General features: G+C 66.6%; 50 protein-coding genes, 1 pseudogene and 1 riboswitch (2 of these 52 cut by a window edge). Of the genes and pseudogenes, 18 read left to right on the plus strand and 33 right to left on the minus strand.

Going from position 1 to position 57,671, the window contains the following annotated elements; translation table 11 throughout:
- The 4 genes from ACLMAL_RS02800 to ACLMAL_RS02815 form a co-directional block, all read right to left on the minus strand.
- On the minus strand, positions 1-1,542 hold the 5' portion of the coding sequence (locus ACLMAL_RS02800) for a vWA domain-containing protein (protein WP_411997631.1). 384 nt of this gene lie to the left of the window's left edge; only the first 1,542 of its 1,926 coding nucleotides appear in the window; it begins with the start codon at positions 1,540-1,542; the stop codon falls past the left edge of the window.
- A gap of 185 nt (positions 1,543-1,727) precedes the next feature.
- Positions 1,728-3,362, minus strand: a complete 1,635-nt coding sequence (locus tag ACLMAL_RS02805; RefSeq protein WP_411997632.1) for an ABC transporter permease — start codon at positions 3,360-3,362, stop codon at positions 1,728-1,730.
- Positions 3,359-4,294 carry an ATP-binding cassette domain-containing protein gene (locus ACLMAL_RS02810; protein ID WP_411997633.1) on the minus strand — a complete coding sequence of 312 codons (936 nt, stop codon included), beginning with the start codon at positions 4,292-4,294 and terminating at the stop codon, positions 3,359-3,361. Before ACLMAL_RS02810 ends, ACLMAL_RS02805 begins: the two co-directional genes overlap by 4 nt.
- The gene (locus ACLMAL_RS02815; protein ID WP_411997634.1) at positions 4,294-4,923 is read right to left on the minus strand and encodes a TetR family transcriptional regulator; all 630 of its coding nucleotides are present in this window, start codon (positions 4,921-4,923) and stop codon (positions 4,294-4,296) included. The genes ACLMAL_RS02810 and ACLMAL_RS02815 overlap by 1 nt, the downstream gene beginning before the upstream one ends.
- Before the next feature lie 157 nt (positions 4,924-5,080).
- Between ACLMAL_RS02815 and ACLMAL_RS02820 the strand changes: the two genes are divergently transcribed.
- A complete protein-coding gene (locus tag ACLMAL_RS02820; RefSeq protein WP_411997635.1) occupies positions 5,081-7,033 on the plus strand; it encodes an acyl-CoA dehydrogenase in 1,953 nt (650 codons plus the stop codon).
- A gap of 26 nt (positions 7,034-7,059) precedes the next feature.
- Here ACLMAL_RS02820 and ACLMAL_RS02825 read toward each other — a convergent pair whose 3' ends face one another.
- The 4 genes from ACLMAL_RS02825 to ACLMAL_RS02840 form a co-directional block, all read right to left on the minus strand.
- Positions 7,060-7,707 carry a phosphatase PAP2 family protein gene (locus ACLMAL_RS02825; protein WP_411997636.1) on the minus strand — a complete coding sequence of 216 codons (648 nt, stop codon included), beginning with the start codon at positions 7,705-7,707 and terminating at the stop codon, positions 7,060-7,062.
- 31 nt (positions 7,708-7,738) lie between these two features.
- On the minus strand, positions 7,739-8,623 hold the full coding sequence (locus ACLMAL_RS02830) for a nuclease-related domain-containing protein (RefSeq protein ID WP_411997637.1): 885 nt from the start codon (positions 8,621-8,623) through the stop codon (positions 7,739-7,741).
- 115 nt (positions 8,624-8,738) lie between these two features.
- Positions 8,739-10,130, minus strand: a complete 1,392-nt coding sequence (locus tag ACLMAL_RS02835) for a DUF2252 domain-containing protein (protein ID WP_411997638.1) — start codon at positions 10,128-10,130, stop codon at positions 8,739-8,741.
- Positions 10,131-10,230: 100 nt separating this feature from the next.
- Positions 10,231-11,925, minus strand: a complete 1,695-nt coding sequence (locus ACLMAL_RS02840; protein WP_411997639.1) for a GMC oxidoreductase — start codon at positions 11,923-11,925, stop codon at positions 10,231-10,233.
- 159 nt (positions 11,926-12,084) lie between these two features.
- Here ACLMAL_RS02840 and ACLMAL_RS02845 point away from each other — a divergent pair, with 159 nt between their 5' ends.
- From ACLMAL_RS02845 to gcvP, 7 genes and pseudogenes are all read left to right on the plus strand, one after another.
- Positions 12,085-12,741 carry a CDP-alcohol phosphatidyltransferase family protein gene (locus ACLMAL_RS02845; protein WP_406229670.1) on the plus strand — a complete coding sequence of 219 codons (657 nt, stop codon included), beginning with the start codon at positions 12,085-12,087 and terminating at the stop codon, positions 12,739-12,741.
- 43 nt (positions 12,742-12,784) lie between these two features.
- The gene (gene gcvH / locus ACLMAL_RS02850; protein WP_411997640.1) at positions 12,785-13,183 is read left to right on the plus strand and encodes a glycine cleavage system protein GcvH; all 399 of its coding nucleotides are present in this window, start codon (positions 12,785-12,787) and stop codon (positions 13,181-13,183) included.
- Positions 13,184-13,352: 169 nt separating this feature from the next.
- Positions 13,353-13,838, plus strand: a complete 486-nt coding sequence (locus ACLMAL_RS02855) for an FHA domain-containing protein (protein ID WP_328400107.1) — start codon at positions 13,353-13,355, stop codon at positions 13,836-13,838.
- A gap of 72 nt (positions 13,839-13,910) precedes the next feature.
- On the plus strand, positions 13,911-14,723 hold the full coding sequence (locus ACLMAL_RS02860) for a MerR family transcriptional regulator (protein WP_411997641.1): 813 nt from the start codon (positions 13,911-13,913) through the stop codon (positions 14,721-14,723).
- 252 nt (positions 14,724-14,975) lie between these two features.
- The gene (locus ACLMAL_RS02865) at positions 14,976-15,449 is read left to right on the plus strand and encodes a bifunctional nuclease family protein (protein WP_328400111.1); all 474 of its coding nucleotides are present in this window, start codon (positions 14,976-14,978) and stop codon (positions 15,447-15,449) included.
- A 215-nt stretch (positions 15,450-15,664) separates the two neighbouring features.
- Positions 15,665-16,216: pseudogene (locus ACLMAL_RS02870) on the plus strand (MerR family transcriptional regulator); the annotation flags it as partial.
- 129 nt (positions 16,217-16,345) lie between these two features.
- Positions 16,346-16,446: riboswitch (glycine riboswitch) on the plus strand.
- Positions 16,447-16,605: 159 nt separating this feature from the next.
- On the plus strand, positions 16,606-19,416 hold the full coding sequence (gene gcvP / locus ACLMAL_RS02875) for an aminomethyl-transferring glycine dehydrogenase (RefSeq protein ID WP_411997642.1): 2,811 nt from the start codon (positions 16,606-16,608) through the stop codon (positions 19,414-19,416).
- A gap of 231 nt (positions 19,417-19,647) precedes the next feature.
- Here the strand turns inward: gcvP and ACLMAL_RS02880 are convergent, their stop codons facing one another.
- From ACLMAL_RS02880 to ACLMAL_RS02890, 3 genes are all read right to left on the minus strand, one after another.
- Positions 19,648-21,324, minus strand: a complete 1,677-nt coding sequence (locus ACLMAL_RS02880; protein ID WP_411997643.1) for a VWA domain-containing protein — start codon at positions 21,322-21,324, stop codon at positions 19,648-19,650.
- Positions 21,325-21,468: 144 nt separating this feature from the next.
- Positions 21,469-21,744, minus strand: a complete 276-nt coding sequence (locus ACLMAL_RS02885; protein ID WP_411997644.1) for a WhiB family transcriptional regulator — start codon at positions 21,742-21,744, stop codon at positions 21,469-21,471.
- Between the two features lie 18 nt (positions 21,745-21,762).
- Positions 21,763-22,317 carry an HNH endonuclease gene (locus ACLMAL_RS02890; protein ID WP_411997645.1) on the minus strand — a complete coding sequence of 185 codons (555 nt, stop codon included), beginning with the start codon at positions 22,315-22,317 and terminating at the stop codon, positions 21,763-21,765.
- 617 nt (positions 22,318-22,934) lie between these two features.
- Here ACLMAL_RS02890 and ACLMAL_RS02895 point away from each other — a divergent pair.
- Positions 22,935-23,153 (plus strand): hypothetical protein, encoded by a 219-nt coding sequence (locus ACLMAL_RS02895; RefSeq protein ID WP_411997646.1) that lies wholly within the window; start codon positions 22,935-22,937, stop codon positions 23,151-23,153.
- 48 nt (positions 23,154-23,201) lie between these two features.
- Here the strand turns inward: ACLMAL_RS02895 and ACLMAL_RS02900 are convergent, their stop codons facing one another.
- The 3 genes from ACLMAL_RS02900 to ACLMAL_RS02910 all read right to left on the minus strand — a co-directional run bounded on the left by ACLMAL_RS02900 (position 23,202) and on the right by ACLMAL_RS02910 (position 25,715).
- Positions 23,202-24,104: a cutinase family protein gene (locus ACLMAL_RS02900; RefSeq protein WP_411997880.1), complete on the minus strand. Its 903-nt coding sequence runs from the start codon at positions 24,102-24,104 to the stop codon at positions 23,202-23,204.
- Positions 24,105-24,367: 263 nt separating this feature from the next.
- Positions 24,368-24,460, minus strand: a complete 93-nt coding sequence (locus tag ACLMAL_RS02905; RefSeq protein WP_411997647.1) for a DM13 domain-containing protein — start codon at positions 24,458-24,460, stop codon at positions 24,368-24,370.
- A 115-nt stretch (positions 24,461-24,575) separates the two neighbouring features.
- On the minus strand, positions 24,576-25,715 hold the full coding sequence (locus ACLMAL_RS02910; RefSeq protein WP_411997648.1) for an acyl-CoA dehydrogenase family protein: 1,140 nt from the start codon (positions 25,713-25,715) through the stop codon (positions 24,576-24,578).
- A gap of 88 nt (positions 25,716-25,803) precedes the next feature.
- Here ACLMAL_RS02910 and ACLMAL_RS02915 point away from each other — a divergent pair, with 88 nt between their 5' ends.
- Positions 25,804-26,508 carry a winged helix-turn-helix transcriptional regulator gene (locus ACLMAL_RS02915; protein ID WP_411997881.1) on the plus strand — a complete coding sequence of 235 codons (705 nt, stop codon included), beginning with the start codon at positions 25,804-25,806 and terminating at the stop codon, positions 26,506-26,508.
- Between the two features lie 41 nt (positions 26,509-26,549).
- On the opposite strand, the gene ACLMAL_RS02920 is transcribed toward ACLMAL_RS02915, so the two are convergent.
- The 4 genes from ACLMAL_RS02920 to ACLMAL_RS02935 form a co-directional block, all read right to left on the minus strand.
- Positions 26,550-27,839: an acyl-CoA dehydrogenase family protein gene (locus ACLMAL_RS02920; protein ID WP_411997649.1), complete on the minus strand. Its 1,290-nt coding sequence runs from the start codon at positions 27,837-27,839 to the stop codon at positions 26,550-26,552.
- 2 nt (positions 27,840-27,841) lie between these two features.
- A complete protein-coding gene (locus tag ACLMAL_RS02925; protein ID WP_411997650.1) occupies positions 27,842-28,483 on the minus strand; it encodes a TetR/AcrR family transcriptional regulator in 642 nt (213 codons plus the stop codon).
- On the minus strand, positions 28,480-29,529 hold the full coding sequence (locus ACLMAL_RS02930; RefSeq protein ID WP_411997651.1) for an alcohol dehydrogenase catalytic domain-containing protein: 1,050 nt from the start codon (positions 29,527-29,529) through the stop codon (positions 28,480-28,482). The genes ACLMAL_RS02925 and ACLMAL_RS02930 overlap by 4 nt, the downstream gene beginning before the upstream one ends.
- A 73-nt stretch (positions 29,530-29,602) precedes the next feature.
- A complete protein-coding gene (locus tag ACLMAL_RS02935) occupies positions 29,603-30,352 on the minus strand; it encodes an SDR family NAD(P)-dependent oxidoreductase (RefSeq protein WP_411997882.1) in 750 nt (249 codons plus the stop codon).
- 280 nt (positions 30,353-30,632) lie between these two features.
- Between ACLMAL_RS02935 and ACLMAL_RS02940 the strand changes: the two genes are divergently transcribed.
- Both ACLMAL_RS02940 and ACLMAL_RS02945 read left to right on the plus strand, forming a co-directional pair.
- Positions 30,633-32,816: a malate synthase G gene (locus ACLMAL_RS02940; RefSeq protein ID WP_411997652.1), complete on the plus strand. Its 2,184-nt coding sequence runs from the start codon at positions 30,633-30,635 to the stop codon at positions 32,814-32,816.
- A gap of 437 nt (positions 32,817-33,253) precedes the next feature.
- The gene (locus ACLMAL_RS02945) at positions 33,254-33,829 is read left to right on the plus strand and encodes a hypothetical protein (RefSeq protein WP_411997653.1); all 576 of its coding nucleotides are present in this window, start codon (positions 33,254-33,256) and stop codon (positions 33,827-33,829) included.
- Positions 33,830-34,021: 192 nt separating this feature from the next.
- Here the strand turns inward: ACLMAL_RS02945 and ACLMAL_RS02950 are convergent, their stop codons facing one another.
- From ACLMAL_RS02950 to ACLMAL_RS03010, 13 genes are all read right to left on the minus strand, one after another.
- Positions 34,022-34,684: a DUF305 domain-containing protein gene (locus tag ACLMAL_RS02950; RefSeq protein ID WP_411997883.1), complete on the minus strand. Its 663-nt coding sequence runs from the start codon at positions 34,682-34,684 to the stop codon at positions 34,022-34,024.
- Between the two features lie 101 nt (positions 34,685-34,785).
- Complete coding sequence (locus ACLMAL_RS02955) at positions 34,786-36,360, minus strand: LVIVD repeat-containing protein (RefSeq protein ID WP_411997654.1); 1,575 nt, start codon at positions 36,358-36,360, stop codon at positions 34,786-34,788.
- A gap of 231 nt (positions 36,361-36,591) precedes the next feature.
- The gene (locus ACLMAL_RS02960) at positions 36,592-37,566 is read right to left on the minus strand and encodes a 3-methyladenine DNA glycosylase (protein WP_411997655.1); all 975 of its coding nucleotides are present in this window, start codon (positions 37,564-37,566) and stop codon (positions 36,592-36,594) included.
- A gap of 16 nt (positions 37,567-37,582) precedes the next feature.
- Positions 37,583-38,647: a hemolysin family protein gene (locus ACLMAL_RS02965; RefSeq protein ID WP_411997656.1), complete on the minus strand. Its 1,065-nt coding sequence runs from the start codon at positions 38,645-38,647 to the stop codon at positions 37,583-37,585.
- Complete coding sequence (locus tag ACLMAL_RS02970; RefSeq protein WP_411997657.1) at positions 38,640-40,037, minus strand: hemolysin family protein; 1,398 nt, start codon at positions 40,035-40,037, stop codon at positions 38,640-38,642. The genes ACLMAL_RS02965 and ACLMAL_RS02970 overlap by 8 nt, the downstream gene beginning before the upstream one ends.
- Before the next feature lie 718 nt (positions 40,038-40,755).
- Positions 40,756-42,192 (minus strand): GuaB1 family IMP dehydrogenase-related protein, encoded by a 1,437-nt coding sequence (locus ACLMAL_RS02975; protein WP_411997658.1) that lies wholly within the window; start codon positions 42,190-42,192, stop codon positions 40,756-40,758.
- A gap of 262 nt (positions 42,193-42,454) precedes the next feature.
- Entirely contained in the window at positions 42,455-43,300 is an 846-nt protein-coding gene (locus tag ACLMAL_RS02980) for a DMT family transporter (protein ID WP_411997659.1), read from the minus strand.
- A 3-nt stretch (positions 43,301-43,303) separates the two neighbouring features.
- Positions 43,304-44,932: a DEAD/DEAH box helicase gene (locus ACLMAL_RS02985; RefSeq protein WP_411997660.1), complete on the minus strand. Its 1,629-nt coding sequence runs from the start codon at positions 44,930-44,932 to the stop codon at positions 43,304-43,306.
- 124 nt (positions 44,933-45,056) lie between these two features.
- On the minus strand, positions 45,057-45,995 hold the full coding sequence (locus ACLMAL_RS02990) for a M56 family metallopeptidase (protein WP_411997661.1): 939 nt from the start codon (positions 45,993-45,995) through the stop codon (positions 45,057-45,059).
- A 62-nt stretch (positions 45,996-46,057) separates the two neighbouring features.
- Positions 46,058-46,450 carry a BlaI/MecI/CopY family transcriptional regulator gene (locus tag ACLMAL_RS02995; protein WP_328400153.1) on the minus strand — a complete coding sequence of 131 codons (393 nt, stop codon included), beginning with the start codon at positions 46,448-46,450 and terminating at the stop codon, positions 46,058-46,060.
- A gap of 36 nt (positions 46,451-46,486) precedes the next feature.
- A complete protein-coding gene (locus tag ACLMAL_RS03000; RefSeq protein ID WP_411997662.1) occupies positions 46,487-47,377 on the minus strand; it encodes an ABC transporter ATP-binding protein in 891 nt (296 codons plus the stop codon).
- On the minus strand, positions 47,374-48,513 hold the full coding sequence (locus ACLMAL_RS03005) for a FecCD family ABC transporter permease (RefSeq protein WP_411997663.1): 1,140 nt from the start codon (positions 48,511-48,513) through the stop codon (positions 47,374-47,376). The genes ACLMAL_RS03000 and ACLMAL_RS03005 overlap by 4 nt, the downstream gene beginning before the upstream one ends.
- Positions 48,513-49,517: a FecCD family ABC transporter permease gene (locus ACLMAL_RS03010; RefSeq protein ID WP_411997884.1), complete on the minus strand. Its 1,005-nt coding sequence runs from the start codon at positions 49,515-49,517 to the stop codon at positions 48,513-48,515. The genes ACLMAL_RS03005 and ACLMAL_RS03010 overlap by 1 nt, the downstream gene beginning before the upstream one ends.
- A 222-nt stretch (positions 49,518-49,739) precedes the next feature.
- Between ACLMAL_RS03010 and ACLMAL_RS03015 the strand changes: the two genes are divergently transcribed.
- On the plus strand, positions 49,740-50,453 hold the full coding sequence (locus ACLMAL_RS03015) for a hypothetical protein (RefSeq protein ID WP_411997664.1): 714 nt from the start codon (positions 49,740-49,742) through the stop codon (positions 50,451-50,453).
- Positions 50,454-50,487: 34 nt separating this feature from the next.
- On the opposite strand, the gene ACLMAL_RS03020 is transcribed toward ACLMAL_RS03015, so the two are convergent.
- On the minus strand, positions 50,488-50,895 hold the full coding sequence (locus tag ACLMAL_RS03020) for a TIGR03668 family PPOX class F420-dependent oxidoreductase (RefSeq protein WP_411997885.1): 408 nt from the start codon (positions 50,893-50,895) through the stop codon (positions 50,488-50,490).
- 228 nt (positions 50,896-51,123) lie between these two features.
- On the opposite strand from ACLMAL_RS03020, the gene ACLMAL_RS03025 reads away from it, so the two are divergent.
- The 3 genes from ACLMAL_RS03025 to helR all read left to right on the plus strand — a co-directional run bounded on the left by ACLMAL_RS03025 (position 51,124) and on the right by helR (position 54,857).
- The gene (locus tag ACLMAL_RS03025) at positions 51,124-51,645 is read left to right on the plus strand and encodes a hypothetical protein (protein ID WP_411997665.1); all 522 of its coding nucleotides are present in this window, start codon (positions 51,124-51,126) and stop codon (positions 51,643-51,645) included.
- Positions 51,646-52,128: 483 nt separating this feature from the next.
- On the plus strand, positions 52,129-52,617 hold the full coding sequence (locus ACLMAL_RS03030) for a glycosyltransferase (protein ID WP_411997666.1): 489 nt from the start codon (positions 52,129-52,131) through the stop codon (positions 52,615-52,617).
- A gap of 38 nt (positions 52,618-52,655) precedes the next feature.
- Complete coding sequence (helR, locus tag ACLMAL_RS03035) at positions 52,656-54,857, plus strand: RNA polymerase recycling motor ATPase HelR (protein WP_411997667.1); 2,202 nt, start codon at positions 52,656-52,658, stop codon at positions 54,855-54,857.
- 163 nt (positions 54,858-55,020) lie between these two features.
- On the opposite strand, the gene ACLMAL_RS03040 is transcribed toward helR, so the two are convergent.
- The gene (locus tag ACLMAL_RS03040) at positions 55,021-56,286 is read right to left on the minus strand and encodes a metallophosphoesterase (protein ID WP_411997668.1); all 1,266 of its coding nucleotides are present in this window, start codon (positions 56,284-56,286) and stop codon (positions 55,021-55,023) included.
- A gap of 733 nt (positions 56,287-57,019) precedes the next feature.
- Here ACLMAL_RS03040 and ACLMAL_RS03045 point away from each other — a divergent pair.
- Both ACLMAL_RS03045 and ACLMAL_RS03050 read left to right on the plus strand, forming a co-directional pair.
- On the plus strand, positions 57,020-57,418 hold the full coding sequence (locus ACLMAL_RS03045) for a PaaI family thioesterase (RefSeq protein WP_411997886.1): 399 nt from the start codon (positions 57,020-57,022) through the stop codon (positions 57,416-57,418).
- 80 nt (positions 57,419-57,498) lie between these two features.
- Positions 57,499-57,671, plus strand: the 5' portion of a protein-coding gene (locus ACLMAL_RS03050) for an urease subunit gamma (protein ID WP_328400170.1). Its footprint extends 130 nt past the window's final position; only the first 173 of its 303 coding nucleotides appear in the window; its start codon is at positions 57,499-57,501; its stop codon lies beyond the right edge, outside the window.

Here is a 57,671-nt window from a genome sequence, read left to right on the forward strand (position 1 = left end):
CCGGATCGGCACGGTCGCCAGCGCGGGCTTGTTGGACGGCAGCATATTGTCTGTACCGGTGTAGGCCGCGAAGTCCTCGTCGATCTCCTCACGGATGGGCGAGTACAGGGTGGTGCGGATATTCGAGATGCCGCTCAGGCCGCGGTTGCCGTTCTCGCCGTAGTGCACCCGATACGCCAGCCCCTGTCCCCAGTTCAACCGCACGCGGTAGAAGACGAACTCGCCCGGCCGCAGGGTGTCGGCGTAGCTGCCGCTGCCGGTCAGGGTGGAGGCGACATTGAACGAGCCGCCGCCGGTCGCCGTGGTGCGGGCACCGGTCGGCTCGGTGAAGGTCGTCTCGGGCCGGACGGCCACCGGACCGGGATCGGTTGCGGCGGGCTCGATTCCGACGAGCAATTCGATCGGCAGTCGTTCCGGTACCCCGTTGGAGACGTGATCCCAGGTCAGCGCGAAGTAGTACCGGCCGCCGCCCTTACACTTGTCGAAGCTGCTGCCGTCCTTGCGTTCCTTGGTCGCACCGTCGAACGCTTTGGCGACGGTGAGCGCTCCACCGTCACTCGACTTGGTTGTCATCTCGGATTCGAAGACGTTGCAGTCCTTGCCATCTGCGCCGTAGACGCGCATTTGGAGGGTATTGATGTCGTCGGTGGACGAGATGTTCGGCAGCCGCGGGAACGACAGCGTGCCGCTGAAGTAGGTGGTGGCGCCCGCGGGCACATCGACGGCCCAGTAGCGCTTTTCTTTCTGGCCGATGGTGTCCAGGTACTGACCCGCAGTGGCAACCGGTGCCGTGTCGTAGCCGGCGGTGCCGGTGATCGGCGCCCCCGCCGCCTTGTAGTTGCGCAGCGCGGCCGCGCTGACTCGTGGCAGCGTCCGCTCGAGCGTGGGGCCGTCGGCCGCGTCGGTGTAGGTGCCGCCGGTGGCCTGGGCCATGCAGGTGAGCTGGGCGCGGGCCTTGGCGTCCACGGCGAAGCCGATCGCGTGCATCACCAGGTCGAGGCCCTGCTGCTTCAATTCCCTTGCGACCTCACACGGGTCGGGCGGGGAACAGGTGTCGTCACCATCGGAGACCAGCACGATGGAGCGTGGTCCGGACTTGGGCAGTGTCGCGGCGGCTTGGCGCAGCGCGGTGCCCATCGGTGTCCAGCCGCTCGGCTTGATGCCGTCGACCGCGCTGGTCAGCGCCGCCTTGTCGAGGGTGTCCGGCTGGTGCAGCACCTGCACGTCCCGGCACCCGGCCGGCTTGTCGGACTCGGCATTCCCGGTGCTTGTGCCGTAAACAGTCAGCCCCACCTTGGATTCGGCGGGTGCCGAGCCGACGAAAGTCCGTACGGCGTTCTTGGCGGCATCCATCATGGTGCCCGCCGGGTCGGGACGCTGCATGGAACCTGATGCGTCCAGGATGAGCATGGTCGGCGCGTATTGAGGGGCCTGCTGTTGGCCCTCCTCCGCGTGGGAGGGTACGGCGGCAATGGAAAGGCTTGTCAGCCCGATAGCTAGCGCCGCGGTGAGCCCGGTCAGTCGCTTGGTAACTCTCGACATGGTCCTCGTCTGCTTGGTTCGCCTGCTGTATTGCGAGTTGGACATTACAGACAGCAACCAGTCGGTTCCCTTGTTCAAAAGCTCACCGGCATAACAAATCGTTCATCGCTGCTGGTTATCGCACCAGGTCGGCGCGTGCGCGACGACCCACCAGGAGCGGGAACCCCTGGCGGGTCGCCTCGCGATCAGCGTAGGTCGCGACGGCGGAAGGCGGCGATGCCGACTGTCAGCAACATGGCCGCGATCCCGAGCAGCCACAGCACCGGGGCCGCGTGGAAGGCCGCGCCAGGCAGCTTCGGCGGATGGACGAACGGCACCAGGTCGACGAGCCACTGCGGCAGTCCGTCGAGCGAGCCGAGGAAGAAGATCACCATCATGACGCTCAGAACGCCCCAAGCGACCGGCGTGAATCGTGGCACTATGCCGTAAATGGCCACCGCAATTCCGGTCACCACCCACACCGCGGGCAGCTGAACCGCCGCCGCGCCGAGTGTGTCGCCCAGCTTGGCGGCCAGGTCACCGTCCATCGCGCCGTATACGATGCCGATCGCCGCGCCGGCGATCATCAGGACTACCACCGGACCGAGCAGTGCGAGACCGATGTGACTCACCGCGTACCGCACCCTGCTCACCGACCCGGCCAGGGTCGCCTCGGCGCGCTGACTTGACTCCTCCTCGTGCAGGCGCAGCACCGCCGAGATGGAGTAGGCGGCCGCCGCGACGGCGAGCATGGCGATCGCGAAGGTGATGAAGGAATTCTGTAGGACATCGGTGCCGCCGACCCGGGCTAGCATGTCGCGGATCTGTTGGCTGTTATCGAGCATCTTGCCGACGGAGTCGAGGGCGCCGCCCATCAACATGCCGTAGAGGAGGAAGCCGACGGACCAGGCCAGCAGTGAGCCGCGCTGCAGCCGCCACGCCAGCCCGGTCGGTCCGGACAATGTCGGCGCCGCGACCGGCGGGCCGGGGCGCTCCGCGAGCAGCCCCGAGCCGGTGTCGCGCCGGCTCAGCAGTACATAGGCGGCCGCGGTGGTGAGCACGGCAACCGCCGCGAGCGGAATCAGCACCCACCATCGTTCATTCGCGTACGGCCGCATCTGGATGCACCAGCCGAGCGGTGAAAACCAGGACAGCACACCATTTCCCGCGTCGCCGACCGCGCGCAGCGCGAACGCGGACCCGAGCGCGCCGAACGCGACGCCGCGTGCGATTCGCGCGCCGGTGCTGACCTGGGCGGTGACCGCGGCGACACCGGCCCAGGCCAGACCCGATGCGGCCAGCGCCGACCCGAAGGCCAGCGAACCGGTGGCAGGCAGGTCGTTGGCGGTCAGCAGTAGCGTGCACAGGATTCCGGCGACCAGACAACCTGCCGCGGTCATCAGCATGGCTGCAGTGAGTCCGGCATAGCGGCCGATGCTGGTCGCGCCGACCAGCTCGGCGCGTCCGGTTTCCTCTTCGACCCTGGTGTGCCGAATGACGGTGAGGATCGTCGCGATCGCGATGATCGCGAAGTAGGGCCCGGCCTTCCACAGGGCGATCGAGCCGAGTTCGGTGCTGAACACCGGTCCGTACATGGCGACAAGCGCCGGGCTTTCGGTGATGGACTTGGCGTAGTTGTCGAGCTCGGCTTGGGTGTCGTAGACACTCTTGGTGCTCGCGACGTAGAAGGCGGGCAGCATGCCGAAGGCGAGTACCCACAGCGGCAAGACGATTCGGTCGCGGCGCAGAAAGAGGCGAAGCAACTTGGCGGTACCGGCGAAGTCGGCCGAGCCGCGCACGGCCGGGGCCGCGTGGTGCCTGCCGGCGGTGATGGTGGTCATGCTCGCACCTTCTCTCCGGAATGCGTGGCGGCGGTCCGCGAGTCGTTGCCGTCGACGTGGTAGTGCCGCATGAACAGTTCTTCCAGCGTCGGCGGCGCGCTGACGAGGCTGCGTACGCCGGTGTCGCCGAGCACTCGGATCAACTCGCCGAGGTGCTCACCCTCCACCTGGCAGCGCAATCTCGAACCGTCGAGTTCGACATCCTCGACGCCGGGGATGCGGGTGAGATCGCCTGGGTTGCCGAGCAATTCGGCGGTGATGGAAGTGCGCGAGAGGTGTCGCATATCCGCCAGCGAGCCGCTCTCCACGGTGCGGCCGGCCCGGATGATGGTCACCCGGTCGCACAGCACCTCGACCTCGGACAGGATGTGGCTCGACAACAGGACTGTGGTGCCGCGCTGGTTGGCTTCCGCGACGCATTCACGGAATACCTGCTCCATCAACGGATCCAGACCCGAGGTCGGCTCGTCGAGCAGCAGCAGGCGCACGTCGGAGGCGAGCGCCGAGATCAACGCGACCTTCTGCCGGTTGCCCTTCGAATAGGTCCGCGCCTTCTTGCGTGGATCCAGGTCGAAGCGTTCGATCAGCTCGGTGCGCCGCTGTTCGTTGATGCCGCCGCGCATTCTGGCGAGCAGGTCGATGGTTTCGCCGCCGGAGAGCGACGGCCATAGTGTGACATCACCTGGTACATAAGCGATTTCGCTATGGAGGGCGACCGCATCGGCCCACGGGTCGCGGCCGAGCAGCGCGACTTTCCCTGAGCTGGCACGCAGGATGCCGAGCAGGATCCGGATCGTGGTCGACTTGCCGGCCCCGTTGGGGCCGAGGAAGCCGTGGATTTCACCTTCGCTGACCGTGAGATCGAGTCCGTCGAGCGCGGTGAAGTGGCCGAAGTTCTTGTGCAGATCATGAACTTCGATGATGTCGGACATCAGGTCTCCTTGGTGAGTGTGTCCAAAATCGAGGGGTCGGTGAGCAGGCCCTGGGTGTAGAACTCCAGGGCAGGTGGTGTGAGCTCTTCGGTGAGCTCACGGGTGATCTTGCGGAAGTCGAGCTTCTCGCCTCGTTGTTGACGCATCTGCACGTAGAGCAGGGTCGCGCCGAGGTTGAGCATCATCAGATATCTGGCGCGCGCAGCCGGGTCTCGGCTCGGCTTGATGCTGCCGGCGTCGACTCCGGCCTGGATGTACACCTCAGCATCGGAAACCATGTGCTCGAAAAGGGATTCGGCCAGTGGGCCGCCCGATTGCAGGCTGCGCACCATGTAGGCGACCAGCGGTCCGTATTCCTCGATGTCGGCCAGCGCGGTGAGCATGCCTTTCGCGATGCTCGGTGCAGTGGCAGCCTTGGCCTTCTCAGTCCTGGTCAGCTCCAGCACCCGCTCGTCACAGGCGGCCCGCAGACCGTCCTTGGAGCCGAAGTGATGGTTCACCAATCCGGGGGAGACGCCGGCGGCGGCGGCGATGACACGGACTCCGACCTGGAATCCGTGCTCACCGAACACCTCGATCGCGGCATCGCGAATTCGGGCGGCGGTCGTGAGATCTGAGGTCTGTGTCACGGCGAATTCTATCTCGGCGGGTCTTTGCGGTAGGGCTCTTCGGTTAAACGCATGTTCAATACATTAAACGACCGTTCAACGAGGGGCAAGAGTTTGGTGCAGGATGTCGTGTCAACTGTCACGGTTTGCCCGGGCCGGGGCGGGCTAATGTCGAGTTATGACTACCGGCACCGCATCGACGGCAGATCACCTTCGCGCAGCACTCGACGGACCATGGGGCGCGGTCCGGGAAGAGGCCCGCGGCCGGCTCGCGGACGAGAAATTCGCCGGAGACCCCTACCTCGAGTACAAGGCAGCGCGGGCGCGGGTCCTCGACCAGATGCGGGCCATCGCGACCATGGGGATCGCCGAGCGTGGCTTCCGGCTGGAGAACGGCGGTACCGGAGAACCCGGCGCGGCCGTCGTCGCCTTGGAGATGCTGGCATACGCGGACCTGTCACTGTGGGTGAAATCGGGTGTGCAGTGGGGCTTATTCGGCGGTGCCGTGGAGAACCTCGGCACCGAACGCCACCGCGATGTGGTCAAGGCGCTGCTGTCGCTGGATCTGCTCGGTTGTTTCGCGATGACCGAATCCGGGCACGGTAGCGACGTCGCCAACCTCGAGACGACCGCAACCTACGATCCGGACACCCAGGAATTCGTCGTGCACTCGCCGACGCCGTCGGCGCGCAAGGACTACATCGGCGGTGCGGCCGAACACGCAAGGATGGCAGCGGTTTTCGCGCAGCTGATCACCCAGGGCGAGGGCCGTGGCGTGCACTGTCTGCTTGTCCCCATCCGGGACGAGCACGGCAATGATCTGCCCGGCGTCACCACCTACGACGACGGGCTCAAGGGCGGGCTGCCCGGTGTCGACAACGGGCGCATCGTGTTCGACCAGGTACGGGTGCCACGGGAGAACCTGCTCAACCGATTCGCCGATGTAGCTCCGGACGGCGCCTACGACACCGAGATCGAGAATCCGAGCCGCCGCTTCTTCACTACCCTCGGCACCTTGGTGCGCGGTCGAGTGAGCGTCGGCGGCGCCGCGGCCGCCGGTGCGCGGGTCGCGCTGAGCATCGCGACGAGGTACGCGCTCGAGCGGCGTCAGTTCTCCGACCCGGACACCGGCCAGGAGACGCTGCTGCTCGACTACCGCAGTCACCAGCGCCGGTTGCTGCCGTTGATCGCCCGGTCCTACGCGCTGGCCTTCGCGCAGAACGATCTGGTGCGCCGTATGCATCTCGTGCAGACCGGTCAGGACCTGGACCCCGGCTCGCAGCGGGCGCTGGAGACGCGGGCCGCGGGCCTGAAGGTCGCGCAGACCAGGCACGCGACGCGCGCCATCCAGGAGTGCCGCGAAGCCTGCGGCGGCGCAGGCTATCTCATCGAGAACCGGCTGGTCACGCTCAAAGCCGACACCGATGTGTTCACCACCTTCGAGGGCGACAATGTCGTGCTGACCCAGCTGGTGGCCAAGGAACTGCTCACCGCCTATTCGGATGAGATTCGTGAGCTCGATGCGCTCGGCTGGGTGCGCTTCGCCGCGACCATGGCCGGCGACGTGGTGCGCAAGCGTTCGGGTGTGCGCCAACTGATCCAGACACTGCGCGACCGCGGTGACGACACCGTCGACGATGCCGATGTGTCACGCCGCTCGGTGCAGTTGCAGCTGTTCGCCGACCGTGAGGACTATTTGGTCCGCACCGCAGGCCACCGGCTGCGCGCACGCGCGAAGGACACGACTCCGTTCGAAGCGTTCAACAACGCGCAGGACCACATCCTCGCCGCGGGCACCGCGCACATCGATCGGTTGATTCTCGAGGAATTCATCGAAGGTATTGCGGGCATCGAGGATCCGGCGGCACGCGACCTCGCCGAGACGGTCTGCGATCTGTTCGCGTACTCGATGCTCGAGGAGAATTCGGCCTGGTTCATCATGCACCGGTTCATGTCGGTCGAACGCGCCAAGGCTGTGCGCAGGGGAGTCAACGAGCTGGTCGACCGGCTGCGCCCGGACGCGCTCACGCTCGTCGAAGGCATGGGTGTGCCGGAAGGTATGTTGCGTGCGGCGCTGCTGTCGGACGCGAGCGTCTTCGATCGGGCGGGCCGCAGCGAGGCGCCGGTATAGGACGGCCGCGGCTTGGGGCTGGGTCGCTAGGCGTGCAGCCGCGCCGCCGGGTGTATGCGTTCGGTCCGCAGGAGAAACCGTTCGGCCGGCCAGCACAGCGCGGTGACCATGGCGATCGCGGCGGCCGCACCGCCGAGGATGTCGGTCGGTAGGTGATAGCCGAGACCGATCATGCCGACAGCCGCGCAGAGCATGGCGAGCACACTTGACCCGAGTGTTGTCGCCCGCGCCCTCGGCATATCGGTCAGCAGCACGAATGCAGTGGCCACCGCGACCAGATGCACCGTGTGTCCGCTCGGATACGCGAGGTAATCGTGCAGCGGCCGCTCCCACAGCGGTTTGAGCAACCAACTGTTGACCGCGACGGCGAGCTCGGGAACCACGACCATCGTTGCCGCACGCCACCACAGGCCGCGGTAGGCGAACCAGCAGGCGGCCACGAGCAGCAGTGGTATCACGATGTAGCCGTTGCTCGGGATCACGAGGGTTTGGTACACGCCGGGATGGTTGTCGAGCGCCGAGTGGATCGGCGCGGCAAGGTCGCGATCGAGGTCGGTCGGCCCGTCGTCGTGCGGAAAACTCAGCGGCAGACTCACCGTGACCACAGCACAGAGCAACACGAGGCCCAGCCGGAATGCGGTAGGCCAACCGAGTGCCTGTCGTGTGGTGCTCACGCCGACGACGATAGCCAGCGGTCGTGGTGGATCAGCCGGGCCCGTAGGTCAGGATCGCGGTGACGACGAACCAGAGAACCCACGCGAGGCCGATGACCATACCGATCGCCAGCGTGATCCGCATGAACGCCCTACCGAGGTCCATATCGCCCGACTCTCGCGGATACAGCTTCCACGGGCTGTACCACGGCGCCTCGATCACCAGGGCGGGCGAGTGCGCTTCCCGCTCGGCCATCGCCAGTTCCTCGGCGTAGGCCTCGGCCTGGGCCTGCTGGGGGCCGCCGTGCCAGAGCGTAATGTCGATCGGGCCGATGAACCCCTCGTTCAGCAATTCCTGCGGCGCGGGCAGATACGGCAGGATGCCCAGGCTGCGGAAGGCCACCGCGACATCATTGGCCGTCCACAGTTGCTTCTCGCTCTCGGCCAGGGTGTCGAAATAGTGGCGCAACCTGCCGGGGTCGGTACCGAGGATCACATCGAAGCTCGGGTCGCTCCACGCCTGCTGTACCTTCAGCGCGGCACCGCGCAACGGGACGATCAGCGCGACGCCGTGCACCGCGCGCTGGCCGAGGCCGCGCGCGGCCAGCCAGGTCTGCAGGGCGAAGGTGTGCTCGCGCGACTTCTCCAGTGGGGTGCGCCGATCCCGGCCCTCCATGGCGACCGGCTCACCCGAGATCGTCCATGCGCCGTTGAGCGGGATTTCCAGCACGCCGTCCTGGCGGGCGACCAGCGCCTCGGCCTCGATCACCACGCAACTGGTCGGTGTCCAGACCACGGCGTCGAACTGGTGCAGCCGATCCTTGTGGAACAGACTGCAGTTGATTGTCGCGACACCGTGCGGGCTTGCCGGGTCCTTCCAGGTGCGCAGCCAGTCGATCAACGCCCGTTCGGCGTTGGTGCCTGCCGGATTCTGCACTCGCACGAGCATTCACGACCGCCCTTCACGTCGACACTCGATAGTGGAAAGGATACGAGCACCCGGGCCCGGTTCGCTGCGCCTGCGGCCAGACACGGCGTGTTGGGCACGAGATCTACTGCGGCTGTTCGGCGACGACCTTTCCGGCGTGCACCGCGGCGACCAATGCGCTGTGGTCTTCCTCGGTACGGTCGGCGTAGCGGACCGCGAAGCGGGCGATCGCGTCGTCGAAGCGGTCGTCACCGTCCAGATAGCCCGCCACCAGCCGCGGATCGAGCGATCGCGAATGTGCGCGAGCGAGCAGGGCGCCTGCGAGCCTGCCGTAGTCGTCGAGATCGCTCGACGGCAGACCCGCGGGATCGATATCGCCTTTGAGGTTACGGAATTGGCGCACGACGAACGGTAGCGCACCCGTGGGCAACTCGAGTGTGGTCCAACCGAGCAGGATGTCACTCTCGGACTGAACAAGCCTGGCGCCCTGCACAATTCGTTCCCCCTCGTGTCGCGGTGGCGGCGCGTCCAGGAACGGGGCGAGCGCGGACGGGTTCGCCTGTTTCACCTGGAGCACCAGTGCCTCTCCGTCATTGCCGTGCAGCAGCGCGACATAGCTGTGCAACCCGACACTACCGGTGCCGACGATCCGAAAGGCAATGTCGGACACGGCAAATCGGGCGATCAGATTCCGGCGGGACTCGCGCAACGTGTCGGTGTACCGTTCCAGGCCTTCGGTGACAGCTGCGGCGACCGCAGCCTCGACGTGGGTGAGAATCGGTGGGTCGCTGACGAATCGGTGCTTGCTGATGCCGGTTTCGTGATCCTCCAAGTGCTCGGTCCACTTCGCCACCACCTTGGCGCTGGTGTTCTTGCGCGCCTTCTTCGCAGCCTTCTTGAAGTCGTCGAGCAGATCGTCGGCTCTGGCCTTGCTGATCACCGATTCGTCGGGCAACGCGGTCCACGATTCCATGAACGGCAGCCGCGCCAACTGGGTGACGGCGAGCCGATAAGAGGTCGCCGCGTCGCGTGCCGCCTGGTAGCAGTTGTCCTCGTCGGCACCGCCCTCGCGGCCCGCGAGCACCAGACTCGCCGCGAGTCGTTCCAGGTCCCACTCCCACGGCCCGACGATGGTTTCATCGAAATCGTTGATGTCCATGATGATTTCGCCGCGCGGCGTGCCGTACAGGCCGAAGTTCGCGGCATGCGCGTCGCCGCAGATCTGCGCGGCCAGCCCGCTGTCGGGGCTGCCTGCCAGATCGGCGGCCATCAGCCCGGCGGCGCCACGGTAGAAGGTGAACGGGGTCGCGAGCATGCGGCCGATGCGCAACGGCGTCAGATGCGACAGCCGACCCGCATTGCTCGCCTCGATGAATTCGAGCACGCTCGGACGCGTGGCCCAGGTGGCCGCGCGGTCACGAGCGGTGACCGGAACCCGCTGGCGTTGCATACGGCCACGGGCCAGCACCTCGTCGGCGGACACGTAGGTGCGAAGGTCGATACCACTGTTGGACACAACATCCCACGCTAGCCGGTATGGAACCGCCTGGTCTTGTCGGATTCGCCACGTCCCGTCGCCCGCCCTTGCCTGGGGAGCGCAGCGACGGGACGGCTGTTCAGTTGGCCGGAACGACCGGGTCGACCGGAGTGATCGGCAGACGCAGCGCGCCGGGCGCCGCGCCGGGGACGGCCGGATGGTTCGGCGCGACCGGGGTGATTCGCTGGTAGGCGGTGCCGAGCGCGGGGCGGGGGTCCGCCTCGTCCTTGTTGGGCCAGAACGCCATTGCCCGCTCGGCCTGTGCGGTGATGGTCAGCGACGGGTTGACGCCGAGATTGGCCGTCACTGCCGAGCCGTCCGCGACATGCAGCCCGGGATGCCCGTACACCCGCTGATACGGGTCGACCACCCCGGTATCGGCGCTCTCGCCGATGACGCAGCCGCCGATGTAGTGCGCGGTTGCCGGGATGTTGAGCACGTCCATGATCAGGCCGTGGGTGTCACCGTTCACCTTCGCGCCGAAACGGCGGCCGACATCGTGGGCCAAGGGAATCCAGGTCGGATTCGGTTCGCCGGTACCCGCCTTGGTCTTGAGCTGCCCGCGCTTGCGGAAGGAGGTCAGCGAGTTGTCCAGCGACTGCATCACCAGCAGGATCACCGACTTCTCCGACGCGTGCCTGGCATTGAGACTGCGCAGGAACACCAAGGGATGCAACACGATGGCCAGAAGGAAGCGCAGGAACCGGAACGCGCCGCCGTCGACGATCGGCACCGACATCGGGAACAGGGCGTTCTGCCCCTTGCCGTAGTGGCACACCTCGATATGGGTGTCGGCCTCCGGATGGATCGAGGAGGTGATCGCGATGCCCTCGGCGAAATCGTGGCGTGCGCGACTGACCACATTGAGGATGGCCTCGGAATTACTGCGCGTCAGTTCGCCGAGGCGCGGCGAGAGGTTGGGCAGCACGTGCTCGTCGCGCATCTTGTGCAGCAGCTTCTGGGTGCCGAGCGCGGCGCCGGCGAAGACGACCTGTTCGGCGGTGAAGGTTGTGCGCTCCTTGCGGATCCAGCGATCCGAACGCACGGTATCGATCGCGTAGCCGCCCTCCGGAAGCGGCCGCACCGCGGTAGCTGTGGTGAGCGGGCGGACCTCGGCGCCGGCCTGTTCGGCCAGGTAGAGGTAGTTCGTAGGTGTGGTGTTCTTCGCGTTGTTGGGGCAGCCGGTGAAACATTGCGCGCAGTGCACACAGCCGCGCCGTCGTGGACCCGCGCCGCCGAAATAGGGATCGTCAACTTCGGTACCCGGGTCGTCCTCATTGAAGAACACCCCCACATCGGTCGGATGGAAGGTGTGGCCGACACCGAGGTCCTCGGCGATCTCCTTGATCACTTCGTCGGCCGGGGTCATCCGTGGATTGGGCGCTACGCCGAGCATGCGCTGTGCCTGGTCGTAGTACGGCGCGAGCTCGGATTTCCAGTCGGTGATGTGCGACCACTGCTTATCGGTATAAAAGTTCGGCAGCGGCTCGTAGAGGGTGTTGCCGTAAATCAGCGAGCCGCCACCGACCCCGGCGCCGGAGAACACCGCGCACTTGCCGAGGATGCTGATCCGCTGCGGACCGGTCAGGCCGAGTCGCGGCGCCCAGATCGAGTTGCGCACATCCCAATTCGTTTTCGGGATGTCCTCGGCATTCCACCGTCTGCCCGCCTCGAGCACACCGACCCGATACCCCTTCTCGGTCAGCCGCAGCGCGCTCACACTGCCGCCGAACCCGGAACCGATCACCACCACGTCGTAGTCGAATGCGGGCATGACTTCCTCTCACTGACCGAATAACGGATGAGATGTTTGCACAGTCATTCTGTCACCGGGTCGGATGCGACGGAATCCATAGCATGCCGCCGTGCCGATGTGGTCGCAACCGGCGTGCCCGGATGGCGCCGGCGGGGGTCGGTGCGGTATGCACGGGCGGTGACAACGGAATCGGGGACCACGGAGCCGGGCGAGCGCGCCGGCTCCGGCAATGACGGCGCGGCGGGCGGTATCTTCGCCGACCGCATCCTCACCGTCCCCAATGCGCTGAGCGTGCTGCGCCTCCTGGGGGTGCCGCTGTTCCTGTGGCTTCTGCTGGTCGAGCGGGCCGACGGATGGGCGTTCGCGCTGCTGGTCGCCAGTGGCGTCACCGACTTCCTGGACGGCAAGCTGGCCAGGCTGCTAGACCAGTCCTCGCGCCTCGGTGCGCTGCTCGACCCGTTCGTGGACCGGCTCTACCTGGTGACGACACTGGCCGCTTTCGTGATCCGCGGGCTCATCCCATGGTGGGTCGCGGTGATCCTGGTCGGTCGTGATCTGTTGCTCACGCTGACGCTTTCGGTGTACAAACGCCGCGCACTCGACCCGCCGGAGGTGATCTACCTGGGCAAAGCGGCTACCTTCGCGTTGATGTCCGCATTGCCCTGGTTGCTTGCAGGTCAGATGGATTGGGCGCTGGCAGGTTTCGGTCGGGCCTTCGGCGGGGCATTCCTGGTCTGGGGTACGGCGGTGTATGTGTGGACCGGTGTCCTCTACACCGGGAAGGCCGTCGCGGTCGCGCGAGCGATACCGTCTGTGCCGCACCGGTCCACATAGCGATTAGAGTTTGCGTGAAGGTTCCCGACGGAAAGGACGGCCTGTGACCCAGACCCCCGAGGATCTGCGCTACACCGAAGAGCACGAGTGGGTGCAACGGATCAGCCCGACACGGGTTCGGGTGGGCATCACCGATTACGCCCAGTCTCAACTCGGTGACGTCGTGTTCGTGCAGCTGCCGGAGGCAGATCGGGATGCGGCCGCGGGCGAGAGCATCGCCGAGGTCGAGTCGACCAAGAGCGTGTCCGATATCTACGCTCCGTTGGCCGCGAAAGTTGTTGCGGTGAACGAGGATCTGGTGCAGACGCCGGAGACGCTGAACACCGATCCGTTCGGCGAAGGGTGGCTGTTCGAGCTCGAACTGGCCGACCCGGCAACCCTGGATGCTGCACTTGGCGAGCTGCTGGATGCCGCAGGTTATCAAGGAGTTATCGGGGGCTGAATCAGCCTTCCCGGTTCTACCTGCACGGGTACGCCCTGGCAGGGTACGGTCAATGCCAACAGATGTGCCGGTGAGCTGATCCGGTGTTCTAGCGTCAACGATCCCAGGTCGTGGCGGTGAAGGCAGCACCTGCTTGCACGGATAATCAGGTTCGAGGAGGAGAGAAACGGTGAGCGAGAACAAAGACCCGGGTTACGGGGAGACCGCGGCCGAGACGACGTCGGTCTTCCGCGCGGATTTCCTGAACGAGGTCGACGCGTCGCGCTCCGGGGAGCCGACCGGTGAGCAGCCGGTCCAAGGGGTCGAGGGTCTGCCTGTTGGTGCGGCTCTCCTGGTCGTCAAGCGCGGACCGAATGCCGGCTCGCGGTTCCTGCTGGATCAGCCGACCACGTCGGCAGGTCGCCATCCCGACAGTGACATCTTTCTCGACGACGTCACCGTCAGCCGTCGGCACGCCGAGTTCCGGCAGGACGACGATTCCTTCCAGGTGGTCGACGTGGGCAGCCTCAACGGCACCTACGTCAACCGGGAGCCGGTGGACTCCTCGGAGCTGCAGAACGGTGACGAGGTGCAGATCGGAAAGTTCCGTCTCGTCTTCCTCACCGGCCCGCGCGCCCAGGTGAACGAGTCGTCTGCGGGTGCTGGCAGTCTATGACGCATACGGCACGGGTCCTCGTGACGGCCGTGTTGGCAGGGAAGAACGCGGCTTCATGAAAGACTCGATGCTATGACGGGCGCGGCGCAGTGGGCGCGCGGAGGCATGTCGATCGGCTCCGTGCTGGACCTGCTGCGGCCGGACTTCCCGGACATCACCATCTCGAAGATCCGTTTCCTCGAGGCCGAGGGTCTGATCCGGCCGGAGCGCACTCCGTCCGGATACCGCAGATTCTCGATTGCCGACTGTGAACGGCTCAGGTTCGTACTGACCGCGCAACGCGACCAGTACCTGCCGTTGAAGGTGATCAAGGAGCAGCTCGAAGCGATCGACAGCGGTGCGGCGACGCTCGGTGTGCGGGAAGCCCGCGCCCGGGCGCACGCCGTCCGCGACAACGAGCTCGCCACACCGTCCGAGAATGGTCGGGCCGCGCGCGGCGCGACTGTCAGCGCGCCGCGCAGGCTGGGTGTCGTGCCCGGCGAGGTCTCGCCGGACGAGCTGCGATTCGATCACGAAATCCGGCTCACCCGTTCCGATCTGCTGACGCAGGCCGACATCGACGAGAAGTTCTTGAACGACCTGATCCGGGCGAATCTGATCACCCCCGGCGCTGCGGGCTTCTTCGACGCCGAGGCGGTGACGCTCGCACGGACCGCCAAGGCGATGGCGGAATTCGGTCTGGAGGCGCGGCACTTGCGCGCCTTCAAGCTCGCCGCGGACCGGGAAGCGGCGCTGGTTGCCCAGATCGCCGCCCCGATCGCCAAGAGTCGCGACGCGGGCGCCCGCGCCCGCGCAGAGGAGACCGTGCGCGAGCTTGCCGCGCTGTCGCTGACCCTGCACACCTGCCTGGTGAAAGCGTCGGTGCGGAACTCGCTCGGCGGCTGAGTCTTCGGTGCGTCGTCGCTTGTCACAGCCGTAGCGGGTTCCACTCCGACAACACGGAGATTTCGGCTGTGCACACGGATCGCTCGACCCCTTCCCGTTCGCTTAGACTCGGTGGTACGGCGAGCTCTGCGGTAGTCATGCCGGGTGGCCGGCGGAGGTATTGGGAGGCAGTGCGATGAGTGAGCGCAGCGAGCGAATCATGTCACAGGGTGCTTCGCGCATGCCGGAGCTGAGCGTTAGCGAGGCGCAGGCATGAGTGAAATGCGCGTGATCGGCATTCGTGTCGAGCAGCCACAGAACCAGCCCGTGCTGTTGCTCCGTGAGGCGTCCGGCGATCGGTATCTACCGATCTGGATCGGACAGGCCGAGGCGACTGCGATCGTGCTCGAACAGGAGGGGGTGACCCCGATTCGTCCATTGACCCACGATCTGATCAAGATCCTGATCACCGACCTCGGGCACACCCTGAAGGAAGTGCGGATCGTGGATCTGCAAGAGGGCACTTTCTACGCGGATCTGGTCTTCGAGAACGATCTACGGGTTTCGGCGCGGCCGTCGGATTCGGTAGCGATCGCGTTGCGGGTCGGTTGCCCGATCTATGCCGAGGAACCGGTCCTCGAGGAAGCCGGATTGGTCATGCCGGACGAGCGCGAGGACGAGGTCGAGAAGTTCAAGGAGTTCCTCGAGTCGGTTTCGCCCGATGACTTCAAAGCCACTGACAGCTGAGGGATTTCGAACTTTCTTCTAGACCTCAACTACAGGTCGAGACTCTTACCGCGCGTCGCGTTTGGTCGGACGATGCCGCTCCCGGGACAATCAGAGGGAGTAACCTCGATAGTTGGGCCACGTCCGTTATGACTGGGTGTATGTGGTCAACGGAGCCGGGACATTGATGAGGCCAAGGCGTCGGCGAAGCAAGGGAGTGGTCAGTGGCAGAGCAATCGCAGGGAGTGGTACAGCCAGGCCTGTTCCCGGACGATTCGGTACCTGACGATCTTGTCGGCTACCGCGTTCCCAGCGCATGCCAGGTAGCCGGGATCACCTATCGGCAGCTCGATTACTGGGCGCGCACCGGTCTGGTCGTGCCGTCCATCCGGAGCGCCGCGGGTTCGGGCAGTCAGCGGCTGTACTCGTTCAAGGACATTCTGGTCCTGAAGATCGTGAAGCGACTATTGGACGCGGGGATCTCGCTGCAGAACATCCGCATCGCGGTCGACCACTTACGCAGTCGCGGCGTGCAGGACTTGGCGGGCATCACACTGTTCTCCGACGGCACCTCGGTGTACGAATGCACCTCGGCCGAGGAGGTAGTTGATTTACTGCAGGGTGGGCAGGGCGTTTTCGGCATCGCGGTGAGCGGTGCAATGCGCGAGTTGACCGGCGCAATCGCCAACTTCCCAGCCGAGCGGGCCGTCAGCGGCAGCGCGAGCGAGCGCCCCGAGGACGAACTGTCGTTCCGGCGCAAGGCGCGGATGAACCAGAAGACCGGCTAGAGATTCTGTGGGAGTGCCCGTCGCCTGCGGCGGGCACTTTGCTTTCTGCGGAAAGTGACGAGGGCGACACCGCCATCCGGGGTCCGGTGGCGCGGTTCGTTGCGCGCGCGGCATAAACTAGCGGTGCGTCGCCGCCGTGCGGGAGAGTCCCGGTCTTCAGAAGAGTCCGGGCGCCGAAGGAGCAGCACCTCCCCGTCAACCTCTCAGGCAACAGGGACCGTACGGGCTTCGACGCCTCTGGAAAGTGGTGACCGCTGCAGACAGCGCACGGTCGCCCGCCCATGGGGAAAGGGGTCGCACCCCGAATCTCTCAGGCTCCACGACAGAGGGGGAGGGCTGGTATCCGTCGACCGCGTTGGTCGACCCGCCCGACCTTGGGAGCTGCTGCCGTGACTCGATCATTCGCCGACCGCCATATCGGACCCGACCGGGACGAACTCGCCCGGATCCTGGACGTCGTCGGCGTCGGTTCGCTCGACGAGCTCGCCACCGCCGCCTTGCCCGCGAGCATCCTCGACGGCTCCGGTCTCGATGTGCTCCCGCCCGCGGCCACCGAGCACGAGGTGCTCACCGAGCTGGCCGAACTCGCCCATTCGAACACCGTCGCCACTTCGATGATCGGCCTCGGCTACTACGACACGTTGACCCCGCCGGTACTGGTGCGCAGCCTGCTGGAGAATCCGGCCTGGTACACCGCCTATACCCCCTACCAGCCCGAGATCAGCCAGGGCCGTCTCGAAGCGCTGCTCAACTTCCAGACCATGGTGTCGGATCTGACCGGTATGGAGGTCGCCAACTCCTCGATGCTCGACGAGGCCACCGCGGCTGCCGAGGCGATGACGCTGCTGCGCAGGGCGGGCCGGTCGAAGTCCGAGCGACTGCTCATCGACACCGACCTTTTCCCGCAGACCAAGACCGTGCTGTACACCAGGGCCGAGCCGCTCGGCATCGAGATTGTCGAGGCCGACCTCTCCTGCGGTCTGCCCGACGGCGAGTTCTTCGGTGTGCTGGTGCAGATTCCCGGTGCGTCGGGCCGGGTGGTGGACTGGGCGCCGCTGATCGAGGCGGCGCACGAGCGCGGTGCGCTGGTCGCCGTCGGTGCCGATCTGCTCGCGCTGACGCTGATCACGCCGCCGGGGGAGCAGGGCGCGGACGCCTGCTTCGGCACCACACAGCGGTTCGGCGTGCCGATGGGCTTCGGCGGACCGCACGCCGGATATCTGTCGGTGCACTCCAAGCACGCGCGGCAGTTGCCGGGCCGGCTGGTCGGCGTCTCCGTCGACGCGGACGGTTCGGTCGCCTACCGGCTCGCACTGCAGACCCGTGAACAGCACATTCGCCGTGAAAAGGCGACCTCCAACATCTGTACCGCCCAGGTGCTGCTCGCCATCCTTGCCGCGATGTACGCCAGCTATCACGGTCCCGACGGGTTGCGGGAGATCGCGCGGCGGGTGCACGGCCATGCACGGGCCATCGCCGCCGGACTCGACGGCGCTGTCGTACACGACAGCTTCTTCGACACCGTGCTGGTGCACGTGCCCGGCGGCGCGGAAGCCGTTGTGGCGAAGGCGAAGTCGCGTGGCATCAACCTGCGACTGGTGGACGCCGATCACATCGGCATCGCCTGCGACGAGGCCACCACCGCGGCGCATGTCGCCGCTGTGCTCGAATCCTTCGGTACCGCACTGTCTTCCGAGGCATCGGCCCCGGCGGCCGCGGGCGGATCGATCGAGACCCGCGCCTCCGAATATCTCACACACCCGGCCTTCACCAGCTACCACACCGAGACCGCGATGTTGCGATATCTGCGGCGGCTGTCGGACAAGGATATTGCTCTGGACCGCAGCATGATTCCGCTCGGTTCCTGCACCATGAAGCTGAATGCGACCGCCGAGATGGAGGCCATCACCTGGCCCGGCTTCGCACGGGTGCATCCGTACGCGCCGGTGGAGGATGCGCCGGGGCTGTTGCGGGTGATCCACGATCTGGAGAGCTGGCTCTCGGCGATCACCGGGTACGACTCGGTGAGCCTGCAGCCGAACGCGGGCAGTCAGGGCGAATACGCCGGGCTGCTCGCCATCCGGCGCTACCACCTCGATCGTGGTGACACGCACCGGGATACGTGCCTGATCCCGTCCAGCGCGCACGGCACCAACGCGGCGTCCGCGGCGATGGCCGGGCTGCGCGTCGAGATGGTGAAGTGTCGTGACAACGGTGATGTCGACCTGGACGACCTGCGCGCCAAGATCGCCGACCACGCCGACCGGCTGGCCTGCATCATGATCACCTACCCGTCCACGCACGGCGTGTACGAGCATGAGGTCGCCGAGCTGTGCGCGCTGGTGCACGATGCGGGCGGTCAGGTGTATGTCGACGGCGCGAACCTGAATGCGCTTGTCGGACTTGCCCGTCCGGGTCGCTTCGGCGGCGATGTGAGCCACCTGAACCTGCACAAGACCTTCTGCATCCCGCACGGCGGCGGTGGTCCAGGCGTCGGCCCGGTGGCAGTGCGCTCGCACCTGGCGCCGTACCTGCCCGGCGATCCGCTCGAAACCGGTTCGCACGCGGTGTCGGCCGCCATGTACGGCTCGGCCTCGATCCTGCCGATTACCTGGGCCTACATTCGGATGATGGGCGCCGACGGTCTGCGCAAGGCCACGCTGTCCGCGATCGCCTCGGCCAACTACATCGCCCGCCGCCTCGACGAGCACTTCCCGGTGCTCTACACCGGCGAGCACGGTATGGTCGCCCACGAGTGCATCCTGGATCTGCGCGAGATCACCAAGCAGACCGGCGTCACCGTCGATGATGTCGCCAAGCGTCTGGCGGACTATGGTTTCCACGCCCCGACCATGAGCTTCCCGGTCGCAGGCACCCTGATGGTGGAACCGACCGAAAGTGAGAACCTGGCCGAACTCGACGAGTTCATCCTCGCGATGACCTCGATCCGCGATGAGATCGACAAGGTAGCGGCCGGCGTGTGGCCGGTGGAAGACAACCCGTTGCGCGGCGCACCGCACACTGCGGCGTGCCTCGTCGGCGAATGGGATCACCCCTACAGCCGGGAGGTCGCGGTGTTCCCGCACGGTCTGACCCCCGACCGTGGCAAGGTCTGGCCGTCGGTTCGCCGTATCGACGGTGCTTATGGCGACCGCAACCTGGTCTGCTCTTGCCCGCCGCTGGAGGCGTACGCCGACTGACCACCGCCATACCGGCCGGCCTCCTCTCCTCGGAGGTCGGGCCGGTATTGCGGGAGCATCTGTTCGTTTGTTGTGCCGCAACGGGTTCGGCTGCTGCCGGGAACCGGGCGGGCGTCCTCGCTCCGAGGACATCTGCGGCAGCTGAGCGCGCTGTGGCGCGGATCGTGCCGCGCGGATGCCCGAACCGATCGTCGGCGGTCTGCGCGCTCAGCGATGAGGGGCGAGCCGGATTCAGGGGGTGGTCAGCGCGCGCACCATTGCGGTGCCGAAGCTGATGTCGTCGGAGCTGGCCAGGCGGGTGTAGGTACCGCCGGTGCGCTGGGTGGCGGTTTGCAGGGTTTCGGTGCCGTTGCCGCCGATGACGATGACGTCGATGCGGACCGGGCGGGATTTATCCATGGCATTGCCGAGGTCGGCGATCAGTTTGGTGCCGGTGATCGTCGAGTCGTCGTCGGGGCCGTCGGTGATCAGGAGGACCGAATTGGTCCGGCCCGCGGTGTAGCCCTGGACCGCCGCGCGATAGGCGGCCAGTAGCGACGGGTACGCCTGGTCGGTGCGGGATTCGGTGGGGCGCAGGGTATTCAGCGCTGTGGTGAGAGCGGTTCGCTGGTCGACGGTGAGTGGTGCGGTGACTGCCTCGACCCTGTACGGAGCGGCACCGTCGAGATTCTTGCCGAAGGTCCAGACACCGAGGCCGAAGTCCGGCGGCATGACATTCATCGTCGAGGTGAGCGCGCCGAGGACATTCGTGAGTCGGGTGGTCGAGCCGTCGGTGGTGCCCATCGAGGCGGAGACATCGAGCAGCACCGTCGACTGCACGCCGAGAACCGGGTTGGCGAGGGTGGCGCGCACCTTGTCCAGCGCGGCGCGGGATGGCACGGCGGTCGCGGTGGCCGGTGCGGCAGCGAAGCCGGCGGCGGCGAAGGTCTGTGCCTGCTGTGGGGTGCGCAGGTAGTCGGCGAATATGCCTGCGATCAGGTTCTGGGTCTTGTCCACCCAGGGTCCCGACATCAATGCGGCCGGGTGGTCGGCCACCGGCGCCGCACCGGCGGGGCTGAACGTTGCGAGTCCGCCCTGCGCCCTGACCTGCTGCGCGGTGGTGGCCACCACATGAACTGGCGCGTCTGCCGGTTGGGGCGCGCCCGCGACGGCGGCCAGTGCCATCGTAGTGTCCTGAGCCTCGGATGCTTTGGCGGCGAGCAGGGAGATTGCGGACACCACCTGGCCGGACTGCGCTGCCTGATCGGAGAGTGGATCGGTACCGGACACGGTCGAGCCGACCGCGGCGGCCGCGGCCAGCGTCGCGTCGCCCGGCGGCAGCGCCATGCGCAGTCCGGCCCAGTCGGGCAGGCCGATCTCGGCAAGCGAACCCTGTTGCAGGCGTGGCAGATCTGACCAGGTGACCTTGGCTTCGTCGAGCGCCCGGCCCAGGTCTTCCGGGACGGCGAGCACGATCGGGCTGACCGCGACCGGCGCCGGATTGCCCTCGATCAGACCTGGTGTCCGCATGGATTCGATGGAGCGCAGCGAGTCGGCAATCCACAGCGCGGGCTGCGGTCCGAGCTGCTGGTTCCACGGCGCGTTCGCGGTGAAGGCCGCCACCATTGCCGCGGACGGTTGGGCGGTCACCTCGACCTTCGCACAGTGATCACGGATGCGCGGATTGGTCGCGTTGTAGCCGTCGGCGATCGTGCGCACCGAGGGCGCAATGTCCGAGTCGGCTGTGACGTACAGCGTTGCGGGCCCTTCCACGCACTCCGCTGCGGCAGCGCTGTCCCGATCGGCGGCCCTGTTGCTCAGCTTGTTCCAGGCGAACACGCCCGCGACTAGCAGCACGACGGCCGCCACTGCGATAACCGGACCTTTGCTGACCCCCCGTGATCGGGTTCCGCTGCGATGAGTGCCCACGAGATCAAGTGTATGTTCACGTGAGATTTGCCGAGCGGGTGTGGCATCGATCGAGACGTCCGACACCAAACCGCCCGTCAAACCGGTGTAAGCCGGGACTTCGGGTCCCGGCTTACACCGGCTGGTTACGGCACCGGCATTCGGTTACTCGCGGATCATCCGACCACGGTCGAATTCATGGCCGCCCCAGACACCGGATTGATCGGTGCGAGCGGCGAATTCACCGCAGGCCACCCGGATCGGGCAGCCCGCGCAGACCTCGCGGGCATAGTCGAAATCCTGCGACGGATACGGGAACCACGCTTCGTGATTCGGGTCACCGCGGCACGCCGCTCGGTGCCAGCCCTGGCTGTCCGAGAGCGGGAGCAGATCGGTCAGCGTCGATTCGGCGGGTGCGGTTGTCTCCAGTCGGACGTTCATGGTGATCCTTCTCCTTTCTCACGCGGCTCGAGTGCCTGCCAGTTGCTTCCAGATCTGCCGCTGCCGCTTTTCCAGATGGCGCGGCACCTTCGGCTCCCACAGCAGCCGCATGCCCGCCTCCTCGGGGGTGTGGTCGGCCTTGATCGTGTTGCACGGCGCGCAGCAGGCGATCAGGTTGCTCCACGTATTCGGTCCGCCGCGGCTGCGCGGGCGGACGTGGTCGACGGTGCCGGCCCACGCGGCGCAGTAGCCGCACCGGTGGCTGTCGCGGCGCAGCACCCCGGCCAGCGTCGCGTGGCTCTCGTCCTGCACTCGGACCACATGCTCGAGGTACACGTAGCGCAGCAGCCGGATAGTTTCCGGCAGTGCGATCTCGAGGTGCCTGGACCGGATCGGGAAGTGCGGCTCCCGGTCGGCGACGGACTCGGCGACTCCGCCCATGAGCAGCACGACGGCCCGCTCGGCAGTGATCTCGTCGAGCGCCTCGTAGCTGGCGTTGAGCACCAGCACACGGGTGCGTATCCAATTGTCGACAGTCAACACCACCGGATCGGTGGCACGGTGGAACGTCATGGGAATCACCATGTTTCGAGTGAGAGCGAGCGAATTCGAAGGAGAGTGGCGGGCGGTCAGACGCCGGCCGGGAGGCGGCCGAGATCCGATCCACTGTTGGTCGCGCGCTGGCGCATATTGATCAAAGCCACCTCCTCCTTTCTTGGTGCTCTTGATCACCTCGGAATCGGGTGATCGTCGTCGAATCACATGGTGGCACAACACACCTGCCGTTGTCGGGTCATTTTCGCCGGCCTCGCGCGTTCTCGGCGATCAGCCGTCGCGGAGTTTCCAGCCACAGGGAATACGCAAAGGCGGTCTTGCGCAAAGGCATTGACATACTGAGTCGCGTCGAGTTTCGGCTGTCGGGTCTGCCATGGGATGGCAAGGCGCATCGTTCTCGAGGTGGAGTCTCACCGATCGAGTCGTGGGAACGTGGGAAATGATCGCGGTCGAAGTACTGTTGTGGGGACTCGTCGCGGGACTTGTCCACTTTGTTGCGATAGTGGTCCTGTACGGAAGTCCGTTGGTGAAACGGATTTATGCCGCCGACAGCGAGGTGAGCCCGCCCGCGCGGATCGGATCGGCCTCGCGCTATGTCCACTCGTTTGCTGGGTACGCAAATCGAGGTGTACATCATGACGATCGGGTTTGCTTGGCTGCATCCGCTGCTCCCGGTGCACGGTCTGGCCGGAGCGATGTCGCTGGCCGGGTTGTTCGCCGCGCTGCGGGTCTATCCGCCGGTCTGGGCCCTGTGGATACAAGGCGCCTACTCCAACGGTTACCTCTTCGTCGAAGTCTTGGGCGGCGTCAGCGGTACCGTAGTCGTGATGCTCGCACTGTATTTCCTGATGTGAGGGTAGGCCACAGAGTGGGGCTACCCGGTTCCGAGCTTGTCCAACGGCTCATGTCTGCTCGACCAACCACTGGCGCAGCCACGAGGTGGCGGTGGCGCCCGACGGGTCGACGACGTAGGCGGGATAGTTCTGGTGGACGAAGGAGTTATAGAACTCCTCGAGTTTCTGTTTGCGCTCGTCCATGCCCGGATCGGCGAGCTGGTTCTGCAACATCGGGACAATGCCGACGCTCATCAGATCGTTGAAGATTGCGACGGCTTCCTGCTGGTAACGCCACAGCTGCGCCGGGTTCGGATCGGAAGCCTGGGCGAGGAAGCCTGCGAAACGGGCCGCGAAATCGGTGGGCGGGGTCGAGCAGTACAGGTCGCCGTCCGCGCAGAAGGTTCGAGTCTTGTGGCTGAGGAGGCCGAAGCCGCCGATCCGCGGACCACCTGCACCCGCACCCTGTACCGGCGGACCGACGAGCGCGTCATTGGGGGAGCGGCGCGGATCCGAGACGAGGCCGACCGCGGCGATGCGCTCCGGTTCGACCGGACCGAAGCCGGTGCCGATTTCCGCGGCCAGGTCGCCGGCGGCGTCGGCGCCCTGGCTGTAGCCGATGAGCGCGATCTTCGTCGCGCCGCACCGCTGAGCCATGGCGGTGACCAGGCCGCGGGCGTTGTCGGTGGCCTGCTTCTTGGAGCGGCCGTAGACGTCGACCTCCCACGGGAAAGCGGTGGCGGCATAGCTCACGTAGTCGGTCCGCACATCGGAGGGCAGATTGTCGGTGACACTCGCGAGCATGCCCTCGCCGGGCTTGCTGTCGGAGGTCTCCCAGGTGCCGGGTATCGCGACGACGTAGAGACCGGGGCACTCGGGTGTGGCAGGCGCTATGCCTGCTCCACTGACGGCGCCTGCCGCGCCGATCGTGACAGATCCGACGATGGCGCCGACTATTCTGCGAATCATCATGTTCATACCCCGGGTGTACTGGTTCCGAAGCTGGCTGGTTGCCGCTGGCGACCACTTTGGTCCCCACACTGACAACCGTACGGTCTGTCCGGGGAGTTCGACGGGAATCACGGCCGACAAAGAGTAGACATTTTCCGCCGACCGTCCTGCACAGGCTTCTCATCAGGGGGAATGATCCGATTCCGGCTCTGCCGCATTCGAATTGGGCGGCCGACCAACTCTGTGTGTGGGCCGCCCTGTGCGGCAAGAGGTTTGCCGCCGCGTCAGCTCTGTTCGAGTCGGGCAGCGCCGAAAGACATATTGAAGCGATCACACCAGATGCTGACGCCGGTCAACGTGGTCAGGTCGGTGTCCACGGTTTCGGCCCAGTCGACCTCGTGGTGGCGGATTTCGTCCCCGACTGGTCATCTGGAGTGCTCGGCACGGCGTGTTAACGCCGGTGCGTTGTTTCGAGAGACCCGCACGTCGTGTTCAGCCGATCGGGGAGTGCCCCAACAGCACGCGTCCGCTGAACCGAGTCTGCTTGGCCCGCGGGAGCGGGTGGAACAGACTGCCGTGTACGTCGCGGTAACGCATTTCGATATCGCAGGTGCGGGAATAGCCCAGACCGCCGACGGTTTCGATGGCGAGGCGGACGGCCGAGATGAGAGCCTCGGCGGCCACCGCCTTGCGGCTCAGGGTGCGGGCGGCGTAGGCATCGGTGTTGTCGAAGCGCAGATTGTCGGAGTCGGTGAACATGGCAGCGATCAGGTCGGCTGCGGTGGTGTGGGCGTTGGTCATTTCACCCGCCAACTGGAAGGTGTGCGGGTCGGTGCGGTCGGCTACCAGCAGGGCGGCCGATTCAACGGCGCCGTCGGCGATGCCGAGATAGGCGGCCATGACCAGCGGCATGGCCGCGCCGATCACCACGTTCAGCACCGGCGGCCAGACGCCGACCGGGCGGACCATCGAGACCGCGGCATCGGGCACGAAGACCTCGTCGAAGATCACGGTGTGTGATCCGCTGGCTCGCAAACCGAGTGTGTCCCACGTTTTTTCGATCCGTACGCCGTTGGTGGAGCGCGGGATCGCGCAGTGCAGCACCTGCGGCCCTTCGGGTGCGTCGTCCCATCGGATGCTGGTGACGAGCACCGTGCCGACCTCGCAACCGCTGGCGGGAGCCTTGCGCGCGCTGACGCGGAAGCCGCCCGCGACCCGCGAGGCCCGGCCATTGGAGTTCACCCAGTCCGAGGCGCCGGTACTGACCAGGATCGCGCCCGCCGCCACCTTGGTGAAGACCGGTGTGGCGTCGATTCCGTGGTGATGCCGCCACACTTGCGCGGCCACCAGATGCGAATGCATGGCGAAGGCGACCGCCGTGGACGGGTCGTGACGGCCGAGTTCGCGCAGGATCGCACCGATCTCCTGGTGGGTGGCTCCGCCGCCGCCGAATTCGGTGGGCACGAGCGCGGCCGTGAGTCCGGTGGTGCGCAGGAGGTCGTAGGCGTCCTCGGCGATGTCGCCGGTCCGGTCGCGTTCGGCGACGCCTGGGCTCAGGTTTTGGCCGATCTGCCGCGCGAGGGCGATCCAGTCGGTGGCGGTCCGGGTGGTGTCTGCAGCGGTAGTTGTCATGTTTCGAAGTTAGGAACGGCCGCGATAAACGGATAGTCCACAAAGTGGACTCTCCCGGTTCAGAAGTAGGACCCTTCGTGAGGTGACCATGATCCACCACCCATCGACTGCGGGGTACGGCCAGTACTGCCCGATCTCGCGGGCCCTCGACGTGCTCGGTGAGCGCTGGTCGTTACTCATCCTGCGCGACCTGCTCATCGGCACGTCCCGATTCAACGACCTCGCCCGCGGGCTGCCCGGGCTGTCGCGCAGCCTGCTCGCCAAACGGCTGCGCCAATTCGAGCGTGCCGGTCTCGTCGAGAAGGCCGGCGGCAACTACCTGCTCACCGTGGCCGGGCAGGAGCTGGAACCGATCCTGTTCGGCCTCGGCGAATGGGGCGCCCGCTGGACCTTCGGCGAACCGCGGCAGGAGGAACTCGACCCGGGTCTGCTGGTCTGGTGGATGCACTCCCGGCTTGACACCTCGTCGTTCCCCGGCAAACGGCACGTGTTCGCGGTCCGCTTCCGCGACGAGGTCCGCCGCTACTGGATCGTCGTCGAGTCCGGCATCGCCTCGGTCTGCGTCGGTGACCCCGGCTACCCGGTCGACGTCTCGATCACCGCAGACATGGCCTCGCTCTACCAGGTCTGGCTCGGCCGCATGCCCCTGTCGCGCGCCGTGCGAACGGGCCGCGTCGAATTCGCGGGCCCGTCCGCACTGACCCGCCGCATGCCCCCGGTACTGAAACTGAGCCCCGTTGCGCCGTACTCGGATTCGCTATCCACCCTCGATCCCGCCACCCGCGCCTCGTAGCGGCGCCGCGAATCGCCGGGCGGGGCCGATAGGGTGTCGCGTCAGAGGTTCCCGACTAGGTGCTCGAGACGGCGCGCCACCAGTTCGCGTGCCTGTTCGCGCAGCGCCGGGCGATAGCCGCTCGGATAGACCGGATCGCCGGGTGCGTAGTCCTTCAGGACCTCCTTGGCCAGCGTGATCTTGTGGACCTCGGTCGGTCCATCGGCAATGGCCATGACCTCGGCGTAGTTCATCATGTCGACGAACGGGAGATCGGTGCTGACACCGATGGCGCCGTGCAGATGCAGTGCGCGCTGCGCGATATCGTGCATCACCTTGGGCATCGCGACCTTGATGGCGGCAATGTCCTTGCGCACCTTCAAGTAGTCCTGTTCCTTATCGATGCGCCACGCGGTGCGCAGCACCAGTAGCCGGAACTGCTCCATCTCGATCCAGCTGTCGGCGATACGTTCTTGCGTCATCTGCAGTCCCGCCAGCGGTCCTTTGCGCATCGGCCGGGAGACGGCGCGCTCAGCCATCATGTCGAAGGCCTTGCGCACCAACGCGACCGTGCGCATGGCGTGATGCACGCGGCCGCCGCCGAGACGGGTCTGGGCCACGACGAAACCCTGACCTTCGGCGCCGAGCAGATGGTCGGCGGGGACCCGGACGTCGGTGAAGCGCAGGTGGCCCTCGTGCTCGCTGAAGCCGTGGACATGGAAGTTCTTGACGATCTCGAGGCCGGGGGTGTCGGCGGGCACGATGAACATCGACATACCCTGGTACGCGCTGACTTCGGTGTCGGTGACCACCATGACGATGTGGAAGCTCGCGAACTGCGCGTTCGAGTTGAACCACTTCTCACCGTTGATCACCCAGGAGTCGCCGTCGCGCAGGGCCGTCGTCTTGAATGTCGTCGGATCGGAGCCGCCGGTCGGCTCGGTCATCACATAGCAGGATCCGATCTCACCGGACAGCAACGGTTCGAGGTACCTCGCCTTCTGCTCCGGCGTGCCGTAGTGCGCGAGAATTTCCGCGTTGCCGGAATCCGGTGCCTGACAACCGAATACCGAGGGCGCCCACATCGAGGTGCCGAGCACCTCGTTGAGCAGCGCGAGCTTCATCTGTCCGTAGCCGGGGCCGCCGAGTTCGGGACCCAGGTGACAGGCCCACAGGCCTTGGGCCTTCACCTGCTCCTTGAGTGGCCGCATCAGAGCCATGGCTTCGGTGTTGGTGCGGTCGTAGGGATTCGGGTAGAGCAGATCCAGCGGCTCCACCTCGGTGTGGACGAATTCCGCTGCCCAGTCCAGTTTCTTCTGATATTCCGGGTCGGTTTCGAAATCCCAAGCCATGGTCAGCCTTTCGTCTGTTCGGTCGGGCGCACAATGCCGTCGAGGAAGGTGGTCGCGAGGAGGTCGGCGATCTCTTCGGGTGTGTGACCGCCATGCGGGCGGTACCAGAACGTCACCATGTTCAGCATGCCGAGCACACTGTTGGTGACGACATGGTCGTCGGTGCGCAACAGTCCGGCCGCGCAGCCCGCGTCGATGACGCGCTGCCAGCAGTGCTGCACCTGATCGCGCAGGTCTTGCAGTTGGCTGCCGCGCTCGCCGGTCAATGCCGTCACGTCGCGCAATTGGATGGCGACCTCGCGACGGTGCCGGACGATCAGGTCGACGTGGCTGTGGATCAGCTTGCGCAGCTTGGTGATCGGGTCGTCGTCGTTATCGGCGATCTGTTGGGCATCGATGAGCATCAATTGGATGTAGTCCCGCAGGATCTGCCACAGTAGTTCTTCTTTGGACCCGATGTGGTAGTAGAGCGCGCCGCGCTGCACCCCGGCCCGATCACCGATTTCGGCCACGCCGGTACCGTGGAAACCCTTCTCCGCGAACAGCTCCACGGCGGCATCCACAATGCGCTCGCGGGTCGCCTCGGCAGTTGTTTCCGTCGCGGGCGGGCGACCGCGACGGCGTGGAGTGGCGATATCGGTCATCGGCGTGGATCCAGCACGACTTTGGAGACGCCGTCGGCTCGTTCGGCGAACGTCCGGTAGGCACTCGGGCCCTCGGACATCGGGAGTCGATGCGACACAACCGCTTCCGGAGTCAGCTGCCCGGCCGCCGTGAGACGAAGCAGTGCGGGCAATTCGTATTGGATCGAACACAGCCCGATGTGGAACTCGAGCTCCTTGACCTGCGCCAGCTGCATATGGAAAGGGAACGCTCGATTCTGGCTCACTCCGACCACGCTGACCCGCCCACGATGTCCAACCGCACTGATGGCGAGCTTGATCGTCGCGTCGGCGCCGACCGCCTCCAGCGCGACGTCCGCACCGCCGCCGAGCATGTCGCGGATGGCAGACTTGGGATCGTCGGACTCGATGGGCTCTGCACCCAATTCGGCGGCCCGCTTGCGGCGCTCGCCGACCAGATCGACGCCGAGCACCCGCGCGGCGCCCATCGCGAACGCCGACTGGACCGCCATCAGCCCCACCGGCCCGAGCCCGATGACCACCACGGTGTCACCGGGTGCGATGCGGGCCCGGCGCGCTCCGTACCAGGCGGTGGGGGCGTTATCGGTCAGCACGACCGCGGCCTCGTCGCCGACCTCGTCGGGTAGGCGCACCAAGTTTCCTTCGGCATGGGGGACCGCGAGTAGTTCGGCCTGCGTGCCTGCCAGCGACCCGCCCAACCCGTAGCAGGCATCGATCGGCAGGGGATGGCGTTCGCAGGCGGCGACGATGCCACGCTTGCACTGCGCGCACCGATCGCAGCCGACCGAGGCGGAGGCGAGCACCCGGTCGCCGATCGCGAAACCTTCGACATCGGGACCGAGTTCGACGATCTCGCCAACCGCTTCATGGCCGACGGTATATCCGGTGCCGTCGGTGAAGCCGTGTCCGGCATAGATGTGCAGGTCGCTACCGCAGATGCCCGCTGCTGTGACGCGGATGATTGCCCCGTCGCGCCCCGGCAATGCCGGATCGGGCACTTCGGTGAACGAAATCTGCTGCGGACCCACGTAGGTCAATGCCTTCATCGGATGCTGCCCTCCACATAGTCGAGCGCTGTGTTGCGCGAAATCGTTGGGGTGTCTTGGTATTCAGGTGCTTTCATCGCCAGCCGCCATCCAGGGCGAGGGTGGCTCCGGTGCAGAATGCCGAGGCATCGGTGGCGAAGAAGAGCGCGGCGCCGACGATCTCGTTCGGTTCGCCCACCCGGGCCAGTGCGTTATGTCTGGTCATCTCGGCCCGTAGCTCGTCGGGCCACGACTTGGCGATATCAGTGGCGAAGGCGCCGCACTGAATGGTGTTGACGCGCACTGTCGGTCCGAATGTCTGTGCAAGACCGCCGGTCAGATTGGACAACCCGGCCTTCGCCGCCGCATAGGGAACCGCGAGCGGTTCCGGCCGTGCCGCCTCGATCGAGGAGATATTGATGATCGAACCGCCGCCCCCAGCCGTCATGCGCGTGCCGATCACAGCGGACAGGCGGAACGGACCCTTGAGGTTCACCCCGATCACCTTGTCGAACATCGCTTCGGTCACCTGGTCCAGGCTCGGATATAGCAGCGACATTCCCGCGTTGTTGACCAGCACGTCGACCGTGCCGAATTCGGCGTAGACGGTGTCGACCAGTGCATCGCACTGCGCCCAATCGCTGACATTGCATGCCACCGGCAAGGCCCGGCGACTGTAGGTGCTGCGCACCTCGTCTGCGAGCTCGACGCACCCGTCGAGCTTGCGGCTGGCGATCACCACGTCGGCGCCCGCTTCTGCGAACGCGAGCACCATCTCCCTGCCGAGGCCCCGACTTCCCCCGGTGACCAGCACGACCTTGTCCGACAAGGACTGTCCCGGCAACGACACCCTGCACTCCATTGGTCTAGGCATACGAACCTATAGGAAATGTTCCAGTCAGTACATTAAATGTACCGGCCGATACAATCAAGGGTCTGCACGACCTTCCGTCGCACCCTTTGGACGCGCAGACGAATGGGCGCCCGATGGTCGGCGTGGCGGAATGCTGTGGCAGCAGGCGCCGCAAGTGCGACGCGTCGACCCGACGCATCGAGGTGTCACTACCCACGGGTAACATTGGCGGCGATTTTCCTACCCGACTTTCTCAAAAGTGAGGCAGTAGATGACAGAGCGGATTCAGGTCGGCGGGCTCCAGGTGGCCAGCGTTCTCCACGAGTTCATCGAGAACGAGGCGCTCCCCGGTACCGGCGTAGATTCCGCCGCGTTCTGGGCCGGCGCCGAGCAGGTCATCAATGACCTCGCTCCGCGCAACCGTGTCCTGCTGGCCGAACGCGACGAGATCCAGGGCAAACTCGACGCCTGGCACGCCGAGCATGCCGGCGCGAACTATGACAAGGCCGCCTACAAGAGCTTCCTCGGCGAGATCGGCTACCTGCGCCCGGAACCGGCCGACTTCGCGATCGCCACCGAGAACGTGGACACCGAGATCGCCGTCACCGCAGGTCCGCAGCTCGTGGTTCCGGTGATGAATGCGCGCTTCGCGATCAACGCCGCCAACGCGCGCTGGGGCTCGCTCTACGACGCGCTCTACGGCACCGACGCCATCTCCGAGGCCGACGGCGCGGAGAAGGGCACCAGCTACAACCCGGTCCGCGGCGCCCGGGTGATCGAGTTCGCTCGCGCTTTCCTCGACACCGCGGCACCGCTGGCCAACGGCTCGCACCGTAGCTCGACGCATTACGCCATCGAGAACGGTGCGCTGGCCATCACGCTGGCCAACGACGAGGTGACCACGCTGGCCGCCGACGGCGCCGAGCTGGTCGGCTACCTGGGTGACCCGGCCTCGCCGACCTCGGTGCTGCTGAGGCACAACGGATTGCACGCTGAGATCCAGATCGACGGCTCCTCGCCGATCGGCAAGACCGACCCTGCCGGTGTCAAGGACGTGGTGCTGGAGTCCGCAATCACCACGATCATGGACTTCGAGGATTCGGTCGCCGCGGTGGACGCCGAGGACAAGGTCCTCTGCTACCACAACTGGCTCGGCCTGATGAAGGGCGATCTGGCGGAGAAGGTCAGCAAGGGCGAGAAGACCTTCACTCGCACCATGAACCCCGACCGCGTCTACACCGCCATCGACGGCGGCGAGCTGGTGCTGCACGGCCGTTCGCTGCTTTTCGTGCGCAACGTCGGTCACCTGATGACCAGCGACGCGATCATCGACTCCGATGGCTACGAGGTGCCGGAAGGCATCATGGACGGCCTGATCACCTCGCTGATCGCCACCCACAGCCTCGCGGGCGACACCAAGCTGAAGAACAGTCGCACCGGCTCGGTCTACATCGTGAAGCCGAAGATGCACGGCCCCGACGAGGTCGCCTTCACCAACGAGCTGTTCGGCCGGATCGAAGACATGCTCGGCCTGCCGCGCAACACCCTGAAGGTCGGCATCATGGACGAGGAGCGCCGCACCACGGTGAACCTGAAGGCGTGTATCGAGGCCGCCCGTGAGCGGGTCGTGTTCATCAACACCGGCTTCCTCGACCGCACCGGCGACGAGATCCACACCTCCATGGAGGCCGGGCCGATGGTCCGCAAGGCCGAAATGAAGCAGCAGCAGTGGATCCTGTCCTACGAGGACTGGAACGTCGACACCGGCTTGGCCACCGGCCTGCCAGGCAAGGCGCAGATCGGCAAGGGCATGTGGGCGATGCCGGATCTGATGCACGACATGCTCGAGCAGAAGATCGGTCACCCGCGTGCGGGCGCGAACACCGCATGGGTGCCCTCGCCGACCGCGGCCACCTTGCACGCCACCCATTACCACCAGGTGAATGTCTTCGAGCGCCAGCAGGAGATCGCCGCAGGTGGCCGCCGCGCCACGGTCGACCAGATCCTGGAGATCCCGCTGGCCGCGAACCCGAACTGGTCGGCCGAGGAGAAGCAGCAGGAGCTGGACAACAACTCGCAGGGCATCCTCGGCTACGTGGTGCGCTGGATCGACCAGGGTGTCGGCTGCTCCAAAGTGCCCGACATCCGCGACGTCGGCCTCATGGAAGACCGTGCGACGCTGCGCATTTCGAGCCAGCTGATGGCGAACTGGCTGCGCCACGGCGTCGTCACTGCCGGCGAGGTGCTGGCCAGTTTGGAGCGGATGGCTCCAGTGGTGGACAAGCAGAACGCGGGCGACCCGAACTACCGGCCGCTGGCGCCGGACTTCGCGGGCAGCATTGCTTTCCAGGCCGCCAAGGAACTGGTCCTCGAGGGCACCAAGCAGCCCAACGGCTACACCGAGCCGATCCTGCACCGCCGCCGCCGTGAGGCCAAGGCGCTGGACTGCCTCTGAGTTTCGACGGTGAACTCCTTGGTCGGCACGATGTCGACCAGGGAGTTCGGCTATCACCCGAAGGTCGCTGTCGGGTGGCCGGCGAATTCAGGGCCCGATGCCTATCCGTTACTCTTGGCCTGCACTGCAGACGCCCGATGTGAGGAAGTTTTATGGGAAGCGTTGTCCTTGATGTGATCGCCCTGGTGGCCAACCGCGCCGCGTCGTTCTGGAATTGGGCTGTCACCGGCTCGGCCGGTTTCCCGCCGCTGTGACGCCGAGCTGATCGTCCAGCATCCGAGCCCCTGGCTCGTGGCCGTCGTTTTCGGTCGCCACGGCCAGGGGTTTCTTTATCCGGCGGATGTTTGCTCATCGGACGCCAACCCGCTCGGCGCGTAGTGCGCTCGAAGACCCGCGATTGCGGCTCGGGCCACCGCTCTGCGCCGTATCTTGTTGGCATGAACAGTGTCGCCACCGCCCGCGCGCGTTCGGGCCCGCCGCGCTGGTTCGTTCTGTGGATGGGTTTCCTCACCTGTGTGGTCGCGGTCCTGTGCGCCGCGCTGTGCTGGGAGTTGGCATCCTTCGGGGATCATTTCACCAAAGTGCTGCTGTGGGTGGGTCTTTCGGTGGCCAGCGTGGTCGCGCTGCTCTTCGGCGTGATCGGTCTGATTCGGTATCACACCATTCAGCTCAGCCTCGCGGTGCCCTTGTCGATCACTGCGCTCGCCGCGCTGGTCTGGTTCGAGGTCCCGCAGGAAGCGGGTTGGCAGGTGTCGCGAGGCATCCTCGAAGACCAGTCGATCGATTGTGCCAACCCCGGGCCTCGCACCAGGCTCGGTGTCTACACCATCATCGCCATCACTCCGCGTGACGGCGGCTGTCTGTTCTATGTCCTAGGGACATCGAAAGTTTCGGAAGGCTTCGCCTACTTCCCGCCCGAAAATGCGCCGCCGAGTCTGGGTCCACCGGCCGAACGAGGTGTCGAATATCGGCCCTACGATGGGCGCTGGTACCGGTTCGTCGACTCGTCCTGAGGCCTCAGGCGGAGCTCCGGCACTTCTTATCCCTGATCATGATCGACGATACCTGCGTCGAGCGATCCGCCGATTGCGTGACTTACTCGCCGAGCACTTCCTTCAACGTGCTAGCTGTCGCTTCGCTCCATGAGTCGAGCGCAGCGGTACAGCCGGCGATCTCGGCTCCCTGTTTTTGACAGTGCGGCGGCATCAAGGGCGGGGCTGGGCGCCGAGCTGGGTCAGCAGAACGCTGATCACACCCGTTTCTTGGCTTTGGGATTGGAACATGGAGCGGGCGGATTCTTTGACCGGGCCGGAGGGGAGGAGTCGGTCGGCGGCCTGGGACATAGTGAGGCCACCCTGGTGGTGGCGGAACATGAGTTGTAAGAAGAGGATTGCAGCGTCGCGACCGCGGGCGGTGGCCAGGGCGTCGAGTTCGGACATGGTCGCCAGCCCCGGCATGGTGGCGTCCGGCGGGGCCTGCGGGTGGTCGGGGGCGGCTACCGAATGGTGGTGCGGCGCGGGTTCTTCGGTGTGCATCCAGGCCATGGGGTGTGGGGACAAGGGGGTCTCGTTCGCGAGGCGGAGCCAGCCGAGCAGGGTGCCGATTTCGATGCGTTGCGCGTCGGCGAGCTGCTGTGCGAGGCGCAGAACGGTGGGGTCCGCGCTGCGATCCAGGCGTTGCACCAGGATCAAGGCCTGTTGATGGTGCGCGGTCATATCCTGGGCGAAGCCGACCTCGGCCGAGGTGAGAATCGGTGTGGCGGTGTGGTGTTCGGGGAGAACGAGTGGGCGCAGTGCTGCCCCGATCACCAGCAGCGCGAAAGCCGACGAGGCGATTGCGGCGACCTTGATACGACCGGTGTGCCAGATCGCTGTGCGCGAGCCGTCCCGGTGAGCATCGGCATCGCTCGCGCCGGCCACGTCCGGGCGGATTGCGTCGGCGTCTGTTCGGTTCGAGCTGGACAATTTGCCTACGACCCGACGATCGATTGCTGGTCGGCGGGCGGGCTGTACACATCGTTGTCGAGTTGCAGCACCATGAATCCGTTGTCGGAGCAGGCGACGTAGAGCTGATCGCCGCGCCACTCCGGCGGGGAGAAGCACCAGTCGGTGGAGACGTCGCCGAAGGCGAGCTTGCCGGTGCGCGGGGTGATGGCGTCCCAGGGGTTGAACTGTCCTTCGAGCACCGCGCGGGCCGCAGGCGGCGCGGTCATCAGCGGGACGCCGATGATCGAGGCCAAAGCGTGCGGGGAGTTCCAGAGCGATAGGTTGTGGTCGGTGCGGGCCGGCGGATTGAAGTAGGCGATCTCGTGAATGTCGTGCGGGTTGCGGATATCGAAGACGCGGATACCGGAGGAGATCCAGCCGCAGGCCAGTGCGGTGGGGTCGGTCGGTCGGTCGGCGGCGCAGTAGTGCGATTCGTAGGCGAAGACCGAACCGCCCATGGACGAACCGATATTGGCGTCGATGTGTTGCGGCAGGTTGATCTCCAGCTTGATCTTGCCCGTGACCTTCGGGGCGGTGTCATCGGAGATATCGATGAGTTTCACACCGCCGGAACCACCTTCGTCGACGGTGTAGAGGTACGGCTTGCCGCTGTAGCTGACCGGAATGCTGTGCTGGGTGGCCCAGCCGTCGGTCCAGAACGTCCGCCCGATGTGCTGCACCTGTGGGTTGGGGTCGCGTCGTTGCACTGCGCTGATATCGAGCACGGTGAAGCCGCCCAGCGCCGACAGGTACATCCGATTGCCGTCGGCGCTGATGCCGAAGCCGTGTGCCTCGATACCGGTCAGGCCCTGCCAGATGACACGCGGGTCGGCCGGATCGGTGAGGTCGACGGCGCTGACGAAGCCGGGGGCGACACCGGAGGCCCAATACGTGTTGCCGTCGGGGGAGAAGCCACCCTCGTGGGTGGTGATCGGCAGTGGCATCAGCAGATTCGTACCTGCGCCAGGATTGAGCAGGCGCGGATGTGCGCAATCGGAGATGTCGTAGACCGATAGGTAGCCGACGCCCTCACCGACGGGAACGCCGGTGCCGACCAGTAACTTGCGAGCGGCATTGACCTTCAGGCTCTCCCAGGTGCCCGCGAGCATGGCGGGTTCGGTCAAGGTCGCCGTCGGCCGCGGGTTCGCCGGATCGGACACGTCGAGCACCTGGACGCCGCGGCCCTCACTGATCAAGTCGCCGGGAAAGAACGAGCCCATGTACGTGCAGTTCTCGTAGCTGGTCGAGGTGATGCCCGCGCCGCGCCCTGCGAAGCCGCCGAGCATGGTCATATTGCACCGGTAGCCCTGGGTGCTGCGCCGACTGTCGCGGTCGGCGGCAGGCACGTCGCCCTGCGGGCCGGTTTCCGGCATCGACCCCGGCCCGCAGTCCGCACGCGGCACCGATGTGCGGCCGACATCGAGGAATTCCTGGACGAAGGTGGCGATATCGGACTGCAGATCGGCCGACGCGCTGCTGGGCACCATCATCGCGGCAATCACCGCGGTGGCGACCAATGCCAGCGTGCGGGCGCGGCGAATCCTCACCAATGGGCGCATCGTTGCATCCCCCAACTTTCTTCGATCTCGAACCATGCCGGCCGCGCTGACTCAGTCAGCAGGCGCGAACTGACTGAATAGTAGTAATACTCAGTAACTTATGGCAGTGGTTTGGAGATAATTCCAGATGCTTGGTTTGTTCGGAAGGCATGATGCTCACCGAGATCGCCGGACCCGGAGCTGGTCGGCGCGGGTGGCCAGGGGGTGAACCGGGTCTAGATCTGCGAGGTACTAGCTGCTGAGCAGGGAGGTGTCGAGCGCCTGCGTGTCGTCGGCGAGCAACGTGTCGCAGAGCTCTAGAAGGCGCTGTCTGAGTCGAACCGATTGTTTCGCGAGGTCCGACTGTGCTCGGACGTATTCGGCTCGTCCTGTCGGCGTTTCGATGCGCACCGGCTCGTACCCGTAGGCGGAGAGATCGTACGGACTCGCGCGCATATCCAGTTCCCGTGCGGCGCAGGCGAACTCGAAGAAGTCCAGCAACATGTCCGAGGCGATGAGCGGGGCCAGTTTGAAACCCCATTTGTAGAGGTCCATGTTGGCGTGCAAGCAGCCGGGCTGTTCGCGGGATACCTGGTCCGCGCGCGTCAGCGGCTCGATATTTCGCCCGATCGCTTCCGGCGTGAAAAAACGGAAGGCGTCGTAGTGGGTGCAGCGCAGCGACATCGACTCCACGACCTCGTCGGTGCCTGTCCTGCCCAACCGCAGCGGGACCTGCTGGTGGCGGACGTCGTCGGTGCGATAGACCATAGCCCACTCGTGCAACCCGAAACAGGACAGCTGTGCGGGTCGAGATGCGGTGGCGCGCAACAGGTTCGCGACGAACTCGATGGTGTCCCGACGCCGTGCGAGATACGCGGGATCGGCGGTGAACGTGCTACTGCCGGAATCGGATTCGATTCGCGAACCGTCGCCGGCGAGCTCTGTGGTGCTCGGATTCGCCGCGAGATCGTCGGTCGGCACGACGCGATGGTATCCGCGAGCGCCCTCGTATTCGGCTGCGCCTGCGAGTGCTACCCCGTAGCCGGGATGCCAGCGCCGCAACTGCGCGGGCTTGTGCCCGTAGTAGGTGAACAGGAAGTCGATCACCGGATGCGACGACCCCGCCGCCCGCCGTTGAAGATAGGGCCCGACGAGTTCATCCAGCCGTGCCCGATGCGCAGCGGCGTGGGCTCGCCACTGCGCCTCGGGCAGTACGCGCAGACTCATTCGAACGGGACCTGCCTCATTCGATCACCCGGTGCGTGTTGTCACGGACCGTGCCGACGAACTCCTCCACCAGATCCTCGAGTGCGACGATGCCGGTGGTGTTGCCGCGACTGTCCACCACCCGGCCGAGGTGGCTGTTGGTGCGGCGCAGCCGAGCAAGCGCCTCGTACAACGTGGTGCCCATGCTCACCGTTGGCAGCGGCCGAATATCGGTGCGCGGGATAGGGGTGTTCGGTCCGGCCGTTTCATCGGCGACCTTGTCGAGCACATCCTTCACGTGCAGATAACCGACCAGCGATCCATCGACGGCGCGGACCGGATAACGGGAGAAACCGGTCTCCGCGACGGCGGACTCGATGTCGCCGAGCGTGGTTCCGTTGCCGCGCAATGGGACCGACCTGGTTGTTTCCAGTGGCACCACGACATCGGCGACCACGCGATCGGACGTGCCGAGCGCCTGGGTCAGTCGCCGGTGCTCCTCCTCGTCGAGCAGTCCCTCCGACCGGGATTCACCGATCATCTCGGCCAGCTCGACGCTGGAGACGGTGGCATTGAGCTCGTCTTTCGGCTCGATCCGCAGCAGCCGCAACGACAGGTTCGCGGCCATGTTGTAGATCGCGATGAGCGGGCGGGCCAGCCGCAGCCACGCCAGGTGGATCGGAACCAGCAGCAGCGCGCTGCGTTCCGGACCCGCCAGCGCGATGTTCTTCGGGATCATCTCGCCGAACAGGATGTGCAGGATCACCACGATCGTCAGCGCGACGGCGAAGGCAACCGGATGCAGCAGCTGATCCGGCAGGCCGACCAGCTCGAACGGGCCCTCCAGCAGGTGCGCCACCGCGGGCTCGCCGACTCGGCCGAGCAGGATCGAGCAGATGGTGATGCCGAGCTGTGCCGCGGCGAGCATCATGGACAGGTTCTCACCCGCCCGGATCACCGTGGTCGCATTGCGCTTGCCCTGTGCCGCAAGCGCTTCCAGACGGTCTCGGCGGGCCGAGATCAGCGCGAATTCGGCGGCGACGAAGAAGGCATTGCCCGCGAGCAGCACCGTCGTGAGCAGCACTCCGAACAGATCACCCACGACTGTGCTCCTGGTCTGCGTGGTGCACACGGGAATGCAGCACCTCGGAGGAGACCGGGATCAACCGCACGCGGTCGATGCGCCGCCCGTCCATCCGTTCGATCTTGGCGATCCAGCCGCCTTCGTCCGAGTCATTCGACGGTCGGTTGTGCGAACCCGGATTCGGCAGCACCACCTCGTCACCGGTCACCGGAATGCGGCCGAGCCGGGTGAGCACGAGGCCGCCGAGCGTCTCGTATTCACCTTCGGGTGCGTCGTATCCGGTCGCGCGCGACACCTCGTCGATACGCAGCAGACCAGAGCAGTCCCAGCCGTCGGAGACCCGGCGGACGTCGCGCTCCTCTTCGTCGTGCTCGTCGCGCACATCACCGAGGATCTCCTCGATGATGTCCTCCATGGTGACGATGCCTGCGGTGCCGCCGTATTCGTCGACGACCAGCGCCACCTGCATGCCGTCGCGGCGTACTCGTTCGAGCACCTCGTCACCGTCGAGACTGGCGGGCACGATCGGCACCGGCCGCGCGAGCAACTGCAGCGGTATGGTGCTCCGGACGTTCGCCGCAAGGGTGAACGCCTGCTTCACGTGCACAACTCCGAGAGTGTTGTCGAGATCCCCGTCGATCACCGGGAAGCGCGAGTACCCGGTGCGGCTGGCGGCCGCGATGAGATCGGCGATGGTGTCGGACTTGTCCAGCGATTCGATCTTGACGCGCGGCGTCATCAGCTCCTCGGCGCTGCGCTCGCCGAACTGCAGCGAGCGGTCGATCACCACTGCGGTGCGTTGATCGAGCGCGCCGCGCAGCGCAGACGTTCGCACCAACGAGCCGAGCTCCTGCGGCGAACGCGCCGAGCGCAATTCCTCCGCGGGTTCCACCCCGAGGCGGCGAACCACCCAGTTCGCGGTGCCGTTGAGGAAGTGGATCATCCACTTGAACACCACCGAGAACGCGATCATCGGACCGGCGGTGAGTCGCGCGGTGCCGAGCGGCATCGCGATCGCGATGTTTTTGGGCACCAGCTCGCCGTAGATCATCGACAGCGAGGTGGCCAGCACCAGCGCCAGCGTCAGCGAGATGCCGTGCGCGGCACCCGCGCTCACGCCGAGGGCGATGAACGGCGGGGACAGCAGCCTGGCCAGCACCGGTTCGGCAATGTAGCCGGTAATCAGTGTGGTGATAGTGATCCCGAGCTGGGCGCCGGAGAGCTGGAACGACAGCGTGCGATGCGCCTGACGGACCATCCGCGAGCGTGCGTCACCGGTGCGTGCATGCGCCTCGACGGTGCTGCGTTCGAGTGCGGTCAGGGAGAATTCGGCGGCGACGAACAGCGCGGTGCCTGCGGTGAGTGCAATGAAACCGACCAGGCTGAGCGCGGTGAGCACGACAGACATCGTCAGCACCGCCCGCGGGACGCGGCACGGTCGACCGCGGGGAATCGAACTGAATCAGAGTGGACTGCTGCGGGAAGGAGAGCGCCGGGTTTGTCACCCGGCTCGGTAGAGGAGCCCTCCTGTGCGGCGCCCTCGGACGCGGGTGACAACTTGTTCCTTTCGCGAATGGGAGCTGTAATGCCGGAGACCGGCAACTCTCATGCTACCGGCTGTGTCTTTTGGCCGCGCCTGCGGCGCGGCGTGTTCGCGGCCCCCGAGGCTCGCGTCCGAGCGGCCGAGACTCGTGCCTGCTGCACATGCGCTTCGGCCGCTCGGACGCGAGCCGGCCGCGAACGGTCGTTCGTAAGACTCGCTCCGTGGTGGGTGGGTGGGTTGGTGGTGTCAGGTGCCATGACGAGGCGAGCCTGCTGGAGAGGGCTGCCCGGCTCTTGCTGGTCGCTGTGGGGCGGTATTCCATCGGCGAAACCGGCGGCCGACCGCACTTGGAGGATGATTTTGTTGTGCGGTTCGGGTTGGGCTGCGTGTGCGGGGGTAGGTGCGCGCGCAGCGTCATTGATGGTTTGTGCCTGGTCTTGGCCGCTGCTGGGTGCGGGTGTTCTTCGGTGAAACGGGCGGCCGACTGCACTTCGAGGATGATTTTGTTGTGCGGTTCGGGTTGGGTGGGCTGCGCGTACGGGGGTAGGTGCACGCGCAGCGCCGCTGGTGGAGTGCGCCCGGTCTACCAGCCGCTGGGCAGGGGGCGACCCTCGGCGAAACCTGCGGCGGACTGGACGCCGAGGACGGCCTTGTCGTGCAGTTCGGCGAGGCTGCGTGCGCCCGCGTAGGTGCAGGCACTACGAACGCCGGAGCAGATGTGGTCGATGAGGTCCTCGACGCCGGGGCGCTCCGGATCCAGACGCATCCGTGAGCTGGAGATGCCCTCCTCGAACAGTGCCTTGCGGGCCCGGTCGAAACCGCTGTCGGAGGCGGTGCGGGCGGCGACGGCGCGCTTGGAGGCCATGCCGAAGCTCTCCTTGTAGGCGTTGCCGTCGCGATCGACGCGCAGGTCGCCAGGCGACTCGTAGGTGCCTGCGAACCAGGAGCCGATCATCACGTTGGACGCGCCGGCGGCCAGTGCGAGTGCGACGTCGCGCGGGTGCCGGACGCCACCGTCCGCCCAGATGTGCACACCGAGCTCCTTTGCCGCGGTGGCGCATTCGGCGACCGCTGAGAACTGCGGGCGGCCGACGCCGGTCATCATGCGAGTGGTGCACATGGCGCCGGGGCCGACGCCGACCTTGATGATGTCCGCGCCTGCCGCGGCGAGGTCGCGAGTGCCCGCCGCCGAGACGACGTTGCCTGCGACCAACGGAACGCCGAGGCCGAGGTCGCGGATAGCGCTGAGGGTTTCGAGCATCTTGGCCTGGTGGCCGTGCGCGGTGTCGATGACGAGCAGGTCGGCGCCGGAGTCGGCGAGCGCCTTGGCCCGGGCGGCCACGTCACCGTTGATGCCGACGGCGGCGGCGACGCGCAACTGATTGTTGGCGTCGACATTCGGCTGGTAGATGCCATCACGGACCGAACCGGTGCGAGTCATTACACCCGCCAGGGAGCCGTCCTCTCCGACCAACACGGCCAACTGGGCATGCTTGGCTTCGAGTAGATCGAAGATGTCGCGCGGTGAGGTGCTGGCCGGGGCCTGCACGAAATCGGTTATCGCGACGTCGCGCAGCCGGGCGAACCGGTCGACGTCGGTGCACGACGCCTCGGTGACGACGCCGATCGGCTTGCCGCCGTCCACCACAACGACGGCACCGTGGGCGCGCTTGTGCATCAGAGCGACGGCCTCGGACACCGAACGCTCGGGGTCGAGGGTCACCGGGGTGTCGGCGGTGAGCGATCGGCTCTTGACGAAGCCGATGGTGTCGGCGGCCGCGCTGATGGGCAGGTCCTGCGGCAGCACCACGATGCCGCCGCGCCGGGCGACCGTCTCGGCCATCCGGCGCCCCGCGACCGCGGTCATATTCGCCACGACGATGGGGATGGTGGTGCCGGACCCGTCGGCAGTCGACAGATCGACGTCGAACCGCGACGCGACATCCGTCCGATTCGGGACGAGGAAGATGTCGTCGTAGGTCAGGTCATACGGCGGCTGATGGCCAGGGAGAAACTGCACTTAACCGATGATATCCGGCTCTGTGGGGCCGCGTGCAATTCCCCAGCATTCGACGCGTGGCATAAGAGAGACGCCCATCACACACGGTGGCGGTTGCCGGGGCGGGGTGAGCAGCGCGACCAATACCGGCTGCTGGCATCAACAGGCGCGCCCAGATGACCGCGGATCCGCGGCAGCGGAGGAAGATCGGCGGTGCGGTGCGGTGTTCGGCTACGTGGTGCCGAGTCCGTTCTCGGTCCGCGGCCGGGTTGTCCGTCGGACTTCAAGCCTCCGCTTGGGCACGTGAGAGCTGGATTGTGGTCGCGCACATGACAATCACCGTGCAGCCGATTACTACGAGGCCGATGGTGCCGGTGCGCAGCCGCTCGTCGAGAACGGTGATGCCGACGTAGGCGGCAGCCAAGGGTTCGGTGATGCAGATGGCGGGCAGCGAGGCGACGAGGGGGCCGGCTTGGAACGCGCGCTGCTGGAGGTAGAAACCGATCAAACTGGAGGCGACGAGCGCCCAGGTCTGCCAGCTGCCGAGTACCTGACCGAGGCCGTGCTCGAACAAGGTCGTGACGTATTCGGTGAGCGCGGCGGCCAGACCGAACAGCGCGCCGCCCGCCGTGCCGAGCAGCATCGCGCGCAGGGCCGGGGCCGCGGTGGCGGCACCGATCGCGATCGCGGCGGCGATCAGGCCGAGCAGGATCGCCAGCGGCACGATCCACTCGCGCAGGGGTGCGTTGGCACTTCCCTCCGACGGATCACCGACGATCAGGAAGCACGCCAATGCCGCGACGAGTGCGATGGCGGTCGCCCAGGTGCGTACGGTGACGGTGCGTCTATTGAGTCGCGCGGACAGCGGCAGCGCGAAGACGAGCATGCTCACAAGGATCGGCTGGACGAGAAGCACCGCGCCCAGCGCGAGCGCCACGACCTGCATTGCGAAGCCGCCCGCGTCCCCGAGGATCCCGGCCCACCACCGTGGATTGCGCAGCAGTGCGCGGATCAACGAGTCGCCCTCGGGCACCGCCGCGGCCGCATGCTGCTGGGCGACCGCGGCGACTGCGAACAGCAGCGCCGCGAGCAATGCGCACACGATGGCGCCCAGCGGATGGTGGGGCATAGGTTAGTTTGCCATGCGGTTGCTGTTGCCCGCCACTCCCTGCGGCCGACCGGCGCGTCGACGTGTATTCCCGGGCGTGTCACCCGCGGTGGACCGGCTCGGCGCGGCGTTCGACGAACCGGTCGCGCGGCCGGTCGAACTTGTTGCGTGACCGGTCGTCGCCGAACCGGCGGCGCGATTCGACGACGACGCCGGGCCCGCGGCTCGTGACGTCTTCGTCGCGCCCGCTGCGCGGCCTGCCGCCGGCGAAGTGCCTGTCGAACGGCCGGAAGTCTTCGCTGCGTCCGCGCCGCGCGCACCCGAACGTGCGCCGCGCCCGCTCGACCCGCGACCGCCTGCCGCGGCACTGCCGGACTTGCGGCTCGTGGACCCGGATCGACCGCCGGCCGTCGCGGACTTCGGCTCTGCATCGTTGGCCACCGCGGCAACGACGGGTATGCCCGACGGCTGCCTGGCACCGGTGATCGCGATCAGTCGCCGATCTCCCGGCCGCACCTCCACCGCGTCGATGTCTACACCCGCCTTGCGGGTCATCTTGTCGACGTCGTCGCGCTCGTCCTCGGTGACCAGCGTGACGACGACGCCGTCCTCGCCCGCGCGGGCCGTGCGCCCGGCACGATGCAGGTAGGCCTTGGACTCGGCAGGCGGGTCCACGTGCACGACAAGGGAAATCCCGTCCACATGGATACCGCGCGCGGCGACGTCGGTGGTCACCAGAACCGGGGTCGAGCCGTCGGAGAACGCGGCGAGGGTCCGGGTCCGGTTGTTCTGCGCCTTGCCGCCGTGCAGCGCGCCCGCGGCGATGCCCGCGGCGCGCAACTGCTTGGCCAGCCGGTCGGCGCCGTGCTTTGTCCGCACGAACATGATGGTCAGCCCGTCGCGGGCGGCGATCTCGGCGATGACGGTGCGCTTGTCGATCTTGCGCAGATGCAGCAGATGGTGCGACATGGTCGCGACCGAGGCCGACGGCGGCGCGGTCGAATGCGTGACCGGGGAGTCCAGGTAGCGCTTGACAAGCTTGTCGACCTCACCGTCCAGTGTGGCCGAGAACAGCAGTCGCTGACCATCTTTCGGTGTCCGGTCCAGCAACTTGGTGACCTGGGGCAGGAAGCCCATGTCGGCCATGTGGTCGGCCTCGTCCAACGCGGTGATGCGGACTTCCGAGAGGTCGGCCGAGCGCTGATTCACCAGGTCTTCCAGCCGGCCAGGTGTGGCAATCAGCAGGTCGACGCCGCGAGCAAGCCGGTCGGCCTGACGCTTGATCGGCGCACCTCCGACCACCGCGGCAACCCGCAAACCGAGCGAAAGCGCCGGGTTATCCAGTGCGCGTTCGATCTGTGCGGCCAGCTCCCTGGTCGGCACCAGCACGAGTCCGCGTGGTTTGCCGGGCTTGGCCGACGCACCGGCGAGCCGGGCGAGCATGGGCAGCCCGAAGGCGAGCGTCTTACCGGAACCCGTCGGCCCGCGCCCGAGCACATCCCTGCCTGCCATTGCGTCGGGCACCGTTGCGGCCTGGATCGGGAACGGAGCCTCGATGCCGTCGTTGCGCAGTGCCTGCACCAGCGGGACCGGCAGGCCCAGATCGGCGAAGGTCACGGCGGGCGCCGCGGTGGCCGGGGGCGAGGAGGTCAAAGGTGTGTGTGCCTTTCGTGTCTCGGCGCGGTGGGAAACCGGGCACTCGTGGTGCGTGCCGAGAAAGTTGGCCCGGCCTTCGGGAAGAGTGCTGGGGCCGGGTGGTCAGCGAGGACCGAGTGATTCAGTTGCGGAGCAGCCGATCCAGTTCGACCAACCAGGGTACCGCGACGGCCATGGTCGGAACGACAAGAATGGCCGCCGAGCCGAGATAGGCGGCCGAGGCGACCCGGATATCGCCGATACGTCCGCCGAGTCGTTGGATGCGGATGAGCGTGGTCGGCCCGCCCGCGGCCAGCGCGCCCTGCGGGGCGGTGGACTTCGAACAGGCGACCAGCGCCCGCGCGAGCGGTGTCGGGCCGGTCACCTTTACGGCGGAGTCGTCGGCGAGCAGTTCGATCAGCAGCTTCACCGAGCCGAGCGCGGCCCTGCTGCGCACCACCACCGGGAAGGCTTCATGGGCCGCGGTGAATGCCTCGAGTACCAGGTCGTGGCGGGCGCGCAAGTGCGAGCGTTCGTGGCTGACGATGGCGGTGACTTCGGCATCGGCCAGATTGGTGAGCGTGCCCTCGCTGAGCACGACCCGTTGGCGCAAGCCGGGGAGGCAGTAGGCGATCGGCTCGGTCGAGGCGAGCACCCGGATGTCGGCTGCGCGGCGATGCGGTCCGCTCTGGTCGAGCAGGTCGACCAGCATGCGGTGATGAGCGCGCCGTCTGCGCGTGTGCACGCCAACTCGGATCACTGCGTAGATCAGCCGGGCACCGATCATCAGGGTGAGCGCGAAGACGAAGACATAAGCCAGCCACAGCGGCAGGCCGAGTGCGTCGATTTCCCTGGCCGGCGAGGTCGTCGGTCGGCCATCGGGTCCCGGGACGAGCAGTTCGGCGGCGATGGCGAGACCGGAGCCGAATGCGCTGAGCACGGCGGCCAGCGCGATGGCCTGCCACAGCACGAGTGCGGCCCGAGGCGTCCGGTATGTCCAGGTCGCCCGGCTCAGTAGTGCTGGGGCAGGCCCCGCGAGAAGCAAAGCGAGTCCGGCGAAGACCGGCGCGGTTGCGTTCATCGACTCAGCTCACTGCGTTGTGGGGCCAGGGCGCTCACGGCATTGTGAGGCCAGGTCCAAGATTACTGCGACGGCGGCGCAGTGCCCTCGGATGCTTCGAGCTTAGCGAGTGCTTCGCGCAAAGCGTCAGCCTCATCCCTGCCGACCTGTTCGACGAAATGGACGAGTGCCGCTGCCCGGCTGCCCGCTTCGTCGGCCTGTTGCAATGCGTCGAACATCAAACTGGCGACCAGCTCGTCGCGAGTGTGCACCGGCGCATAGCGATGTGCGCGGTCGTCGCGCCGCTGGACGACGAGGTTCTTCTTCGCCAACCGCTGCAGCACCGTCATCACGGTGGTGTAGGCGAGCTCACGTCGCGCAGCCAATGCCTCGTGCACCTGCCGGACCGTTTGCGGTTCGTCACTCGACCACAACTGGTCCATGACCGCTTTCTCGAGTTCACCAAGTCCTGCCATCCCACAAGTTTACGGACTCAACGACACAATTGCGTACTACACGTCGTCGTAACTGTCTGATAGCTGTGTGGCATTTGTCATAGTTGACGGCCCCGACCCGTAGGCCGCGCGCACGTGCCTGGTGCCGATGGGCACGATCATCGGCCGACCGGACACCGGGTCTTCCAGCACCGAGGCGTCGAGATCGAACACCTCACGCAACAGTTCGGCATCGATGATGTCACCCGGTGTGCCCTGTGCGACGATCCGGCCCGCGCGCATGACGATCAGTTCGTCGCTGTAGCGGATGGCCAGATTCAGGTCGTGCAGCACCATCACCACGGTCCGTCCGAGGTCGTCGTGCAACCGGTCGACGAGGTCGAGCACCTCGACCGAGTGCGCGAGATCGAGGTAGGTGGTCGGCTCGTCCAGTAGCAGGATGTCGGTGCCCTGGGCCAGCGCCATCGAGATCCAGGCCCGCTGGCGCTGCCCGCCGGAGAGCTCGTCGAGCGGGCGGTCGGCGAGATCGGCGATGCCGGTCTGTTCCAGCGCGGTCATCACTTCGGCCTCGTCGGTGACCGACCACTGCCGGATCCAGGACTGGTGCGGGTGGCGGCCGCGGGCAACCAGATCGGCGACCGTCAGCCCTTCCGGTGCGACGGGAGACTGCGGAAGCATGCCGACCACGCGGGCGACGTCCTTGGTCTTCATCGACGAGATCGCCTTGCCGTCCAACAGGACTCGGCCCTGCTGCGGTCGCAGCAGGCGGCCGAGCGAGCGCAGCAGCGTCGACTTGCCGCAGCCGTTCGGGCCGATGACGGTGGTGATCACGCCGGGGGCGACGTCGATGCAGAGTCCGTCGACGATGACGCGATCGCCGTAGCCGAGGGTGATGTTCTCGGCGGCAAGCCGGTGTGCGTCGACGCTTTCGGCGGATGCGGTAGTCATGACAGGGTCGCCTTCCGATTCATACGCACGAGCAGATAGAGCAGGAACGGACCGCCGAACGCCGCGGTCACCACACCGACCGGCAAGTCCACCGGAAACAGTGTTCGCGACGCCACATCCGCCCCGACCACCGCGATGGCGCCGACGAGCGCCGAGCCGATGAGCGGTTCGCCGGGTGTTCGCAGCAATCTGCGTGCGATCTGGGGTCCGGCCAGGCCCACGAAACCGACCGGGCCGACGATCGCGGTGGCAACCGAGGCGGCCACGACCGCCGCACCGATCAGCATCGCCTGCTGCGTTTGGATGCGTACGCCGAGCGCCCTGGTGGTCTCGGTGCCGAGGCGCAGCGCGGCGAGCGTGCGGGCCGAGCCGAGCGCAACCGCAACGACGACGGCCAGCGCGAGCGCCGCCGAGATCAACCGGGACATGTCGGTGCTGTTGAGCGACCCGTTGAGCCAGAGCTGGGCGCGTGCCGCGTCCTGCAGGCTGGCGCGAGTGAGCAGGAAACTGATACCGGACAAGAGGAATGCGTTCACACCGATGCCGACCAGTACCAACCGCAGACCGGTGACGCCGTGGTCGCCGGTCGGGCTGCGCCCCCACGCGAGCAGGTAGATCGCCACCGCGGTGAGCAGGCCGCCCGTCAGTGCGGCAAGTGGCGCGCCGACCGATGCGGCGAACCCCGTTGTGGCGCCGCCGGTTCCGACGATGACCACCACCGCGCCGAGGCTTGCTCCCGCGGTGATGCCGAGGACATCCGGTGCGGCGAGCGGGTTGTGCAGGATCGACTGGGTGAGGGCGCCTGCGAGGCCGAGCGCGGCGCCGACCACGACCGCGGTGAGCGCGCGGGGCAGGCGCGACTCCAGCACGATGAAACGTTGAGAGCGCGTGCCGCCACCGGTCAGCACGTCGAGGACTCGGCCGACGGGAATGTGCGCATCGCCGATCGTCATGTCGAGGCAGAACATGGCGGAAAGCACTGCGGCGAGCATCAACACGACCAACAGCATCGTCGGCCGGAGCACCAGCGACAGCGGGCCGATGCGCAGGGCGGGGCGAACGCGGCCGGGCCCCGCGGACTTGCCGATATCTTCGAACGGTGGGCTCGTCGTGGCCAGCGTGTTCGAGGAAAGCATCACAGGTTCACCAGCTTTCGGTGTCGCACGAGCAGAATGAAGCACGGTGCGCCGATCGCGGCGAGGGTGACACCGACCTCGAGCTCGCCGGGCCTTGCCACGACGCGTCCGACGATATCGGCAATCAGCAGTAGCAACGCGCCGAACAAGCCGGAGTACGGGATCAACCAGCGGTAGTCGGGTCCGGTGAACACTCGGGCCAGATGGGGTACTACCAATCCGAGAAAGGCAATGGGCCCGATGGCGGCGGTCGCGGCTCCGCACAGCAGGACGATCGCGGCCAGCCCCAGCGCCTGGCTGCGCCCGATATTGACACCGAGCCCGCGGGCGACCTCGTCGCCGAGGCTGAGCAGGTTCAATCCCGGCGACGCCACCACCGCCAGCACGAGACCGACCGCCAGGAACGGCAACACCTGCCAGAACACTTCCGCGTCGCGCCCGCTCACGCTGCCGACTACCCAGAACCGATACGTGTCCAGCGCCGTGGTGTCCAGCAGTACAACGGTATTCGTCATTGCCTGCAGGAATGCGGTCACCGCCGCGCCGGCCAGCACCAGGCTCAGCGGGCTCGCCTTCCCGCCGCCGATGGACGACACCGTGAACACCACGAGCCCGGCGATCAGCGCCCCGGCGAAGGCGAACCAGATGTACTGCTCGGGCGCGGTGAAGGCGAAGAGGTAGACGCTCAGGGCCGCAAGAAATGCGGCGCCCGCATTGAGGCCGAGGAGCCCGGCGTCGGCGAGCGGGTTGCGGGTGTAGCCCTGGATCAGCGCACCGGCGATGCCGAGTGCCAGTCCACAGGCGAGCGCGAGCGCGGTGCGGGGCAATCGAAGTCCGCGCACGATCTCTTCGGCCGTCGATCCGGCCTGGCAGTGGAAGGGGCCGCCCCGGCAGGTGAGTGCGTCGTGCATCGCGGCATAGACAGTGCCGGGCGAGAGCGTGCGGGTCCCGATCGCGATGCCGGCCACCGCGGCGGCCAGCAGCAGAGCCGTCAGCAGGAGCAGTCCGAGCCACCGACGCCGCGCGGTTTTCGCCTGCGGTCCGGTGCTGCGTGTCCGCGCCTGATGCGCAGTTTTCGATCGTGCCGCCTTCGGCGCGGCGGTGCCTGATGCCGTCACGGCGACGAACTACTCCTGACTCTGTATCCCGCGCGGGTTGCGAGGTCTGGTAAGCCTAACCTATCTTCCGCTATGGACCCATGATGGAGCCGACCCCGAGGAGGTTCGATGCCCGAGCCAGTGATGACCTACACGGCCCGCCGCTCCCACGTGGAATTCGGACGCGTGTGTAACCGGCTTCGCGCACTGCAACCGGAACATCCGCGCGTCTACGCGGTGGCCGCAATGTCCGAGCAGAGCAAACGTCGATGGTGGCGGCTCTCGGATGGATTGCGGGAGGGGCGGATCGAGCTGATGTACCGCCGCCACGCGGCAGAGATGATCAGCGCGGACACTGCCGCCGAGGTGGTGGCGACCGCCCTGATCCATGCGGTGATCGGCCGGGTGGTCGCGCTGCTTGTCTCCGAGGGGCGGGCCTGGGATCCGGGGCTGGAGAACCTCTGGATCCACACCGACAACGATGGTGGCATCGATTGGGCAGGCCTGGTGCACACCACCATTCGCGTGCTCGACGGTGACCGACTGGTTGGACAGCCCGGTGTGGTGACGCTGCCGTGCGAGCGCGCGATGTACATCTGGCTGGCGCACCGGTGCGAGCCGTCGCTGACGATGATCCAGTACAGCCTCGCGCGCTGTTCGGCCCTGAGTGCCCGCCGCTTCTGGTCGCTGGTCGGCGAATCCGTCATCGGCGCAGCGACTTACGTGCCGGACCTGGCGCGCACGGATGCGCTGGTCGGCGCACAGCGTGGTCAGGGGCTGCTCATGGCATTCGAGGAGCGCGGCCTGCCGGTGCGTCGAACCGCGGGTTGCCTGGTCAGGTAGCCCGAAATGGCAGCACTGTGCAGCACATCGGGCGTCAGCTCGAGCTCCATCCCGACCAGCGGTGGACATCGACGGCGATCACCGGTCCCGGCGGCGGCTGTTTCGTGTAGTCGGGATAGCGTGCGGTCAACTGGCGCTTCGCCATTCGCTCCTCCTCGGAGCCGACGATACGGGCGTTGCCGTCGGCGCGCGCCCACCACAGCTGGGTCCAGTCGTCGTCATAGCGGTCGGCGAGCACGCTGACTGCCGGATTGGCCGCGATGTTCGCCAACCGTCGCAACTTCATGGACGTTTTGGGCTTCGCGTCGACACTGGTGTAGACGACATCGTCGATCAGGATGAACACAATCGGAACGATGTGTGGCAGGCCGGACCTCGACGCGGTCGCCAGTCGTGCGACGGGGCTGGTCGCGAACCGTCTGCGTGCTTCGTCGGGATTCAGTCGCACGCCGGCCTCCTCGAATTGGCGCGGTGTCCACAGTAAGTATGCAGGCGAGCGGGAGTTGTTCATGCTGCTGCACCTGTCCGTGTCGCCGCATTGACTAATGATAAGCAGATGCATATCGTACGCACCTATAGATCAATTCAGTTTCTAGATAAGTAAGGAGGACGGGGCATAGGGGTTCGCGCCGTGCGGGGTGTGTCCCCGATCTATCGCCCCTGACCATCAATGGGAAATACACGACCTCTGTGGAGAGACCTCCTCGACGACCGCAGGCTGCCGTGGCAAACCTGGCGTCGGCACCGCGCGCCCGGTTCGTCGCTGGCCGACCTGGTGCTCAACAGCAGATGGAAATCTGGAGCCGCGGCCCGAGCCGGTGGCCCGTTCATGATCAGCATGACCCAATACACGACCACACAGGTGACCGACGTTCCGGCCATCTGGCGTGCCTCGGAGCGGTTGGGTGATCAGCTGGCGATGATCGACGGCGCGGTCGGCGTGCTGACCTATTTCCGACCTGCACGCCGTCAGGTCGGGTCGCTGTCGATCTGGGCGGATGACAGGGGATTGGCGAAGTTCATGGGCCTGCCCTACCACGTCGAGATCATGCGGAAGTATCGGCCGCGCGGTCTGCCGATCCGGTCGGCCAAGTGGTGGACCGAGGAATTTCGCATCGGTGCGGCGCTGATGGAGGGATTGCAGCTGCTCGACGAGCACGATGAGCGCCGTGTGGTGCGCCCCAAGGTATGACCCTGTCGCCCGCGGCGAGTCGGCCCTTCAAAAACCTGCAATTCGGGCGGCGCGGACGGTTGGCCGCCGACGCGTCCGCAGGCTCACGCTCATAAGGAGAAAGGAGGTTGCCCACTCCTTCCACTCTCAACATATAACGCACTGGGGGGCTTGCGGCAAGACCCGGGTCGTGCCGCAGAATTGCCGGCCGAGGCCAAAACCCGCGGAAATGGGAGTCGTGAAATTGCGTGTGTTGTCGTCGACCTATGGGTCGCGCGGGGACGTCGAACCGCTGGTGGGACTCGCGGTGCAGTTGCGGGCACGCGGCGCAGAGGTGCGGGTGTGCGCGCCACCGGACGAGGACTTGCGCAGCGGCTGGCCGGTGTCGGCGTGCCGGTGGTGCCGGTCGGCCGGTCGGCGCGCGCTGACGACTGCGGCGCCGCCGTCGTCGTCCCTGCCCCAGCGCGCGGCCGAGCTGATCGCCAGCCAGTTCGAGGCGGTCGCATGCCCATGCGCGCCTCGAAGGACATCGCCGAGGTGACCATCGAGGCGATCCGCGCGCAGGGCCGTCGTGCACTCGTCGCCCGCGGTTGGGCGGACATGGGCCTGATCGACGATCGGGACGATTGTTTTGTCGTCGGCGAGGTCAACCACCAGGCACTGTTCGGCCGGGTGGCCGCCGTCGTGCACCACGGCGGCGCGGGCACCACGACGACGGCCACCCGGGCCGGCGCGCCTCAGGTGGTGGTACCACAGGCGACGGACCAGCTGTACTGGGCCGGCCGGGTGGCCGACCTGGGCATCGGCGCGGCACACGACGGTCCGACTCCGACCACCGAGTCCCTGTCGGCCGCGCTCGCGACGGCTTTGACCTCCGAGACCCGCGCACGAGCGACCGCGGTGGCCGGCGCGATTCGCACCGACGGGGCGACGGTGGGCGCGACTGTGCTGCTCGACGCGGTCAGCCGAGAAAGACCGTCGGTATCCGCATGAACCACGTGGGATCGTCGAGCCGGAAAAGTAAGGGGCACATGTCAACTCGAGGATACGAAGCAGAATTGCAGTCCGAGCGGAGCTACGTGGCCGGGCTCTACACGCGGCTCGACGCCGAGCGCGCGCGAGCGAAGGGCAAGTACAGCGCGGCGTTGCGGGGAAACGGCGGGACACCGATGGAACGGGAAGTCGAGGTGCGCGCGCTGGCCAAGGAGGTGAAGCGGCTGGATGTGGCCGACAACGGGCTGTGTTTCGGTCGGTTGGACACCCTTTCGGGCGAACATTCCTACATCGGCCGGATCGGTCTTTTCGATGAGGAGAACGAGTTCGAACCGGTGCTCCTCGATTGGCGGGCGCCGGCGGCGCGGGCGTTCTATGTCGCGACCGCCGCGACCCCGGAGAACATGCGTCGGCGCCGCCAGTTCCACACACGCGGGCGTCGAGTGGTCGATTTTACCGATGATGTGCTCGGCCGCCCCAGTGGTGGCGAGGGAGGGGACGCGGCCCTGCTCGCGGCGGTCAACGCGCCGCGCGGTGACGGGATGGGCGACATCGTGGCGACGATCCAGGCCGAGCAGGACGAGATCATCCGGCTCGACCACCCCGGGGTGCTGGTGATCGAGGGTGGTCCGGGCACCGGGAAGACAGTGGTGGCGCTGCACCGCGTTGCGTACCTGCTCTACACCCAACGGGAGCGGATGGAACGCCAGGGTGTGCTCGTGGTCGGGCCCAACCCGGCGTTCCTGAACCACATCGCCCGCGTACTGCCGTCGCTGGGCGAGACCAACGTGGTGTTCACGACCACCGGCGACCTCGTGCCCAGGCTGCGCGTCACCGCCGAAGACACCCCGCAAGCCGCGCGACTCAAGGGCTCGCTGCAGATCCTGGATGTGCTGGCGGCGGCGGTCGCCGATCGCCAGCGACTGCCCGAGGATCCGGTGACGATCGAACTGACGGACGTCACGGTGCGGATCGACGCCGAGACCGCGGAGTGGGCCAGGGCCGAGGCGCGCGCGAGCGGGCTGCCGCACAACGAATCCCGCGCGGTGTTCCGCGAGATCGTCACGTGGGCGCTCACCGAACGGGCGATAGCCCGGATCGGCCGGGGCTGGCTGACCCGGGCGGACCGCGACGCATGGGAGCAGTTGCGGGAGGACCTGGTCGAGGAGCTCGCGGACCACGACACGTTCACCGCCGCGCTCGACGAATTCTGGCCGATTCTGCCGCCGGAAACACTGCTGGCACAGCTGTACACGTCTCCCGAGCGGCTGCGCGCGGCAGGCGCCGACCCGGCGCTGTTGCGCGTCGACGGCGACGCCTGGACGGTGTCGGACGTGCCGCTGCTCGACGAACTGGTCGACCTGCTCGGCCGTGACAAGCCCGCCGACCAGAGCGCCGAGCGGGAACGGAAAGCCGAGGTCGAGTACGCAGCCGGCGTGCTGGATATCATGATCAGCCGCGAGGACCTGATGGACGACGAGGACCATCTGCTCGCCCAGGACCTGCTGTACGCCGAGGACCTGGCGGATCGCTTCCTCGAGCGCGACACCCGGGAACTCGCCGAACGCGCTGCCGCGGACCGGGACTGGACCTACCGGCACGTCGTGATCGACGAGGCCCAAGAACTGTCCGAAATGGACTGGCGGGTGCTGATGCGGCGTTGCCCGGGCCGATCCTTCACGGTGGTGGGCGATCTCGCCCAACGCCGGTCGGTGGCCGGAGCGACCTCGTGGGACACGATGCTGGAGCCGTACGTGCCCGGCCGCTGGGCCTACAGGTCGCTGTCGGTGAACTACCGCACCCCAGCGGAGATCATGACCGTCGCCGCCGCGCTGCTCGCCGAGTTCGCGCCCGGGGTCAAGCCACCGGAGTCGGTCCGCGCGTGCGGCGTCCGGCCATGGTCCAGGCGGGTCACCGAGGACGAATTGCCCACTGCCATCGAGGAATTCGTACGGGACGAAGCCGGTCGCGAAGGCACCAGCGTCGTGATCGGGCCACCGGGTGTGCCGGGCGCGGTGGTGGCGTCGGAGACGAAGGGCTTGGAGTTCGACGCCGTCCTGGTCGTGGAACCAGAACGGATCCTCGCCGACGGCCCACGCGGCGCGGCCGAGCTCTATGTCGCCCTCACCCGTGCCACCCAACGCCTCGGCGTGCTGCACCAGGGCCCATTGCCGCAGGCCGTGACCGGACTCGCCGAAACCGGGACACCCATCCCGGCCGGAAATCAACAGTCGGTGTAGCGAGGTGGGCGGGACAGCCCGCCCACCTCACGGTCGGGCCGGTGCCCTCAGTCCGCGCGCAGCGTGCCCAGCAGTTGCGTCGCCGCGGCGGTACGGAGTAAGGCAGGGGTACGGCTGAAATGAGTGCGGCCAGACGGCTGGACGTTCCCGGGTTCCTGGATCGTCACGCCTGTTTCGACGCGAGCTCGATCACGGTGATATCGGAGGGGGCGCCCACACGGACCGGAGGTCCCCACGCGCCCGCGCCACGGGTGACGTAGAGCTGGGTGTCGCCGTAGCGTTCCAGACCGGCGACGGTTGGATTGGCCAGGCCGGCAAGGAAATTGCCCGGCCACATCTGGCCGCCGTGGGTGTGGCCGGACAGCTGCAGATCGACGCCGAACTCGACCGCGTCGTGAATCTGCACCGGCTGATGTGCCAGCAGCACCGCGGTACGCGCGAGATCACGGTTTCCGAGCGCCGCGACGAAATCCGGCCCCTGCCCGATGCGTGCACCCTGAATATCGTTGACGCCTGCGAGGTCGAAATGTGGCAGTTCGGTGCGGCTGTTCGCCAGCAGGTGCAGTCCGAGTTCCTGCACGTGCTCGGTCCATTGTTCGGCGCCGGAGAAGTATTCGTGGTTGCCGGTGACGAAATAGGCGCCATGTCTCGCGTGTAGCCGCGACAGCGGTTCGACCGCTGACCGCAGGTGTTCGACGCTACCGTCGACCAGATCGCCGACCACGGCAATGAGATCCGGCTGTGTGCCGTTGATCGTCTGGACCACCCGCTCGGCGAACCCGCGGCCCAGAATCGGACCGAGATGAATATCGCTGACCACGGCGATCCGGAATCCGTGCGCGGCGCGCGGCAGATTGGCCAGCGGCACCGTCAACTGCTTTACCCGCGGACCGGTCAGCACGCCGTAGCTGCCATAGCCGACGGTGGTCACCGCCGCCAGCGCCGCCGCACCGCTCGCCGCACGAGAAACGAAGAGCCGCCGCGAAACCGACGCGGGATCTTCCTGCTGCTTCCGGCGATCTCGCGTCGCGGCGTCGGATACCCCGGTTGCGGGAACCACTACGTGCTGGGGTGTCGGGACCATCGTCGCGGAGCTGTTCGCGCGGGTGATCCACCGTCGGAAGAGCGGCCGGACCAGCTCGCTCACCAGCAGCCACAGCACGAGATAGACCAACAGCGCCCCCCACATATAGCCGGGCCAGGCGATGATCTGGATGATCAGGAACGGAATCCCGGCGGATTCGGCCACGAACGCACCGACCAACAGCGCCGGCCCCGCGATGATCACTCCGGTACCCGCTCGGCGGGCGATCGACCAGCGCACCGTCGTATCTCGCACGAGCCGCCGCCACAGATACCAGTGCAGCCCGCCGAACATCCCCACAACAACGAGTCCTGCGACAACCAGCATCACGACAACGAACACCACGCCCACACTCTATGTCGAGGCGAAGTTCGACGAGCCGAACCAAGTGGCTTCCCGTGGCGCGGCCACGGCGGTGTCGCAGCCCGCTATCACCACTCGTCCCGGCGGATCACGTTGTTCTGCAACATATTCAGCGTGGCGAGGCAAGTGCGGTCGTGTAGGTGCCCGACGAAGGCAGTCCATTGACGCGGGTACCCGGGACCACGCTGTAGCTCTTTGCGCAGCGAGCGCAGCGACGCGGGTGTACGCGCACCTCGGGCTCACTGGGTTTCGGTTTGTAAGAAGGTCGAACCATCGGCTGATGTTGCCTAGAGGATCGGCGAAATGCGTTGCCGGGATTCGATTCGAGGGTTGTCCCGCACAAGCGTGCTGGGGGAGAAGCTCTCGGTGCGAAGAGAGGGCGGCGGGTTTCAGGTGGTTGCCATCTGAAACCCGCCGCCGGCAAAGGATCGGGGCCACCGCAGCCCTCGGGGCTCGCTCGATCCGAACGCCGAAGTTAGTATAGGTCAGGCTTACCTAACTTGGCAACTGGTGTGGCGCATGACGGGTTGGAGGCGACGGAAACCCCGGATCATCTCGTCGACAACTGGCACGCGGTCGGGCGGTAAACCCTCGTGGGAACGTGCGCCCCGCACGCCCCGGCAGGGTCGCCGCATTTGTGTGGTGTAAAGGTGAACGTATGACGCAGCAAAATGCGACCGCGATCGAATCGCTGGCCGATGTCACGCCCGAGCAAATGACCGAGCTCAGCAAGGGCTCCTTCACCGATCTGATCGGCCTCGAGTTCACCGAGGTGACCCCGGACGTCGTGCGCGGTGAACTGACGGCGGGTCCACAGCTGCTCCAGCTGGCCGGGATCATCAATGGTGGCGTGTACTGCACCATCGTCGAAACGCTAGCGAGCGTCGGCGCCGGTGTCTGGTTCGCCGCGCAGGGTAATGAGGGGACCGTCGTCGGTGTCAACAACAGCACCGACTTCCTGCGCGCGGTCCGTGAGGGCAAAGTCTACGGCGAGTCGACGCCGCTGCACCGCGGTCGACTGCAGCAGCTCTGGCAGGTGGTGCTCACCGACGACGCCGGTCGCACGGTGGCACGTGGGCAGGTCCGCCTGCAGAACCTGCCCGCGCGGGACTGACGGGTCGCTCGTCGGGCATGGTCGGATCGACCGTGCCAGAATGGCCGTCACCCATCGATCCGCCCAGCTGAGGAGCCCGTATGCGTCTTTCGCCGCACGAGCAGGAACGGCTGCTGTTGAGCTACGCAGCCGAGCTGGCCCGGCGTCGGCAGGCCCGCGGGCTCAAACTGAACCATCCCGAGGCGATCGCGTTGATCACCGACCATGTGCTGGAGGGCGCGCGGGACGGGCGATCGGTCGCGGAGCTGATGTC

This window comes from Nocardia sp. CWNU-33, from assembly GCF_046764895.1.
Lineage (GTDB): Bacteria > Actinomycetota > Actinomycetes > Mycobacteriales > Mycobacteriaceae > Nocardia.

Excerpts from the sequence above, each read along its gene's own strand:
- ACLMAL_RS02805 (WP_411997632.1), bottom strand. The coding sequence starts at position 3,362 with ATGACCACCATCACCGCCGGCAGGCACCACGCGGCCCCGGCCGTGCGC.
- ACLMAL_RS02810 (WP_411997633.1), bottom strand. The coding sequence starts at position 4,294 with ATGTCCGACATCATCGAAGTTCATGATCTGCACAAGAACTTCGGCCAC.
- ACLMAL_RS02820 (WP_411997635.1), top strand. The coding sequence starts at position 5,081 with ATGACTACCGGCACCGCATCGACGGCAGATCACCTTCGCGCAGCACTC.
- ACLMAL_RS02840 (WP_411997639.1), bottom strand. The coding sequence starts at position 11,925 with ATGCCCGCATTCGACTACGACGTGGTGGTGATCGGTTCCGGGTTCGGC.
- ACLMAL_RS02860 (WP_411997641.1), top strand. The coding sequence starts at position 13,911 with ATGACGGGCGCGGCGCAGTGGGCGCGCGGAGGCATGTCGATCGGCTCC.
- ACLMAL_RS02865 (WP_328400111.1), top strand. The coding sequence starts at position 14,976 with ATGAGTGAAATGCGCGTGATCGGCATTCGTGTCGAGCAGCCACAGAAC.
- ACLMAL_RS02885 (WP_411997644.1), bottom strand. The coding sequence starts at position 21,744 with ATGAACGTCCGACTGGAGACAACCGCACCCGCCGAATCGACGCTGACC.
- ACLMAL_RS02890 (WP_411997645.1), bottom strand. The coding sequence starts at position 22,317 with ATGACGTTCCACCGTGCCACCGATCCGGTGGTGTTGACTGTCGACAAT.
- ACLMAL_RS02895 (WP_411997646.1), top strand. The coding sequence starts at position 22,935 with ATGACGATCGGGTTTGCTTGGCTGCATCCGCTGCTCCCGGTGCACGGT.
- ACLMAL_RS02900 (WP_411997880.1), bottom strand. The coding sequence starts at position 24,104 with ATGATGATTCGCAGAATAGTCGGCGCCATCGTCGGATCTGTCACGATC.
- ACLMAL_RS02910 (WP_411997648.1), bottom strand. The coding sequence starts at position 25,715 with ATGACAACTACCGCTGCAGACACCACCCGGACCGCCACCGACTGGATC.
- ACLMAL_RS02915 (WP_411997881.1), top strand. The coding sequence starts at position 25,804 with ATGATCCACCACCCATCGACTGCGGGGTACGGCCAGTACTGCCCGATC.
- ACLMAL_RS02920 (WP_411997649.1), bottom strand. The coding sequence starts at position 27,839 with ATGGCTTGGGATTTCGAAACCGACCCGGAATATCAGAAGAAACTGGAC.
- ACLMAL_RS02925 (WP_411997650.1), bottom strand. The coding sequence starts at position 28,483 with ATGACCGATATCGCCACTCCACGCCGTCGCGGTCGCCCGCCCGCGACG.
- ACLMAL_RS02930 (WP_411997651.1), bottom strand. The coding sequence starts at position 29,529 with ATGAAGGCATTGACCTACGTGGGTCCGCAGCAGATTTCGTTCACCGAA.
- ACLMAL_RS02940 (WP_411997652.1), top strand. The coding sequence starts at position 30,633 with ATGACAGAGCGGATTCAGGTCGGCGGGCTCCAGGTGGCCAGCGTTCTC.
- ACLMAL_RS02945 (WP_411997653.1), top strand. The coding sequence starts at position 33,254 with ATGAACAGTGTCGCCACCGCCCGCGCGCGTTCGGGCCCGCCGCGCTGG.
- ACLMAL_RS02955 (WP_411997654.1), bottom strand. The coding sequence starts at position 36,360 with ATGCGCCCATTGGTGAGGATTCGCCGCGCCCGCACGCTGGCATTGGTC.
- ACLMAL_RS02960 (WP_411997655.1), bottom strand. The coding sequence starts at position 37,566 with ATGAGTCTGCGCGTACTGCCCGAGGCGCAGTGGCGAGCCCACGCCGCT.
- ACLMAL_RS02970 (WP_411997657.1), bottom strand. The coding sequence starts at position 40,037 with ATGTCTGTCGTGCTCACCGCGCTCAGCCTGGTCGGTTTCATTGCACTC.
- ACLMAL_RS02980 (WP_411997659.1), bottom strand. The coding sequence starts at position 43,300 with ATGCCCCACCATCCGCTGGGCGCCATCGTGTGCGCATTGCTCGCGGCG.
- ACLMAL_RS02990 (WP_411997661.1), bottom strand. The coding sequence starts at position 45,995 with ATGAACGCAACCGCGCCGGTCTTCGCCGGACTCGCTTTGCTTCTCGCG.
- ACLMAL_RS02995 (WP_328400153.1), bottom strand. The coding sequence starts at position 46,450 with ATGGCAGGACTTGGTGAACTCGAGAAAGCGGTCATGGACCAGTTGTGG.
- ACLMAL_RS03000 (WP_411997662.1), bottom strand. The coding sequence starts at position 47,377 with ATGACTACCGCATCCGCCGAAAGCGTCGACGCACACCGGCTTGCCGCC.
- ACLMAL_RS03005 (WP_411997663.1), bottom strand. The coding sequence starts at position 48,513 with ATGCTTTCCTCGAACACGCTGGCCACGACGAGCCCACCGTTCGAAGAT.
- ACLMAL_RS03015 (WP_411997664.1), top strand. The coding sequence starts at position 49,740 with ATGCCCGAGCCAGTGATGACCTACACGGCCCGCCGCTCCCACGTGGAA.
- ACLMAL_RS03025 (WP_411997665.1), top strand. The coding sequence starts at position 51,124 with ATGGGAAATACACGACCTCTGTGGAGAGACCTCCTCGACGACCGCAGG.
- ACLMAL_RS03030 (WP_411997666.1), top strand. The coding sequence starts at position 52,129 with ATGCCCATGCGCGCCTCGAAGGACATCGCCGAGGTGACCATCGAGGCG.
- helR (WP_411997667.1), top strand. The coding sequence starts at position 52,656 with ATGTCAACTCGAGGATACGAAGCAGAATTGCAGTCCGAGCGGAGCTAC.
- ACLMAL_RS03045 (WP_411997886.1), top strand. The coding sequence starts at position 57,020 with ATGACCGAGCTCAGCAAGGGCTCCTTCACCGATCTGATCGGCCTCGAG.